Raw genomic sequence first — 55,432 nt, 5'->3', positions numbered from 1 at the left:
AACAACCAGAACACCCCCACACCGAAGAAAGTCACCGCCGCCCCGATGATCGACATATACAACGCTGCCCGGGTATGGGCCCGCCGCAACGCCGGTGCCTGCTCAGAGCGGATGAACAGCCAAACCAGCACCGCAAATCCGATAACCGGCAGGGCCAGCAGGTTCAGCAGATACCAGACCACTGGAACTACCGCACCACTACTGGCCTTCGCCTGGCCTCCCGAATACCGCATACACCACCTCCATGAGTGCGCTGACCGTTGCTTCGTCGTCCGACAATGGCTCTATCATCCCGGCACGGCAAGCCTCGCCGACCGGCACGCCGGCCCGAACCAGGTGGGCGGTGTGAATCAGCAGCCGGGTCGATGCCGCCTCTTCCAGATCGTGATCCTTCAGGTTACGAATTGATCGGGCCAGGTTGACCAGTCGTTCCGCCAGCTCCCTGTCGCAACCGGACTCCTCGATCACGATTGTCTGCTCCTCCGCCGCGCCCGGGTAATCGAAACTCATTGAGACAAAGCGCTGCCGGGTGCTCGGCTTCATTCCTTTCAGCAGGCTCTGGTACCCGGGGTTGTAGGAAACCACCAGCATGAACCCGGGCGCCGCTGTCAGCACCTCGCCGGTACGCTCGATCAGCAGTTCCCGCCGGTCGTCGGCCAGCGGGTGCAGGACTACGGTTGTGTCCTTGCGTGCTTCCACCACCTCGTCAAGGTAGCAGATACCGCCCTCGCGCACTGCCCGGGTCAATGGCCCGTCCTGCCAGTAGGTGCCTTCCGGCCCGATCAGGTGTCGGCCCACCAGGTCGGCGGCGGTCAGGTCATCATGACAGGCAACGGTGTACACCGGCCGCCCCAGTTTCTCGGCCATGTGCCGGACAAATCGGGTCTTGCCGCAGCCGGTGGGGCCCTTGATAAGCACAGGCAGACCGTTATCTGCCGCGGCCTGAAAGAGTTCGATCTCGTTGCCTGCCGGTTGGTAAAATATCATTGCATTGAATCCTTTGAGTACTGACTGTCGGGTAAGGCAAAGCCAAATACCCATTCGGGGAAGATCACAAACATCTGCGGGTCGTCTGACCGCTGTCTTCGGGCCAATGCCTGTTCACAGGCCTCTGCGGCCGGGTTCCAGCCGGCCTGCCGGAACCAGCCTGCCGCCTTAACCGGTTCACCCCGCCAGCTCACCACCAGGTTATTCCCGGTCAGAAACGGCTTCACAAATCCCAGCTCGGAAACCGCCGCATGGGTATTGTTGTGAAGCAGCAACCCCAGGGCAGAACTGTAGTCACCGGCTTCGTAGAGCCGCCCCGGCTCAGGGATGATACCTTGTTGCCTGAGCGCGGCCAGCGGCAGGCTGGCCCCCAGCGGCTCCTTGCCGGCAACCGTGGCCAGATCACGCCCCTGCAGTTCCCGGATATGCCTTACACCGGCCGTTCCTCGGGTTACCCAGACAGGAACCGGAAGCTGGCCATCCCGGTTGACCGCTTCCAGAATCGGCACCGCCCCCCCCGGAACGCCTGGCAGGAACGCCAGGGCAAGGCCTGGGGCCTCGGTATTGAACCGGACATCGGCCTCGCAGCCCTGAGTTCGCAGATAGTCTGTCAGCCGATAGCGGGCTACCCCGGTAACACTGGTCGCGGACTCGACTCCGATCAGAATCCGCGCGCCCCCGGCACTGACAGGCGTTGTAAACAACAAGCCGGCCAGCAGGATGCCAGGCAACGCCCGCCGTGATTCAAAGGCCGAGTTCATGGGCCCGGCTGGTGAAGAAGATGCCGCTGGGCTTTTCGGCACTGAGCGTTGCGACCGGCTCCAGGGTACGGGTGTTGTAAACGGTCACCCGGTTGCTGTCCCTGGCCGACACCCACACTTCCTCGCCCCGGGGCGTGAATTCCATGTGCAGAACCGCATCGCCGGGTTTGAGGGTGCGGATGATTTCCCGGGTCTGTGAATCGATCACCTGAACCACATTGTTGTCCGGGTGGGCGAAGCTCACCCAGATCCGGCGGTTGTCCGGGCTGGCCATCACGAACACCGGCTGGCCCTGTACCGGGATGCGATCCGTCAGGGACCAGTCGCTGAGGTTGGCCACCAATACCTGATGGTGACCAACGGCCGGCACAAAAGCCTGGCCGTCAGCGATGGCCCAGCCCTCCAGGTGGGGCATCTTGTACACCGGCAGCTTCTGCTCTCCCTTGCCATAATCCGGCAGAATTTCAGTCACTCCCTGGCCCGGATTCCACAGATCCAGCATCGACAGGCCGTCTTCGCCAAACAGGCCGGCAATGTAGTAACGGCCGTCCGGGGTGATCAGTGCGTCGTAAGGTGATTTGCCCGCCTCGAAGCGGGTGATTTCGGCCGAGGTATCACTCATGTCGAGGGTCCAGATTTCCCCCGCGTCGAACAGGCTGAACACAAACAGGTTTCCCGGCGCGTCCACCAGCCCGACGGTTTTTGACTGGCCAGGCTCACCGTGCCCACTGGTATAGGTGGCCGGGACATCCGCCACCAGTTCCAGGGTCTGGCTGTCAAACACCTTCACGCCACCGGGCTGATAGTTGGAGACGGCCACATAGCGGCCATCCTGGGAGATGGCACCACCAATGCTGTTACCCGACTGCATCACACGGTCGACAATGGTTCGGGTCAACAGGTCAACTTTGGTGAGGCCGCCATCCCGCCCGAATACGTAGCCGTATCGGGCGTCCCGGGAGTAGACCACTGACGCGTGGGACAGATCCCCCAAACCCGCAATTCGGCCCAGCACCTCATGGCGGGAGGTGTTGATCACCAGCACAGAGCCGGTGGCCCGCTCAATGATCAGGCCAAGATCGCCGGTGCCCATGAGCTCCGGGCGGGACTCTGGTTCTGGGCCCGCCGATCCGGGAAACGCCTGACAACCGCTCAGGCCGATGGCCAGAAGTAGTGCCAGTAACAGCTGTGCGGGCCGCTTGAATGCAGGATCCATGATTGATCATTCCTCCAGGTTGGCCCTCAGGGCGAAACCAGTGCACCGGATTTCAGCTGCTGGCTGATCCAGTGAATCTCTTCAGGGGACAACAGTGGCTTCCAGGGTGGCATGGCGGTATCCGGAACACCTTCGCGGATAATGGCGGCGATGGCCTCCACCGGAAGCTCGCCGAGATCCTCAGGCCGCAGCGGCGGGCCCAGGCCACCGCGCAGGGTGAGGCCATGACAGGAGCCACAATCCTGAACCACCAGATTGGCAAGCCGGGCCTCGTCCGCATTCCGGCCCCGGGCGTCGTCACCCATGCTCACGGCTGGCGCCGTGAGCAGACCGGACAACAGGACAGCCGAAACCAGGATCCGCCTTTGGTCTTCCCGCCAGAAACCCTTCACACGCTGCGTCCTCCCGAGTGTTGTCGGCATCGTGACGACACCCATATAACCCATCGTTGATATTGGTTAAAAGGGGTTACTAACACCAGTACTATTATGGCATACCCCTGTTAGGGTAGATGGCGGCCAAACACCATATATATGACATAAATCAAGGTTCGTCAGACTAAAGAAGCGAAACCTAGAGGGACTCTTAAATCCAAGGAGAGAACCTGATGAGAGTCACTAACCTGTTTTTCCAACCACTGGCACTGGCCGTCGCCGTTGCGTCCTTCGGCGCACTGACGGCTCATGCCGCTCCCAAGAACCCCGACCCCTCGGTTACTGCCTATGAGGGCACCGCCAGCGCGATTGATCCCGGATCCGCGAAAGTCGTTCGCACACCAGGCGCGCCCGACCTGACAGAGGCCGAATTTGAAAAAGCCAAACAGATTTTCTTTGAGCGCTGCGCCGGATGTCACGGCGTTCTGCGCAAAGGCGCAACCGGCAAACCCCTGACTCCAGATATCACTCAGGAACGGGGCATAGACTACCTGAAAGCCTTCATTACCTATGGTTCTCCGGCGGGCATGCCCAATTGGGGCACTTCCGGTGAGCTTACCGATGCTGAAATCGATCTCATGGCCAAATACCTGATGCATCAGCCACCCGAACCCCCAGAGTTCGGCCTTGCTGACATGAAGGCTACCTGGCAAGTGGTTGTGCCGCCAGAAGACCGGCCCAAGAAGCAGCTGAACGATCTGAATCTGAAAAACCTGTTCAGCGTGACTCTTCGGGATGCTGGCCAGATTGCACTCATCGATGGCGACTCCAAGGAGATCGTCGAGGTGATCGATACCGGCTACGCCGTTCACATCTCGCGGATGTCTGCTTCCGGGCGCTACGTATTCGTTATCGGCCGGGACGCCAGGATCAACATGATTGATCTTTGGATGGAGCATCCGGCGACCGTCGCCACAATCAAGGTCGGCCTTGAAGCCCGTTCCGTGGAAACCTCCAAGTACAAGGGCTACGAGGACAAGTACGCTATCGCGGGCACCTATTGGCCGCCACAGTTCGTGATCATGGATGGCCAGACCCTGGAGCCAAAGAAAATTGTCGGCACCCGGGGCATGACCGTGGACACTCAGGAATATCATCCGGAGCCACGCGTGGCTGCCATTGTTTCCTCACTTCAGCAACCGGAGTTTATTGTCAACGTTAAAGAGACTGGCAAGGTCAAGCTGGTCAATTACGAGAACCTTGACGCCGTTACAATTACCACCATCGATGCCGCCAGATTTCTGCACGACGGGGGCTGGGACAGCAGCTTGCGCTATTTCCTGACAGCCGCCAACCAGTCCGACAAAATCGCAGTGATCGATTCCAAAGAACGCGAACTCGAGGCTCTGATCGACGTTGGCAAAATCCCCCACCCCGGCCGTGGCGCCAATTTCGTGGATCCGGAGCATGGCCCGGTCTGGGCAACCAGCCACCTGGGCGATCCTACCATCCAACTGATTGGCACCGACCCCGAAGGCCATCCGGACAAGGCCTGGAAAGTGGTCAGAACCCTCAATGGCCAGGGTGGCGGCTCGCTGTTCGTCAAGACTCACCCGAAATCGAACAACCTGTGGGTCGATACCGCGCTGAATCCCGCCGAGGCGGTCAGCCAAAGCGTCGCCGTGTATAACATCGACAACCTGGACGCCGGCTATGAAGTGCTGCCGATCGCCGAATGGGCAGATCTGGGTGAAGGGCCCAAGCGCGTGGTCCAACCGGAGTACAACATTGCCGGCGACGAAGTCTGGTTCTCCGTCTGGAATGGCAAGGAACAAACCTCGGCCCTGGTGGTTGTTGATGACAAGACCCGCAAGCTGAAAAAGGTGATCAAGGACGAACGGCTGGTAACGCCTACCGGGAAGTTCAACGTCTACAACACCCAGCACGACGTCTACTGACGGGTTACGGCCCGGAGGAGAGCACTGATGAGACTGGATACCACTGACCAACAACTGATCAACCTCTTCCAGCGGGACCTGCCCGTCTGCGACAGGCCCTACAAAGCAATGTCCCGACAGCTGGGCATCGCCGAAGAGGAGGTCATTGCACGACTTCAGTCACTTCAGGACAGCCAGGTTCTCAGCCGGGTCGGACCGGTTTTTGAGCACAGCCGGGCGGGCGCGAGCCTGCTGGCTGCGGTGGCGGTACCCGACGAACAGATCGATCTGGTTGCCGCCCGGGTTAATCGTGCTCCGGGGGTGAATCACAACTACGCCCGGGAGCACACCTACAATCTCTGGTTTGTCATGACCGCGCCCGATGAAGACACCCTGGAAGAGCGGCTTGATGAACTGGAACACCAGCTCAGGCTCCCTATGCTTCGGCTACCGATGGTGGAGGCCCACCACATTGACCTGGGCTTCGATATTGACTGGGAGGCCCTGCCGTGAACCTTCACCACGCCCCGGAATATCTGGCTGTGGTGCCGGAAATCGCCGGGGCCGGGCCGGTCAGTGCCTGGGGATTGCTTCGGCTTCGGCGCCAGCTGGAACTTGGACTCCCGCTAACACCACGGCCCTATGAGACACTGGCTGAGATCACCGGGCTGTCCGAACAGGAAGTGATGACCGCCATCCGACAGTGGCAGGCCCAGGGGCTCATCAAGCGGCTCGGGCTGGTGGTCCGGCACCGGACGCTGGGTTATACCGCCAACGCCATGGTGGTCTGGGATGTCCCGGACGGTGAGGTTCAGGATCTGGGCCGCACACTGGCCCGCACATCCTTCATCACCCTGTGCTATCAGCGTCCTCGCCGACTCCCGGATTGGCCCTACAACCTGTTCTGCATGATTCACGGCATTGACCGGCAACGGGTTCTGAGTCAATTGGAAACGCTGACCGCCGATCTTGGCCTGGAACAAATCCCCCGTGCCGTGCTGTTCAGCACCAAAGCCTACCGGCAACGGGGAGGCCGTTATGTCAGCCGTGACTGAGCGCCTTCAGGCAGCTCCCGAATTCACCGAGATGGAACGGGCTGTCATTAACCGTTTGCAGACGGGGCTACCACTGGTGCACTCGCCCTATGCAGCGGTCGCCGGCGAACTTGGCATAACCGAGCAGGCGCTCCTGCATACCCTTGAAGACCTTCTGGATCGTCGCATTCTTACCCGTTTCGGCCCCATGTTCCACGCCGGAGAAATGGGTGGCGGCCTCACACTGGCCGCCATGCGAATCCCGGAGCAGGACTTTGAGGACGCCACCCGAAAGGTCAACGCCTTCGACGAGGTGGCCCACAACTACCGCCGGGAACATGAACTGAACATGTGGTTTGTTCTGGCCACGGAAGCCCCGGACGACATCGCCCGGGCAATTGCCGCCATCGAATCCGCAACCGGCTATCCCGTCTACAACATGCCGAAAGAGGAAGAGTTCCATGTCCATCTCCACTTCCCGGTCTGATCAGGATTACGTGCTCTGCGAGCTGGACCGGAAACTGATCCTGGCCACCCAGGGCGGTTTGCCCCTGGTGCCGGACCCCTGGGGCACCCTGGGCAAGGAACTGGGACTACCGGCCGACGAGGTTCTGGCCCGTTTTCAGCGCATGCAGGACGCCGGCGTTATCCGCCGGGTCGCCGCCGTGCCGGATCACTACCAACTGGGCTATCGCTTCAACGGCATGACGGTCTGGGATGTGCGCGACGACGCCATCACCGACATGGGCCGGCAGGTGGGCAAACTGCCCTTCGTCAGCCACTGCTACCGGCGCCCGCGGCACCTGCCCTACTGGCACTACAACCTGTTCGCCATGGTTCACGGCACCAGCCGTGACGAAGTCGAGGCCAAGGCTTCGCAGATTCAGTCAGTGCTTGGAGACACCTGCGAAGGCCACACCATTCTTTACAGCTCGGCCATCCTGAAAAAAACCGGTCTGCGACTGCGAAAATCATGACAGAGGAAGCACCATGTTCAGAATGACCCGCTACATCAAGAGCCTGATGAACCCGGCTCCGGTGCGCCCGGCTCCGAAACCGACCGGCCCGGTGGTGATCTGGAACCTGATCCGCCGCTGCAACCTGACCTGCAAACACTGCTATTCCATCTCCGCCGATGTGGATTTCAAGGGCGAACTGAGCACTGATGAGGTCTACACCGTGATGGACGACCTCAAGGCCTTCGGCGTACCGGTGCTGATCCTGTCCGGCGGCGAGCCGCTGATGCGCCCGGATATCTTCGACATCTCCCACCGGGCCAAAGCCATGGGTTTCTATGTCGGCCTGTCCACCAATGGCACCCTGATCACCGAAGAGAATATCCGGCAAATCGCCGAGGCCGGCTACGACTACGTGGGTATCAGCATCGACGGACTGGAACAGACCCACGACGAGTTCCGCCAGAAAAAAGGCGCCTTCGCGGCCTCCATGAAAGCGGTTGAACTGTGCAAGCAGGCGGGTATCAAGGTCGGCCTTCGCTTCACCCTCACCCAGGACAATTTTCTCCAGTTGCCAGACATGCTCAGACTGCTGGACGAACACGACATCGACAAGTTCTACCTGTCGCACCTGAACTACTCCGGCCGGGGCGGCCGCAACCGTAAGCGGGATGCCTGGTACGAGATGACCCGGGACGCCATGACCCTGCTGTTCGATCACTGCCACGACGAGCTCCGGCGCGGCATCGAACGGGAATACGTCACCGGCAACAACGATGCCGACGGCCCCTTCCTGCTGCAGTGGGCCGCGGAACACTACCCCGGCCAGGTTCCGGCCCTGGAACAACGATTGACGTACTGGGGTGGCAATGCCTCTGGCGTGAATATTTCCAATATCGACAACCTCGGCGAGGTTCATCCGGATACCTTCTGGTGGGACTACAACCTGGGCAATGTTCGCAACCAACCTTTTTCCCGGATCTGGTCCGAAGCCAGCGACCCGCTGATGACGGGTTTCCGCCAGACACCAAGGCCGGTGAAAGGCCGCTGCGCCGACTGCCGTTACCTGGCCATCTGCAACGGCAACACCCGGGTACGGGCCTACAACATTTCCGGTGATTTCTGGGAAGAGGATCCCGGCTGTTACCTCACCAATGACGAAATCGGTGTCCTTGACATGCCCCGGCGCGTCGCCGCCCCGGTTACCGAGATTCCGGTTCACAACCTCTAAGGACAAGCATCATGACAACCAGCCAAAGGAAGAAGTGCCTGGTGGAGTTCCAGCTGGCGGAACAACCCTTACGGGCCGGAGAGGTAGCCATCGTGGGAGCAGGCCCGGGAGATCCCGGCCTGCTGACCCTGCGGGCGCTGATGCTGATACAGCAGGCCGATGCCATTGTGTATGACCGCCTGGTGTCGCCCCAGATCATGGAACTGGTGAACCCGGCGGCCGAACGCATTCATGTCGGCAAGGCCAGCGGCTGCCATTACGTGCCCCAGGAAGACACCAATGAACTGCTGGTGCAGCTGGCGGTGAAGCAGCGCCGGGTGGTCCGCCTCAAGGGCGGCGATCCGTATATTTTTGGCCGCGGTGGCGAGGAGGCGGAGTTCCTGGTGGACAACCACATCGACTTTCAGGTGGTACCGGGCATCACCTCCGCCGCCGGCTGCGCCTCATACTGTGGCATACCACTGACCCACCGGGATTACTCCCAGAGCGTGACCTTCGTAACCGGCCACCGCAAGGCCGACCAGTCCCTGGAACTGAACTGGCGTGTGCTGGCTGCGCCGGGCCAGACCCGGGTATTCTACATGGGGCTCCACAATGCCCCGACCATTGTCCGCGAACTCACCGCCCATGGCCTGCCGGGGGACTGCCCTGTGGCCCTGGTGGAGCGGGGAACCACGCCGCGACAGCACATGGCGGTCACCACCCTGGCAGACCTGGAAGCGACCATTCTCCGTGAAGATTTCCAGCCCCCGACACTGATCATTGTCGGTGAGGTTGTCCGTCTTGCAGACAAACTGGCGCACCCCTCCACAGCAGGCTGGCATTGCAGCCAGAATGGGGCCGTTGCAGCCAGTGCAGGGGCCGGCTGATATGATGAACCGAAAAAACGCCCTGCTGATTCTCGCCGCCAGCCTGCTGACCCCCGCATCGCTGCAAGCCAGCCCCGCCCCGGAAACCGGGGCGCTTTACCAGCAACACTGCGCCAGTTGCCACGGCCCTGATCGCCTCGGCGGCATGGGCCCTGCCCTGCTGCCGGAAAACCTTTCCCGGCTGAAAAAACCCGAAGCCGAGAACACCATCCGCAACGGCAGGCCCGCAACCCAGATGCCGGCCTTTAACGATATCCTTGGCCGCGAATCCATTACCGCGCTGGCGGATTACATCTACCGCCCGCCCGCCAGCACACCCTCCTGGGGCCGTGCCGACATCCTTGACAGCCATTTGCTGCCCCACCCGCAAGGCACGTTACCCGATCAGCCGGTTTACCAAGCCGATATGATGAACCTGTTCCTGGTGGTGGAAATCGGTGACCACCAGGTTACCCTGCTCGACGGCGACAGGATGGAACCCATCCATCGTTTCCCGAGCCGCTACGCCCTGCATGGCGGTCCGAAGTACACCCCGGACGGCCGTTACGTCTACTTTGGGTCCCGGGACGGCTGGATCACCAAATACGACCTGTACAACCTGAAAGTGGTGGCGGAAGTGCGTGCAGGCATCAACATGCGCAATATTGCCGTCTCCGCTGACGGCAACTACGTAATGGCCGCCAACTACCTGCCCCATACCCTGGTGCTGTTCGATGCCGCCAACCTTGAACTCATGGACATCGTCCCGGTGGAAAACGATGCCGGTGAAAGCTCCCGGGTCAGCGCCGTGTACGCCGCCCCACCCCGGGACAGTTTCATCGCCGCCCTCAAGGACATTCCCGAAGCCTGGGAAATCACCCTGGAGGATGGCAAGGCCCGCATCCGCCGGATGCAAACCGACACCTGGCTGGATGACTTCTTCTTCGACCCCGGCTACGAACACCTCATCGGAGCCGCCCGAGACGGAAAACGTGGCTACGTGATCAACCTCGACACCGGCAAAAGCGTCGCCGAACTCCCTCTCCCCGGCATGCCGCACCTGGGTTCCGGCATTACCTGGGAGTACCAGGGCCGCCGCGTGATGGCCACCCCGCATTTCCGGACCGGTGCCGTTTCGATCATTGATATGGACACCTGGAAAGTCATCAAGACCCTCGAAACCGAGGGGCCGGGATTCTTCATGCGCAGCCACGAAAACTCCCGTTACGCCTGGGTGGATGTCTTCTTTGGCCCCAACAGGGACAAGGTCCACGTTATCGACAAACAAACCCTGGAAATCGTCAAAACCCTTCAGCCCGCCCCGGGCAAAGTCGCCGCCCATGTGGAATTCGACCGTTACGGTGAAAAACTCCTGCTGAGCATCTGGGACAAGGACGGCGCCGTCATCGTCTACGACGCAGACACGCTGGAGGAAGAAAAGCGCATTCCGATGAACAAACCCTCCGGCAAATACAATGTCTGGAACAAGATCAATTATGAGGAAGGGACCAGCCACTGAGGGCTTACCCTGATAGCCAGCAGGAATGAACCCGGGGTCAGATGTGAACCTGGGGTCAGATGAAAGCGTTCATCTGACCCCAGGTTCACCGAGCCATCCCTGGCCCTCCCGCTACTTCACCGCTCTAATCGATTCAGTGAAAAAGCCTTAATGATTTAAGTCATTTCAAAACATGTTTTTTTGATACGATAATTGATCCACAGTCCAAACAGGGTCAAAGCCATGAATTCAATTTTCAGGCCAGACGTATCCTCGCCCCCCTGCATGCTCGGAGAAGACAATACGGATATCATCCAGCAAGATACCGCGCCAGAGTCGACGGCGCTGCTGAATGGCCTGAGCCGGGTATTCGGCATCCGCCTGGCAGGCCATGAAAACGATCCGGACGCACGGTTTCTGGCAGACCTGGCCCGCCTGTTTCATCCGTGCCGGGTTGACGCCGAAACCGCCATGGAGAAGCACGACACCCCCTGGGCGAATGTTTACCTGGTTCAGTACGGCATCATGCGGCTTTTCCGGGAAGCACCCAGCGGCAAGGTCTCCGTACACCATTTCTTTTCCGAGGGCGATATGGTCTGGCCGGTCTTTGGCCGCAGCCGCACCGTACGAAACACACTCTGCCTGACCACGGTAACGCCGGTAACTGCCTGGATGGCTGATTTTTCCGCTTTCCGGTCCGCAATCCAGTCTCAGGGTGAGGGGCTCTGGCCCAGGTTCGCCCTGGCCCTGACCGAGGAGATAGCAGAGCTGACCAGCATGAGGGAGTTCCGGAAACACACCATGCCCGCCCGGGAACGGTATAAGTTGCTGCTTGAAGAATATCCGGAACTGGTCAGGCGTGTACCAGACAATCAGCTGGCGTCCTGGCTGGGAGTGGTTCCTGCCACCTTCTCCCGACTGAAAACCGGTGCTGCGAGCCACTGGTCGTAAGTTCCGGAACAGGGCCGGCTACAACCTAAAAAAGGGCAGCAAGCTCTCGCTTGCTGCCCGGAAAAACACTCAACGCCTGACCATACTTTGCCGTTAGCCGTGCAGCTTTACCGCCAGCTCAGCCACATGCCTGCCCTGGTAACGGGCAATCGTCAGTTCTTTCTCACTGGGTTGCCGGGAACCGTCACCACCGGCAATGGTGGAGGCACCGTAGGGCGTTCCGCCGCGAACTTCGGAAATGTCGAATAACTCCGGAATCCCATAGCCCAAGGGCACAATCACCATGCCGTGATGCGCCAGGGTGGTCCAGAACGAGCTGATCGTATGCTCCTGGCCGCCACCGGTTCCGGTCGAGGTGAATACACTGGCCAACTTGCCATGGAGTTTGCCTCCAGCCCACAGGCCACCGGTCTGGTCCAGGAAGGTGCGCATCTGGCCGGCCATGTTGCCAAACCGGGTCGGTGTACCGAAGATGATGGCGTCGTAATCCGCCAGCTCTTTCGGATCTGCCACCGGGGCTTCCTGGTCCGCCTTGCCGCCGGCACTCAGGAACGCCTGATCGGCCATGGTTTCCGGAACCCGTTTGATAGTGATCTCAGCACCGTCTACATCTTTGGCGCCTTCAGCGATTGTGTTTGCCATGGTTTCGATATGGCCGTACATCGAGTAGTAAAGGACAAGTACTTTTGCCATCGGGAAAAACCTCCTCTGTCTGTCATTTGGTAAACTCAGAATAACCAGCGACGGATGACAGAGAAACCGGAAGTTTTCCAGCAGGTCGTTCAGTTTTTCTGAACAGGGTCCAGGGTGCTCACCCCTGGCTATTGCGTACACCTGTACGCTAAAGTAGTTTATGAGCATGACTGATACGGAAGACCTTTCGATGACAACAGCCCCACCCCCTGCGCAAAACATCCACCATCGCATCGAGGAATGGCTAAACAGTGCCACCCATGGTGTGGGCGCCCTGCTCAGCGTTGTCGGTACCGTCGCCCTGATCGTGGGTGCCAGCCAGCTCGGTGACGCCTGGAAGATTGTCAGCTTCGGTATTTTTGGCGCTTCCCTCATTCTGCTGTATATGGCTTCTGCCCTTTATCACGGGGCCCGGCGCCCGGAATTGAAAAGAGCCTTCAAGACCCTTGATCACTGCGCCATCTTCCTTCTGATCGCCGGCACCTACACGCCCTTTCTCCTGGTGAACATGCGGGGAACCGTGGGCTGGACCCTGTTCGCGGTAATCTGGTCACTGGCCTTCACGGGCGTGGTGCTTAAGATTATTTTCAGGAACCGCTTCAGGCTGGCGCGTGTCGGTATCTACCTGGCCATGGGCTGGCTGATCACCTTTGCTTCCCCGGATCTGGTTGCCAGCCTGAGTGAGACGGCCCTGAACCTAACCATCGCCGGCGGTATTTTGTACACCGCCGGTGTCGCCTTTTACCTGGCAGACCGCATTCCCTACATGCACGCCGTCTGGCACCTGTTCGTAATCGGTGGCAGCGCTTGCCATTTCAGCGCCATTTATTTCGGCGTCCTGCCCTATACAGCCTGATCAGAACCCCCACACCATCGCCATCAGTACGCCCCACGTGAGCGGGTCAAGGACACGAGATGACGTCGGACAACCCGGGGATGCCCCGTAAAAACATGCATGCGTTCTGGCTGTTCTTTCCTGCGGCCGCGCTTCTGGCCGCATTGGCAGTACCTCTGTCCGTTTACAGCGCTCTGTCTGGCACAGGCTGGCCTCCGGGACTTTTGGGCTCAGGGCATGGCCATGAACTGGTTTTCGGCTTTGCCCTGGCCCTGATTGCCGGCTATACCCTGGGTCCCCAACCGCGGCGAATTCTTGCCCCCCTGTTCCTGTTGTGGCTTCTTGCCCGGATCAGCTGGTTTCTGGCGCCACAGAGCCTTGCCGCCCAACTGCTCAGCCCGGCTTTTGCCCTGTTGCTCGCCCGCCATGCCGTGCCAAGATTCCAGGCTGCCAAGAAATGGCGTAACCGGATCGCAGGCCCGCTGATCCTGGTTATTTGCCTGTTAGCGGTCGTTTTCTGGCTTGCCAATAGCGCCCTGGCCGTAAGTATTCGGCCAATGCCCGGAACCCGGCCGGTAATGACGGCCGCCATTGTCGGCCTGTTGCTGCTGATGACGTTTATCGGGGGCAGAATCATCGCCCCGGCAGTGGCGGGAACCCTGGAGAAGCGGGGCATTTCCCTGGAGGCAAGGGTGCAACCACGGATTGAAGGGATGCTGCTGATCATTCTGCCGCTGGCACTGGTTCTGGCCTTTATGCCATTCGCGACCGCGGTCGCAGGACTACTACTGGTGATCTCGGCCTTTCTGGTTGTGGTTCGCGCCATCCGCTGGAAGCTTTGGCATTGCGGAAACCGGCCGGATTTGCTGGTTCTGACCTTTGGTTATCTCTGGCTGGCGGCAGGCGCCGGCGCCACCGGATTCAGTCTTTTGCAGCGAACTGACCCAATTCCCGCCATCCATCTGATCACCATTGGCGCCCTTGGCACGCTGTCCACCAGCGTCATGCTCCGGCTGGCCTGGCAGCGCGCCCGGCGGACCACGCCACCCTCCTGGCAGGTTATCGGTATTGCCATCGGCATGGCCATTGCGGCGCTCGCCCGGTTTGATGCGGGCGTTACGCCTTTTGCTAAACCCCATATGCTCTGGTTGTCAGCTGTGAGCTGGTCCGGCACCTACACTCTCGTCGCCCTGCAGCTTGTTGTACTGTTCCGGCACAGCCAGAACCGCCGGAAATGATTGGCTACCTCTACTGCGCCAGCAGTCCGGATGCCTACCCAATTCGGAATACAACCATCGCATCCAGTTGAATTCATTGAATTTTAAGACACAAAAACATCTTTGGATTTTCGCTGGAAAACTGAACAGCTTGCCCATCATTTTGTCCTTGAGAATTATCAAGCATGACTCCCCGCCCTGCTTTGCACAATGGTGTCGAGAAGCCCGGATGCCGCCAGGCATGCGGTCGGGGGCATGTTAAACGAGGAGTCAAAATCATGGCCAAAACCAACGCAGACATCGATAACTGGGATGTCGAAAGCGAGGAATTCTGGGAGCAGGAAGGCAAACGTATTGCTTCCCGCAACCTGTGGATTTCCATCCCCAGCCTGCTGATAGGCTTTGCCGTCTGGCTGATGTGGGGGATGATCACCACCCAGATGAAGAACCTGGGTTTTCCCTTCAGTATTGAACAGTTGTTTACCCTCTCTGCGATTGCCGGCCTGTCCGGCGCCACCCTGCGGATCCCGGCCTCGTTCATGATCAAGATTGCCGGCGGGCGAAACACGGTTTTCCTGACCACCGCCCTGCTGATGATTCCCGCTGCCGGGACCGGCATTGCCCTGATGAACCCGGATACACCCTTTATCGTGTTCCAGGCCCTGGCGCTGCTCTCCGGTATCGGTGGTGGCAACTTTGCCTGCTCCATGAGCAACATCAGCACCTTCTACCCGAAAAGCAAACAGGGCTACGGCCTGGGCATGAATGCGGGGCTGGGTAATTTCGGCGTAACCACCATGCAGGTCGTCATTCCGCTGGTGATGACCGCTGGCATCTTCGGCGCCCTGGCCGGTGACCCGATGCAACTGCAGAGCCCGAGCGGCACGCTCATTGGTCGTATTGAGGCGGGTACCGACACCTGGATCCAGAACGCCGGCTTTATCTGGCTGGTATTTTTGATTCCGTTGGCGTTAGCCGGCTGGTTCGGCATGAACAACCTGAAAGTGGTTACCCCCAACCCCGGCAATCCAGTGTCCGCATTTGGCAAGATTCTCGGGCTTTACGGCGTCGGACTTCTGACCTCCATTGCCGGTGTCTGGGCCCTGGGTGTGCTGAACATGTGGCTGGCCCTGCCCCTGACCATCGTGCTTACGCTGATTCTTCTGCGACTGATCCCGGGCGACATCAAGCCCAACATCCAGAACCAGTTTGCCATTTTCAGCAACAAGCACACCTGGTCCATGACCGTGCTCTACATCCTGACCTTCGGCTCGTTTATCGGCTTCTCAGCCGCCCTGCCGCTGTCCATCAGCGTTATCTTCGGCAACATGATGGACGTTGCGGCCGACGGCACGGTAACCCGGGTGGTGAACCCTGATGCCCCAAGCGCCCTGACCTGGGCCTGGATGGGGCCGTTTGTGGGCGCCCTCATTCGCCCGGTCGGCGGCTGGATTTCCGATAAGGTTGGCGGCTCCATCGTTACCCAGATCATTTCCGTAGTAATGGTCGCCGCCTCCGTGGCCACCGGCTACGTGATGATGCTGGCGTACAACTCCACCGATCCGAACACCTACTTTGCGCCCTTCCTGATTCTGTTCATCATCATGTTCGCCGCCAGCGGTATCGGCAACGGCTCCACCTTCCGCAGCATCGGCTTCATCTTCAACCAGCAGCAGAAGGGCCCGGTTCTGGGCTGGACATCAGCGGTTGCCGCCTACGGCGCATTCATTGCGCCACGGGTGATGGGCCAGGAAATCCAGGCTGGCACTCCGGAAGTGGCCATGTACGGGTTTGCGGTGTTCTACGCACTCTGTCTGGTGGTTAACTGGTGGTTCTACCTGCGCAAGAATGCTTACATAAAGAATCCTTGACACTCTTGGCACTGAGGTAGTGCGTAAACCGGCGCCAATGGATGGCGCCGGTTTTTTGTGCCGGGAACTTCCCATCATAAGCTTACCCTTCCCCAGTCAAGTGACGGACTCGCCCGCAAATGCTAGATTCAGAGTAGTGGGGCCCAGTCCCACGGAATCAGGGAGCCTGCCATGTCCTTCGAAGAAATCTTTGACGCAAGCTACAAACGCGTGCTTCAAACCCGGCCCGGCACCCCTGAGTTTTTTGAAGCCTTCTACCGCCGCTTCCTGATGTCTTCGCCAGAAGTCCGGGTGCTGTTTCGAAACACGGATATGGCCGTTCAGCGGAGGATGCTTAAAAAGTCTTTTTTCAGCCTCGTAGCGTTCTACGCCAGCGACAGTGTTGACGATGTCCTCCATCGGATTGCTTGCCTTCATAGTGCTCGCCATCTCAACGTCGAGCCTCACCTTTACGACCTCTGGCTTGAGTGCCTGATAGATACCGTAAGAGTCTATGACCGGGAATGCAGTGACGATGTCGAACTGGCCTGGAGGCTGGTCCTGTCCTGAGTCCCGGAATTACGTATATGAAGTTCGGGTATGATCACTTCTGAGCGCTGGCAGACCAGCGTTTTCGCAGCGGTACGCTAAAGTGGAGCTTTCGGAAAAGCTTTCCCACCAACGAAAAAGCCGCCGGGCAATGCCTCGGCGGCCTGACTGTTCATCGTTGGAGCCTCACCCGGTAGCAACAGCCTGCCGGCGACGCTCTTCCTCTTCAATCTGCAGATCCACGGAAGACACATGGTATTCCTCGGAAAATCCGCTCTCCGGCTCTTTCAGCCACATCATGCACAGCAGCCAACTGACGAATGCGCCACCGGCAATGATGTAGAAGAACTGAGAGGGCGTTACGAAGGTGAAAATAGTGAGGTACACCACCGCGCCCACATTGCCATAGGCACCGGCCATCCCGGAAATCTGGCCGGTGAGGCGGCGCTTGATGGAGGGAATGATTCCAAAAGTGGCGCCTTCCGCACCCTGCACAAAGAAGGACGTGAACACGGTGATTCCCACGGCGATGATCAGGGGCCAGCTGGAGTTCATCAGGCCCATCAGCGCGAAGCCCACCGAGATCCCGAACATGTAGCTGAGCATCACGAACCGGCGATTGCCCATACGGTCTGAAACCAGGCCACCCATCGGTCGCGCCACCAGATTCACGAAGGCGAAGGAAGCCGCGATCAGGCCGGCAGCGGTGGCACTCAGGCTCCAGGTTTCCTCGAAGAACATCGGCAGCATGGAAACCACCGCCAGCTCGGCACCAAAGTTGGCGAAGTAGGTGCTGTTCAGGGCGGCCACACTGTTGAACGGGTATTTGTCATCCTCGGGCACGCCTTTTTTAAGGATCGGCACGTTCACCCTCAGGATCTGGACAATCTGGTAGCTCACGATGGCGACAATCACAGCGTAGCAAATGGCCGCTCCGGTGGCACTCAGGTACCCCATGTTCTCGATACGCCAGACCAGGATGCCCAGCACACCCACCAGCGGAATGGTCCACAGGATCAGCTTGATCATGTCGCCCCAGCTGCTGACTTCCAGCGCCACGGCCTTGCGTGGCTTGCGATGAACCGTGCCAACAGGGCCGTCGGTAATCGCGAACCAGTAGTAAACGCCGTAAGCCGCCATTACGATCGCGCTTTGGGCGATGGCCCAGCGCCAGCCGTCTTCACCACCATACATGTGTAACGCAATGGTTGGCAGTGTAATGGCCGCCGCGGCAGAGCCGAAGTTGCCCCAGCCGGCATAAAAGCCCTCGGCAAAGCCAATGTCTTTTGGCTTGAACCACATGGCGGTCATGTGGATACCCACCACAAAGCTGGCACCGATGGAGCTGAGCACCAGACGGCTGACCAGGAGCTGGGTCATGGTGTTGCCGAAGGCAAATACCAGGGCAGGAATGGCCATCAATACCATCAGTACCGAGAACACCCGGCGGGGGCCGAAGCGGTCCAGGGCCATGCCCACGATAATCCGGGCAGGTATGGTCAACGCTACGTTGGCGATGGCGAACAGGCGAAGATCATCCGCGGTGAGCCAGTTGACGCTTTTGAGCATACTGGATGCCAGCGGCGCCATGTTGAACCACACGTAGAAGGTTATAAAGAATGCAATCCAGGTCAGGTGCAGCGCCCTGACTTCCGGATTTTTGACGCGGAAAACGTCTGCGACTTTCATGTCAGCCTCCCTGGGCTATCAGATACGGAAACGGTTAATCACCAGGCTCAACGGCTGGGCAAAATAAGGAGCGGACACTGGATTCGGCGGGCGAGGAAGGAACTCACGCTGCCGAAGGTCATGTAATCCAGTTCGTCCACGAAATAGGTCAGCGAGCGGGCGATAAATCCACCGTCCGGTTCATGGCTGTGGCGCGCAATAACGAGCATGTCGGGATGGATCTTTTTCTCCGCGGCGTACAGCAGCATCTTTCTGGCATCTCCCTCCAGAAGCAGGGTTTCAGCGGAGATCTGCTCCTGCCCGCACACGCCCAGGGCCTCGGCGAGGTGCTCTTTCAGTTCGGCCACTTCCTGTTGGAAAAACTCTTCGTTTCCGGAGGTGATATCCCGCGGGTTTTCAGCCACCGCAACCAGGGTGATCACAGGTTTGAGATCGCGGAACATGGTGATGGTCTGAGCCAGCGCCAGCCTGGCGTTCCTCGAACCGTCGTAGGCAATCATGATGTTCATTTGTGGGTTCTCCCGAAGGCGTTTCGGCGCCCTTGCAAGGGGCAGGCATTGATATCTTCCAGCATTAGCCCACACTCAGGCGCAGGCGATAATTGATGAAAATCAACGATGACAGCGCGTACCCCACGAGAGAAATCAAGGGCCTACCCCCTGATCACAAAAATCTCCAATCGCCTACCACCAGCGCACCCAGCAGGAGGTACCACCAATGCCCCGCGTCGAAAAACCCTGCTTTTGGTAAGGTTTAGGGGATGTTTTCAGACGTCGTCCAATGAATGCCCGGAAGGAGCGGAGCATGGCCAACAGCCCGTCAAAACCAGAGCAATACCGTGCGCTCGGTTTATCCACATTCGCCTTCACCCTGTGCTTTGCGGTGTGGACCATTTTCTCCATCATCGGAATCCGCATCAGCGAAGATCTCGGGCTGTCAGATACCCAGCTCGGCCTGCTGATGGCGACGCCCATTCTCACCGGCTCCATCAGCCGGCTGTTCCTCGGCATATGGACAGACCGCTATGGTGGCCGCTGGGTATTCGGTATCCTGATGCTTACCGCCGCCGCCTGGGTGTACCTGCTGACCTTCGCAACCACTTACCTGATGCTGCTGGTGGGCGCCCTGGGCGTTGGCCTGGCCGGCGGCGCCTTCATCGTCGGCGTGGCCTATACGGCAGCATGGTTTGAACCGGAACGGCAGGGAACAGCACTGGGGATTTTTGGCGCGGGCAATGTGGGTGCTGCGGTAACCAACTTCGGGGCCCCGTTCCTGCTGGTCGCTTTCGGCTGGCAGAGCACCGCACAAATCTACGCCACTGTGCTGGCAATCATGGGCGTGGCCTTTATCCTTCTTGCCAAAGAAGACCCAATGGCCGCAGAGCGCGCCGGCACCGGGGCCAAATCCTTCATGGAACAGATGGAGCCGCTGCGCGAGCTGAGGGTCTGGCGGTTTGCTTTGTACTATTTCTTCGTATTCGGCGCTTTTGTCGCCCTGGCGCTCTGGCTGCCTCACTTCCTGATCGGCGTTTACGGCCTGGACATCAAAACGGCAGGTATCATCGCGGCGCTCTACACCATTCCCGCGTCGCTGTTCCGCATCCTCGGGGGCTGGATGTCGGACCGTTTCGGCGCCCGCCGGGTGATGTACTGGACCTTCGGTGCCTCCGTTGCCTGTACCTTCCTGTTGAGTTATCCGCCCACCGAGTATGTGGTCCAGGGCATCGATGGCGATATCCGCTTTACCCTCGAGATGAGCCTGCCGGTGTTCGTGGCGCTGATCTTTATCCTGGGTTTCTTCATGTCCCTGGGTAAGGCGGCGGTCTACAAGCACATTCCTGTCTACTATCCCATGCACGTGGGCGCTGTGGGTGGCGTAGTCGGGATGATTGGCGGGCTCGGGGGATTCATTCTGCCTCTGGCCTTCGGCGTGCTGAACGACCTCACCGGAATCTGGCAGAGCAATTTCATGTTGATGTTTGTGATCGTCGCAGCCGCCCTGGTGTGGATGCACTACGCCATACGGTCCGCAGAGCGGGTTGAGTGGGCTGCCAACGAGGAACGAACCGATTTGCCAGAGCTGGCCTCTCCCCAACTTTTCTACCCGCTCAACCGGAAAAAGCCATAACCGGCCATAACCGGATAATTCCCTGGGCTGTCAGACGAAACTCTGAACTGAGGCAAATGAAAGGCAGGTTTGCAATCGTCCCGCATGATTGCTAACTTATCGCTTCGTTGGGGAGTAGCCTGCTTCCGGATCCAGGAAGCGTTCGTATCAACATAATTGGCCACATGCCATGGTGCGAACACCTCTCGGTTGGCGAGACCATCGATATATCCATGCCCAAGGTCGGGCGTGTGGATATGTCGTGGACTCGATAGCCCGGCCGGAGTCAGTTTATGAACCCAATTGCCCTCCTTCTGCTTGCCTTTGCCATGTCTACAGATGCTTTCGCTGCCGCGATTGGCAAGGGGGCAAGCCTTAAAACCCCCCGCCTCACCGAAGCCTTTAAAGTGGGGCTTATCTTTGGTTTGATCGAAGCCACTACCCCGCTTATTGGCTGGCTGATTGGAAAGTCCGCCTCTGGTTATATAGAAGCCTGGGATCACTGGATCGCATTTGCACTCCTGGTCATCCTTGGTCTGCATATGATTTACGAGAGCGTGAAACCTGATGAAGATGGAATAGCAAAACCTGCGAAACAGTCATTACTCCGGACCTGTCTCACAGCTCTGGGCACCAGCATCGATGCCATGGCCGTTGGCGTAGGCCTGGCATTCATCAATGTTAACATTTGGGTGGCTGCTGCTTTGATCGGATTGGCAACAACGCTCATGGTTACCCTTGGCATAATGCTGGGACGCGCTGTAGGGTCTGTTTTAGGTCATCGCGCCGAAATTTTTGGCGGTCTTACCCTAATCGCAGTCGGCTTCTGGATATTGTCCGGACACCTGTAACGACTTGATTCTGGCACCGAGGTTTTCACCTCAAAGGTTCCGGGCGCTTTTATCAGCCGCCGAACTGTAAGATTTCCGACAATATCCGAAGGCAATCACAGATACCGGGCGCAGTCGTTTCAGAACACCGGCTTGGTCACGGCCAGATGGAAAATGGCGGCAATCTGCACCAGCGCAAGCACGGCTGCCACAATCCGGGTTGGTGCTCCCAGGGTTGTTCTGAGCGCAAACAGACCGGCAATGATGTAACCGATCAACAGGAAGATCTTAGCCGTCAGCCAGCCATGCACAAAAGGCATCCACGGCGTCACAAACAACAGGCTGATGGCTGCCGCCAGCAGGACCGTGTCGTTCACATGCGGAATCCAGCGCAGCGGTGTTTTCCGCCAACCGGGCTTACCGACGGCATCCAGCAGCAAACGCAGTGCAAACAGCACAACGGTCAGGAAGGCCGTGGCCATATGCAGGTGCTTGAGAATCAGGTAGGCACTCATAGATCATCCGGTTTTGAATCAAAGCGATAGCAGTATTGTACGCAAAGATACCCCCAACCGGGTATGTTCTTTTCATCGGCCTGAATATAACATGTACTGTAATTATATGTATAAGCGGAGACAACCATGCAGGTGATCCCCACAACCGGTCAAACCGACGCCGCCAGCGTCAGCCAGCTTTTCAGCTATCCGTTCCGGATTTTTTTCCTGTCCATGACGGCACTGGCGTTGCTCGCTATTCCCCTCTGGGTCATGCAGGTTAATGGTGTGATCAACCTGCCCCTGGCCCTGCCGGGCCTGTTCTGGCACCAGCATGAAATGCTGTTTGGGTTCCTGTCGGCGGCCATCGCCGGCTTCCTGCTGACCGCGGTCTGCGTGTGGACCCAGACGGAGCGCACCCACGGAATCAGGCTGGCATTGCTCTGGGGCGTCTGGCTGGCCGGCCGCCTTCTGCTTGCTTTCGGTGCAGGCCTGCCGGACTGGCTTGTGCATGCAGTGAACCTGGCATTTCTGCCCCTGATCATGCTGGATGCCGGCTGGCGAATCTGGCACGCCCGCCAGAACCGCCAACTGCTGATCCTGCTGGTTCTGGGACTGCTCTGGCTGATGCAGATCGGATTCGTGACCCAACTGGATATGACCTTCAGCTACGGCGCCCTGATCATAGCCATGGCGCTGATCAGCATCATTGGTGGGCGCATCACTCCGGCCTTTACCACCGGCTGGCTTCGTCAACGAGGGCTGGACAGCGCTGCCGTGAAAACTGTTCCAGCCCTGGATATGGCCACATTGTTCAGCCTGATTCTGCTGATGGCCTCACTGGTCACTGGCTGGCAAACCGTCACCGGCGTATTGGCCATTGTTGCAGGCACCCTGATGCTGGTGCGACTGGCAGGCTGGAAAGGCTGGCTGGTTCGTAAGGAACCACTGCTCTGGGTTCTTCACCTGTCCATTCTCTGGGTGCCGGTGGCCCTGTTCCTGCTGGCCGGCACATTGCTTGCCGGCTGGCCATCCAACGCCTGGAGCCACGCCGCCGGCACCGGTGCGGTGGCCTGCCTGATTCTCGGTGTCATTGCCCGCGTTTCCCTGGGGCACACCGGCCGCCCGCTGGTGCTACCCAAAGGCATGGTCGCCGCCTTTATTGCCATCCACCTGGCGGCACTCATCAGGGTTCTCACCGCTTTTGAAGTCGTCCCCTGGCACCCGGGTATCGGCAGCAGCACCCTGCTGTGGCTGTTCGCCTTCGGCGTGTTCCTGTACCGCTATACCGCCATCCTTGCCAGCCCAAGACCAGACGGCAAGGCAGGCTAGAAGCCCCCACCGGAACTTTGGGCCGGGCGCCGGACCCCGCCTCCAAAACTGTGTGTTGCCAGGGATGGCAACACCACGCCCCCAAGAACGGGTTCACGGCGTGTTTTGGAGGCGCGGTTCGGCGCCCGGCTTTCATCGAATAGGGAAAATGCCAATCATCCACTAATGGTCAATACCTCCACGCCAAATTCGCGCTAAAGTATGAGGAAATCATTTTGTAACAGAGACACTGGCACTATGAACCCGGATCATTTTGATAAAGAAGACCTGAACAGATGTGGCCACGGCACACTCTTCCCCGGCTCCATGCGTCTGCCCATTGATGAGATGCTGATGTTCGACCGCGTTACCCATATAGCAGATAACGATGGCCTGTATGGCAAGGGCAGTATCGTGGCGGAACTCGATGTCAACCCGGACCTCTGGTTCTTCAAGGTGCACTTTGTTGACGACCCCGTTATGCCCGGCTGCCTGGGGCTGGACGCCATGTGGCAGCTGGTCGGCTTCTTTCTGGCCTGGGGTGGCGGAGAAGGCAAGGGCCGTGCCCTGGGTTCCGGTGAAGTAAAGTTTACCGGCCAGGTGCTGCCTACGGCCAAAAAAGTGACCTACCGCCTGGATCTCAAGCGCGTGATCAGACGCAAGCTGACCATGGCAATTGCCGATGGCCGGATGGAAGTGGACGGCCGGGAAATTTACACCGCCAAGGACCTCCGGGTTGGCATGTTCACCTCGACCGATGATTTTTAGGAGTTAACAAGATGCGTCGTGTTGTAATTACTGGCATGGGCATTGTTTCCAGCCTTGGCACCAACCAGAAGGAAGTCACCCAGTCCCTCAGGGACTCCCGCCCCGGCATCGGCTTCAGCGAAGAGGCGCGGGACAAGGGCCTTCGCAGCCACGTCTGTGGCCAGATAAACCTGAACCTTCCGGAACTGATCGACCGCAAACTCTGGCGCTTCATGTGCCCGGCCTCAGGCTATACCTACCTGGCCATGCTTGAAGCCATCGAACAGGCCGGCCTGACCGACAAGCACATCAAGGCCGACACCACAGGCATTATTTTCGGCCAGGGTGGCGCCTCCACGGTTGAGCTGCTCGATTCCATCGATACCCACCGCGACCGTGGCATCCGCCGGGTTGGTCCCTACCGCGTGCCCCGCACCATGGGCAGCGCCATTAACGCCTCTCTCGCAACCGGCTTTGGCATCCGCGGTATCAACTACGGCATTACCTCCGCCTGTGCCACCAGTGCGCACTCCATTGGCCACGCTGCGGACCTGATTGCACTGGGGCGTCAGGATGTGATGTTTGCCGGCGGCGGCGAGGACATCCACTGGACCCTGAGCTTGCTGTTTGACGCCATGGGCGCCCTGTCCACCAAGTACAACGACACGCCGGAACTGGCTTCACGCACCTATGATGCCAACCGGGACGGCTTCGTTATTTCCGGTGGTGGCGGTGTTCTGGCCCTCGAAGCGCTGGAACACGCGGAAGCGCGCGGCGCAAACATTCTGGCGGAGATCGTCGGCTTCGGCGCGACTTCAGACGGTGCCGACATGGTTGCCCCGAGCGGCGAGGGCGCAGTGCGCTGCATGAAGCAGGCCATGAAAAATCTGGACGGCGAGATCAGCTACGTCAACACTCACGGCACCAGCACCCCGGCAGGCGATATCACCGAGCTGAAAGCACTGAAAGAAACTTTCGGCAACAACATCCCGCCGCTGAGCTCCACCAAACCCCTGTGCGGCCATGCATTGGGTGCGGCAGGCGTGCATGAGGCCATTTACAGCCTGATCATGCTGCGCGAGGGTTTCATTGCCCCATCGGCCAACATCCAGACCCTTGATGAAGGGGCCGAAGGCTACCCCATCGTTCGGGAGCGCATGGACAACCAGAATCTGGACCTGGTAATGAGCAACAGTTTCGGCTTCGGCGGCACCAACGCAACGCTGGTGTTCAAAAAGATCTGAGCCGGATCAGGACAGCCTGACAGAACGATATTCAGCCGGGGACGTTCCCATCCAGCGCTTGAAAGCCCGGCTGAATGCGCTCAACTCCGAGAACCCGAGCTGCTCTGCAATTTCCACCAGTGGCTTGGTTTTGTCCTGCATGTAGGCCAGCGCCTGTTCGCGGCGAACCTCCTCAAGCAAGCGGGCAAACGTCAGCCCTTCACGCTTCAGTTTCTTATGCAACGTATAACGGCTCATATGCAACTGCGACGCCACTACTTCCACACCAACCTTGCCACGGGCAAGCTGCACACTGATCAGGGAACTTACCCTAAGACTCAGCGAAGCCCGCGCCACCTCTGGCGCCAGAGGCTTTGATCCCATCTGAAACTCCTCTTTTCCGATTCTGTGGCCATATCGACCGAGGCTGTGAGCGTACACTTGTTAGCCGAAAACAATCAATGCTACCTTTGAGCAGGGTCAAGGGAACTTCCTCCAACGCACGGCAAAATACCCCGCTTTTCAGAATAGCGGCATCCCTGCCAGGACCCGCCAACCAGACTGACCTGAACGAAGCGCCCGGAGCCAACATGAACACCCCGGAACTGCTTGCCCCCGCAGGCACCCCTGAACACCTTGAAACCGCCTTTGCTTACGGTGCGGATGCCGTATACGCCGGCCAGCCCCGCTACTCCCTGAGAGTAAGGAACAACAGTTTCAAGGACGTTGCAGCCCTCGGCTCCGGAATCGCAAGGGCCCATGAGCTTGGCAAACAGTTCTACCTTGTCTCCAACATAGCACCTCACAACAACAAGGTACGCAGCTACCTGAAAGATCTGGAGCCGGTACTGAAACATAAACCCGACGCCCTGATCCTGTCGGACCCCGGACTGATCATGCTGGTGCGGGAAAAATGGCCGGACCAGCCCATACACCTCTCGGTGCAGGCCAATGCCGTGAACTGGGCGACGGTGGAGTTCTGGCGCAGGCAGGGCATCAGCCGGGCAATCCTTTCCAGGGAACTGGCTCTTGACGAAATTCGTGAGATCCGCGACCGGGTCCCGGACATGGAGCTGGAAGTCTTCGTGCACGGCGCCCTATGCATGGCCTATTCCGGCCGCTGCCTGCTCTCTGGCTACATGAACCACCGGGACGCCAACCAGGGTGCCTGCACCAACGCCTGCCGCTGGAACTACAAGGAAGTCCGGCACAGCCATGACCAGACCGGCGACCTGATCACCACCTGCAGCGACAGCGGCGGTGTGCAGGACGTGGAGCCAAAGGAAATCCTTCTGGAGGAGCCCAATCGCCCTGGAGGCTTCATCCCCGCGTACGAGGACGAACACGGCACCTACATCATGAACTCGAAAGACCTGAGGGCCGTCCAGCATGTAGCGGAACTGGCCAAAATGGGCGTCCACTCCCTGAAAATCGAAGGCCGTACCAAAAGCACCTACTACGTAGCCCGCACCACCCAGGTGTACCGCCGGGCCATCGACGAGGCCGTACACGGCAAGCCCTTTGACATGAACCTGATGGACGAACTCGAAGCCCTCTCCAACCGAGGCTACACCGAAGGCTTCCTCCGCCGGCACGTACCCCGGGAATACCAGAGCTACGAACAGGGCTCCTCATTCCTCGGTACCCAGCAGGTGGTCGGCACCATCACCGACACCGACGACCAATGGCTGACCATCGACGTAAAAAACAAATTTGCCCCCGGCGACCAACTAGAGCTGATAAACCCAGCCGGCAACATCCGCTTCTCGGCCAGTATCATGGAAAACCGAAACGGCCAGACCATGGACTATGCGCCTGGCAGCGGGCATATCGTTCGTATTCCGAAACCGGCCGATCTTCCACAAACTCTGGAGCACAGCTATCTAACCAAAATCTTGCCCTCGGCGCATAGCAATTAGTCTGAGGAGGGGTGAGCGGGAAGCCTGCCCAGACTGTGTGTTGCCAGGGATGGCAACACCAAGCCCCCATGGATGGGTTCACGGCGTGTCTGGGGAGGCTTCCCGCTCACCCCGCCCTGCACTCACCTCAAAAGCTCCAGTCTTACAAGAACCTGACTATCAGCCTCATTACCACCCCCTTAGTGCCCCAAAGGCCGATTAAGGTATAATCACCCCGCGCACAAATTAATACCTGACTAATTTACTCTGGTATTGTATAATCGCCAGCCAGAAGCAACGGATTCAGCCTGATTTCTGCTTACTTTTCAGCATCAGGCTACCGGAGATCCGTCATCCGAAAAATGATTGCAGGGCGTACTCACCGGATGAGCGACCACTGCAACACCCAGACTGATGACATCCGACCGGCAGCCCATGAGGCTGCCGGCGACACCAAGGGCGAAAGCCCGCGATGAGAGAATACGGAGCGACGATCATGGCGACCACCGACACCGAGGTGAACGAGCTGATCAAACGGGAATACGAGCACGGATTTGTAACAGACATCGAATCCGACACCTTCGAACCCGGCCTTAATGAAGACGTTATCGCCCGCCTTTCCGGCATCAAGAAAGAGCCGGAGTGGATGCTGGAATGGCGCCTGAAAGCCTACCGTCGCTGGCTTGAAATGGACGAGCCGGACTGGGCACACGTGGGCTACCCGAAAATCGACTACAACTCGATTTCCTACTATTCCGCGCCCAAGCGCAAGGAGGACATGCCCCAGAGCCTGGACGAAGTGGACCCGGAACTTCTGAGAACCTACGAGAAACTGGGTATTCCCCTGCATGAGCGCGAAAAGCTGGCAGGCGTAGCCGTCGATGCAGTATTCGATTCCGTTTCCGTCGCAACCACCTTCAAGGAGCCCCTCGCCAAAGCCGGTGTGATTTTCTGCTCCATCTCCGAGGCCGTCCGCGATTATCCGGAACTGGTGCAGAAGTACCTGGGCACCGTGGTGCCCCACGGCGACAACTTCTTTGCCGCACTGAATTCGGCGGTCTTCTCCGACGGCACCTTCGTGTATGTGCCCAAGGGCGTGCGCTGCCCCATGGAGCTGTCCACCTACTTCCGCATCAACGCGGCCAACACCGGCCAGTTCGAGCGCACCCTGATCATCGCCGACGAAGGCAGCTATGTAAGCTATCTGGAGGGTTGCACGGCGCCCATGCGGGACGAAAACCAGCTGCATGCGGCTGTGGTTGAGCTGGTGGCCCTGGACGACGCCCAGATCAAATACTCCACCGTGCAGAACTGGTACCCGGGTGATGAGGAAGGCAAGGGCGGCATCTTCAACTTCGTCACCAAGCGTGGTGCCGCCATCGGCAAGAACTCCAAAATCTCCTGGACCCAGGTCGAGACCGGTTCAGCAATAACCTGGAAGTACCCGAGCTGCATCCTGCGCGGCGACAACAGTGTGGGCGAATTCTATTCCGTGGCGCTGACCAATAATTACCAGCAGGCCGACACCGGCACCAAGATGATCCATCTGGGCAAGAATACCTCCAGCACCATCATCTCCAAGGGTATTTCCGCCGGCAAGAGCTCCAATGCCTATCGCGGGCTGGTGAAATTCGGCCCCGGCGCGGAAGGCGCGCGCAACTTCACCCAGTGTGATTCGCTGCTCATTGGCGACCGCTGCGGTGCGCACACCTTTCCGTACATAGAGAGCAAGAACAAGTCCGCCATTGTCGAGCACGAGGCCACCACGTCCAAGGTCAGCGATGAGCAGATGTTCCTCTGCCGCCAGCGTGGTATCGATCCGGAGCAGGCCGTGTCCATGATCGTGAACGGCTTCTGCAAGGAGGTGTTCAGGGAACTGCCGATGGAGTTCGCTGTCGAGGCCGGCAAGCTGCTCGAAGTGAGCCTCGAAGGGTCCGTTGGTTAACTATTTTGCCTCGCTGCGCCGAATGTTTTGCGGGCACCGAAACGGTTTAATTTACATACAGAATTTCAGAATACAGAGAGAAGCCGACAAATGCTGAGCATCAAGAACCTGCACGCCTCCGTTGAGGACAAAGAAATCCTCAAGGGTATCAACCTGGAGATCAAGGCCGGGGAAGTTCACGCCATCATGGGCCCCAACGGCTCTGGTAAGAGCACCCTGTCGCAGGTGCTGGCAGGCAACGAGGCATTTGAAATCACCGAAGGGGAAGTAACCCTGAACGGCGAAAACCTGCTGGAGCTTGAAACCGAGGAACGCGCCCGTGAAGGCATTTTCCTGGCATTCCAGTACCCGGTGGAGATTCCCGGCGTGAGTAATCTTCAGTTCCTGCGTACCGCGGTAAACGCCATGCGCCACCACAAGGGTGAGGGCGAGATGAACGCGGCGGAATTCATGAAGCTGGCCAGGGAGGTCTCCAGACAGGTGGATCTGGATCCGGCCTTCCTGAAACGCGGCGTCAATGAAGGCTTCTCCGGCGGCGAGAAAAAGCGGAACGAAATCATGCAGGCGCTTCTGCTGCAGCCGAAGCTGGCTATTCTGGATGAAACCGATTCCGGGCTGGACATCGACGCCCTGCAGGTGGTCTCCAACGGCGTTAACGCTCTGCGCGCAAAAGACCGTGCTATCTTGATGGTGACCCACTACCAGCGCCTGCTGAACCACATTGTGCCGGATTACGTGCACGTGCTGGCCGGCGGCAGGATCGTTAAATCCGGTGGCCGTGAGCTGGCCCTGGAGCTGGAAGAACGTGGCTACGGCTGGCTCGGCATCAAGGATGACGAAACCGCCGACAGCCCAGCCAATGCTTCTGGCAGCTATTAAAGGAGGTCGCGGAATGAGACCAGCACCAACCCTTTCCACCGCGTTCCTGCATCCGGCCGGGGGTTCATTGCCGGAGCCTCTGGCTGCGCTGCGCAAGCAGCAGGGCTCCGGCCTTGTGGATTTGCCGCTGCCCACCCGGAAAACCGAGAACTGGAAATACTCGAGCAAGTACCTGAAGCTGACCGACGATATGGCCATCTCGCTGCCTGCGGAAGGCAAGTCCGGCAGCAGTCTGGCGGTGCCCGGCTACAAGGTAGTATTGCTGAACGGCATCATGATGCCGGAAGCCAGCGACTACCCGGACCTGGATGGCATAACCATTGAGCGCTTCGAGGATCTGGACAGCGACACCGCCACCTGGCTGGCCGGGCGTCTCGATCACGCCCTGGATAGCCGGTCAGTGCAGATCTCCCGCCTCAATAGCGCGCGGTTCGAAGATGGCCTGCTGATTCGTCTGAAGCCCGGCGCGGTTCTGGACCAGCCACTGTTCATTGTTCATGAAACCCAAGCCGATGGCAGTGGCTCTGCCTACCCGCGCATTTACGTGGACGCCGGCGCTAACAGCCAGATCACCCTGGTGGAAGAGTATATCTCCGGCGGCAGCGAATCGGTCATGGTGAACACGGTAACCGAGCTGAACCTTGGTGAAGGTGCCAACGTCACCAGCATCCGCCTGAATATGGAGGGTGAGAATGTTCAGCACATTGGCGCTACCGGCGTCCTGCAGCAGCGCAGCTCCCGCTTTGAAAGCCACTGCGTTGGCTTCGGCGGCCTCCTGCGCCGGCACGACCTGCAGGTTCGCCTGGAAGGTGAAGGGGCGGAGTGCAAGCTCAACGGCGTGGTGGTAACCCAGGACAAACAGCACTACGACAACCACACCACCATTGAGCACGTGGCGGCCCGCTGCAACAGCGAAGAAACCTATCGCAACATCGCCGCGGATCAGTCCCACGCGATTTTCAACGGCCGGATTCATATCCACCAGGACGCCCAGAAGTCCAACGCAAATATGAACAACAAGAACCTGCTGCTGTCCAACGGCGCAGAAATCGACACCAAGCCGGAGCTGGAAATTTACGCCGATGACGTAAAATGTGCCCATGGCGCCACCATCGGCCAGCTTGATGAAATCTCACTGTTCTACCTGGTTTCACGGGGTATCGGCCGGCGTGAAGCCAATGTCCTGCTCACCATGGCCTTCATTAACGAGCTGGTGGAGCAGATCCCGGTAGAAGCCGTTCGAGAAACGACTCAGGGTCGCCTGAACCAGTTCTTCGAACAGACTTTCCAGGAGGCGTGACCGGTTATGACCGATCTGTCCGTGGTAAGCACAACCAGGCGCCCGACCTTCGATGTGGAGGCCATTCGCCGGGACTTCCCGATCCTGTCACAGCAGGTGAACGGAAAGCCGTTGGTGTATCTCGATAATGGCGCCTCGGCCCAGAAGCCAGAGGCCGTGCTGGACGCCATGGACCGCTATTACCGGGAAATGCACGCCAACGTTCACCGGGGTGCCCACACTCTCGGGGATCGGGCTACGGTCGCCTTCGAAGGCTCCAGAGAGACGGTTCGCAACTTCCTGAACGCCGAAAGTACCCGGGAAATCATCTGGACCCGCGGCACCACAGAAGCCATTAACCTGGTCGCCAACGGCCTGGCACCGCGATTGAAAGCCGGCGATGAGATCCTGGTCAGCCACATGGAGCATCACGCCAACATTGTGCCCTGGCAGATGATTGCCGAGCGTACCGGCGCAAAAGTGGTGCCCATCCAGATAACGCCGGACGGTGAGCTGGACCTGGAATCCTTTACCAGCCTGCTGAACGAGAAGACCCGGATACTGGCAATAACCCATGTCTCCAACGTGCTGGGCACGGTCAATCCGGTGGCGGCGCTGATCGAGCAGGCCAAGGCCCTCGGCATCATCACCCTGGTGGATGGCGCACAGGCGGTACCCCATTACCAGCCGGACGTCCGGGCGCTGGGTTGCGACTTTTACGCGTTCTCATCCCACAAACTGTTTGGCCCCACCGGCATTGGCGTTCTCTACGGCAAGGCTCAGTTGCTGGAGGAGATGCCTCCCTACCAGGGCGGTGGCGAAATGATTGAGCGGGTATCGTTCGAGCGCACCACCTGGAACACCCTGCCCTACAAGTTTGAAGCCGGCACACCAGCCATTGCTGAAGCCGTGGGCCTGGGGGCCGCTATCGACTATCTCCAGGGTCTGGATCGCCAGGCTATGGAAACCGCGGAATCGGCGCTGCTCGAGCGGGCCAACCAACTGGTGGAAACCGTTCCGGGCATGGAAATCATTGGCACCGCAAAACGGAAAGTGCCGGTGATGTCCTTTAAAATTGCCGGCCTGCACCCCAGTGATATAGGTACCCTGCTGGATCAGCAGGGTATCGCCATCCGCACCGGCCACCACTGCGCCATGCCGCTGATGGATTTCTACGGAGTTCCCGGTACAGCCCGGGCCTCCTTTGCGTTCTACAATACCCTGGACGAGGTGGAAGCATTGTTTACCGCCCTGCGGAAAGTCCAGCGCCTGTTTGCCTGATGGAGGTGGAATCATGACAGCCGAAGTCTTCACCCCGACCGTGGCCGTCACCATGACGCCCGGCGCGGTTACACACGTGCGCAAACAACTGGAGAAGAAACCGGGTGCCAAGGGCATCCGGCTGGCCATCAGGAAAAGTGGTTGCTCCGGCTTCAAGTACGAAACCCAGTGGGTGGAAGAAGCCGCAGCCGACGACAGGGTGTTTCATATTGATGGCGTTGACGTCTTCGTTAAAGAGGAACACCTGCCACTGGTGAACGGCATCGAGATCGATTTTGTCACCGAAGGCGTGAACTCCATGTTCCAGTTCCGCAATCCGAATGCGACCGCCGAGTGCGGGTGCGGCGAGAGTTTTACCGTAGCGTGAAATTGGGGTCAGATGAAAAGTTCATCTGACCCCACACTAATAAACACAGGATACAGCGAGGCCAGTCTGGGCATGCAAGAACGGGAAGTGGTCCTGACCAAACGCGAGGTGGAAGCCAGACTCGTTCCTTCCGGGACAGAGATCATGATTCCTTCGGACACCTTCGTGACCATCACACAGTCACTGGGTGGTACCTTCACCGTTGCCGTCAACGGCAACCTTGCCCGCATCGAGGGCCATGACGCCGACGCCCTTGGCAAGCAGCCACTGGAAAGCAGCTTCGACACACCGGAAGACGGCACCGTCAACGAAAATCAGGTGTGGGAAGCGATGCGCAACTGCTACGACCCGGAAATTCCGGTTAACGTAGTGGACCTCGGCCTGATCTACGAATGCAAGATCGAGAACGGCACCGAAGACGGCAACCACGTGTACGTCAGAATGACGCTAACCGCTGCCGGTTGTGGCATGGGGCCGGTGATCACCGAAGACGTCAAGCGCAAGCTCGAACATGTGCCGAACGTCGACAAGGTGACCGTGGAACTGACCTTCGATCCGCCCTGGAGCAACGACATGCTCACCGATGAAGCCAAGCTTGAACTGGGGATGCTGTGAAGGTTGAAGGTGGGGTCAGAAGAAAGCCTTCTTCTGACCCCGTTTTCCCCGCAGGCTTCAAACCGCTAACATGGGGTCAGATGAACGCATTCATCTGACCCTGTTTTCATAACAGTAGCAATCACATGACCGCCACCAAAGACGATTTCCTGAACAACCCGCTCGGCAAAAACACCACCCTCGAAGACGTTCTGGATGGCTTTGAGTTGCTGGACGACTGGGAAGAGCGCTACGCCTATATTATCGACCTGGGCAAACAGCTGCCGGCCTTTCCGGACGAAGCCCGGATTGAAGAGAACTATGTGCACGGCTGCCAGAGCCAGGTCTGGCTGATTCACCATTACGACGACGCCAGCGGCCGCCTCTACCTGCTGATTGATTCAGATGCCATGATTGTTCGTGGCCTGGCTGCCATCATTCTGGTAGCCCTGAACGGGAAACCCCCACGGGACCTGCTGGCAACCGACATTGATGAGCTGTTCGAGCGCTTGGATCTGTTCCGCCACATTTCCCCCACCCGAGGCAATGGTCTGCGGGCCATGGTTGGCAAGATCCGGGATATTGCCGCCGCCGAGTTGGCTGACGCCGCAGACTGAACGAGCTCAACGCCTACCACAGAATGGCAATATCATCCCTCTGGATATTCACGATGCCACCCAACTGCGGCATGGTTCCGCGGCTGGTCTGAGGCTGAACCCTGTCCAGGGTTACAGAAAGCTGGCTATCGTTCAGTTCCTGCGTGGCACCGGGTGAATCCAGGTAAGCGGTGCTGCGGTACAGCTTCAATTCGTCGCCAGGCCTGAGCCCCGCGGTCGCGCCGGATTCCAGCGTCACGGAATGCCCATCCACCCGGGCAATCCGGGTCATAAACGGCTGACAAGCCAGGGCCTCGGTAACCGCTGTCGCCATTTCTTCAATAACGCCATTTACAGACCGGCCATAGGCGGTTTTCCGGAATCCTTCCGAACCAAAGCCGACTGATCTGCCGGGGCCTGCATCCCAATCGGCTGATATCGCAAACCCCTGCTGATAGACAGGGGAGCCGCTGAATCCGTCATACACGACAAGATCCGCAGCAAACCGGCGTTGCTGATCCACCGCACCAATGCCACGCTGCATTCTGTCCAGAACCGATGTACCCCAGGCAGAGGGGTCAGCCACACCCAGATCCCGGATAACGCCGGTTACCACGAACTGAACCTCCATTTCACGGGCCACTTGCAACACATTGGTCAACTGGTTGTTGCCCTGCCAGACAGTGGGTGCGTTCAGAAGGTCGGTAAACATCCGTGATGTGGTAGCGCCAAAGACCTGAAATCCACCCTGCTCCATCAACCGCTGCTGCAACTGTTGCGGCAAGATTTCGCCGGCATCATCGATGCGCCCCACGCTGGCCTGGTCCGGGTAGAGCACCGGAAAACCCGTGACAGCTACCTGTTTTTTCAGCCGGCTCGACTCGCCGGCATGGCACTGTCCACGGCTCTCACTGATATCACCCCGTACAACCACCCGCAGCAAATTGCCGCTCTGGTACTCGTCAATTATCCGTACATTTCGTGTCCGCGCACTGGAAGCCAGGCGCATCCGCGATTCGGTAATCACACCGTTTTCCATGGTGTCGTGGGTGCTCACCCGAGCTTCATACTGCAAAGAGAGATCCCGGATGGCAGCCTTTCGGGCCTCGGCGCGGGCGGTCTCAAGATCCCCGTTATAGATACTGGCGTGGCCCACACCCTCCAGAACCACGGCCTGCACCCCGGTGGCAAACACCAGCGGCAGGGCCAGGGCGCACAGCAATACCAATGACGACAAACGCTTCATAACTTTCGATCACTCAAGGTAATACAGGGAATCGACGCCCTTGCTCTGCACATCGCCAATGCTGTCATTCCCCTGCGGCATGGGGGTCGGGCACAGGTCCCGAACCTGATCATCGGCAACCTTGGCAACACAGGCCCGGAACCGAGGTTCCAGCTTCAGCTCCATAACCGTTTCAAAAACCCCGTCGCTGTGCTCGTTGACTGCAACCAACTTCGCGCCGCGGAGATAGCTGTCAACATAGGTTCGGAACGTGTCATTGCGCAAAACGAAGTCATTGACGGTGGAACTGCCGTAAACCACGGTGCCGTATACCCGCTCAACCAGGTTCCGGTAGGCATCCAGTTGCGAAGCCCGCCGGGCCATCAGACGCTTGCGGGTGTCCGAGCGGTCCGACCCGACATCCTCATAGGTCCCCAGACCACTCACCCGAACAGTAATGGGCTCCAGCCTGGTATCCTCCCGGGACTGTTTATCGCCATCACCCTGATAACGGCCAACCGGCGCGCAGGCAGCAAGACTCGTTGCCAGCAGAGGAATCAGTATCCAGCGAAGGGTCATTGCTTGTCTCCAAGAAACGTCATTTCCGGTTTGCCATGAAAGAATTACGCCAGTTTTTCTAAACCACTGATATTTCGCATAACCGACACAAAACGCTCATCTCCGCACGTGCCATGCGGCAAAAACCTGCCTCCGTTTACACATCGAAAACAAACCGTTACCCCTTGCGTCATGTGCCGGACAAGGTTCTGCATTAACCTTTCAGCCACACAATATCTATTTTGCCTTTTTACCCGACAGGACTTTTCATGACCGGACACCATCTGACCAGGCTTTCTGTAGCCATTGGCCTTTCCATTGCCGCCACCTCGGCACTGGCCAGCCCCCAGTCTTTTATGTCTGCCCGCTCCTTCGCCATGGCCGGCACCGGGGTCGCTGTTGCAACGCCTTCAGCGGCGCCAACTGACAACCCGGCGATGATGGCTGCGGATCACCACCGCTGGAATGATGACTTCGGATTGATGCTTCCGTCAGTTAACGTCCGGGCCGCCGACGAGGAAGAAACGGTTGACCAGGTTGATGATATTCAGGGTGTGATTGATGGCCTTGAATCCCTGGTCTCTGGATTCGATCCGACTAGGGACAATCCGCAAACCATTCAGGACGGTGCAGCCGACCTCCGAGACAGACTGACCGCCTTCGACAGCGACACCATGCGAGTAAATGCAGGACTGGGGCTGGGTTTCGTGGTCCCCGGCAAATCACTCGCTGTTGGTGTGTTTACCAATGCCAACCTGACGGCGACTGTTCGCGGCGAGGTTTCTGGCCGGGACACGAGCTTGCTCGATGATATTGCCAATGCCGCGAATGCACAGGATGTCGACACTGCGATTGACCAGCTCACCAATCCGGACGGCACCCTGGACCTGACCTCACGAGGCAGAATCCTGGCATCTGCAGTCGGGGAAGTCGGAATCTCCTTCGCACGCCAGTTTGAACTCCACAGTGGTAATAAGTTTCAGTTGGGACTGTCCCCGAAATACGTGGAACTGAGAACATTCCAGTACACCGAGAGCGTCTCTGCTTTCGAGGATAACGACTTCGACGGCGATCAATACCAGACCGACAAAAGCGGCTTCAATATGGATATCGGCGCGGCCTATGCTTTCGGCGAAGAACAACAGTGGAACACCGGCATTGTGGTGAAAAACCTCATCCCCATGAAGCTGGATTCCGCAGCCAGCCGTCCGGCACTGGGCGAAGAAGTCCGGACCCTCGAACTTAACCCGATGGTCACCGCCGGCATTGCCCATAAGAGCGAGTACCATGTCGTTACCGCAGAAATTGATCTGACCCGGAAGGAAGCCTTTGGTTTTGAAGACGACACCCAGTGGGTGGCACTGGGCGCTGAATTCGATGCCTTCCGCTATGCCCAGTTGCGTGCCGGGGTACGCCACAACCTGGCCAGCAACGAGGACAACGACGGCATCGAGGAAAAAACCCAGTTCACCGCCGGTCTCGGCCTGAACATCCTGGGCGCCCGCCTGGACCTCGGCGCCCTGTACAGCGCAGCCGATGTCGGTGCAGCGCTAGAGCTTGGTACCGCATTCTGATCAGAAACTGAAAATGGGGTCAGATGAAAATTTCATCTGACCCCATTTTCATCTGACCCCATTCTTGCTTCTCCCCGCCCGCGCATTTGCGAACCTACCACCCAAACCGGATAATCCCCGCACACACTTCTCGAAAGGAATCAGACATTTCATGCAGGCCTATCTGGTTGGTGGTGCTGTTCGCGACGAATTGCTCGGCCTTGAGGTCAAGGACCGGGACTGGGTCGTGGTGGGCGCTACGCCAAAAGAAATGCTTGCCAAAGGCTTCAAACAGGTGGGGGCAGACTTTCCGGTATTCCTGCACCCGGGAACCCGGGAGGAATACGCGCTGGCCCGTACCGAGCGCAAGCAGGGACATGGCTACCATGGCTTTACCGTATACAGCGCACCGGATGTCACCCTGGAAGAGGACCTGAAGCGACGTGATCTGACCATCAACGCCATAGCGAAAACCGAAGGTGGCGATCTGGTAGACCCCTTCCATGGCCGGGGTGACATTGAGGATCGCAAGCTCCGCCATGTGTCGGAGGCGTTCGCCGAAGACCCCTTACGAATCCTGCGCACCGCCCGCTTCGCAGCCCGCTTCCGGCCACTGGGATTTACTGTGTGCGACCAGACCATGACCCTGATGCAGAACATGGTGGATGCCGGTGAAGTAAACCACCTGGTGCCAGAGCGGGTCTGGCAGGAATTCCAGCGGGCCCTGCACGAACAGGCGCCAGAGGCGTTCTTTGAAGTGCTCCGTGACTGCGGAGCTCTTGGCGTGCTGATTCCGGAACTCGCTCCATCAGCGGAATTTCCCATGGCAATGCGAGCAATTCGTTGCATCCAGGAAAAACCCGATGCCAGCATGGAAGAGCGCTTCGCGGCCCTGCTCTCGCCGCTGGACGAGTCCGTAGCCGTGGCACGAGCCAAAACCCTGAAAGCCCCGAATGACTGCCAGAACCTGGCACGACTGGTCACAGCCTTTATACCGCCGATCCGGAATATCGACCCGCAACGGCCGGACGCCGAAACCTTGCTGGACCTGCTCAATAAGGCCGATTTCTGGCGCCGCCCGGAGCGTTTTTGGCAACTTCTGAGCGTTCTTGAGTGTGCCCTATCCGGCGAGTCAGGCACACTGAGCCTGCTTCGGGCAGCATCAAGAGCAGCAACCGGCGTAGATCCCAAAACCCTCCTCGCACAGGGCTACAAAGGTAAGGCGCTGGGCAGTGCCATCCGAAATGAACGCCTGAAGCGCATTCGCGAAACCGTAGTCACCGCTAACTCCTGAGGAACCACCATGCCCGCCACCGCTCCCGTTGCACTGATTACCGGCGCTGCCCATCGTCTTGGTGCGCAAACGGCGAAGACACTGCATCAAAGGGGCTGGAATCTGGTGGTTCACTACCGGAGCCGGGAACAGCAGGCCCGGGAGCTGGTTGAAGGCCTTAACCGGGAGCGCCCGGGTTCCGCTTATGCGGTTCAGGCTGATCTCAGCCTGACTGGCGATGTGAACCGGTTGGCGAGCGAGGCCATTACCCCGTGGGACCGACTCGACGCACTGGTAAACAATGCCTCGGTGTTCTACGCCAACCCGACAGAAGCAGCTACCGGGGAGGACTGGAACACCGTCCTGCACACCAACCTCCGGGCTCCGTTCTTTCTGCTTCAGGCCTGCCTTCCTGCGCTGCGGGAAAACGGAGGCAGTGTGGTCAACATGATCGACATATACAGCGAAAGGCCCCTTGCCAACCACCCGCTTTACTGCGCCAGCAAGGCCGGCCTGGCCGCCCTGACACGTTCCTGGGCGAAGGATCTGGCACCGGATGTGCGAGTGAACGGCGTTTCGCCGGGGGCCATTCTCTGGCCGGAGGGCAACGGCGAAATGGATAAATCCCAGCAACAGTCGATTCTCGATAAAACCCCGCTGGCCCGCACCGGCAACCCGGATGATATTGCCGGAACCATCGCCTTTCTGATCTGCGACGCGCCGTTCATTACCGGGCAGATTGTCGCTGTCGATGGCGGCCGCAGCCTGAATATGTAGCTTGGCCCCGGCGTTCGCCGCCCGCTAACTTTGGCCAACCGCCGATTTCGGGATACAATGCTGGCAGCTTTCAATTCTGCACGCGCAGGGCCCAGGCCCGCGCGCGCCATTGACCCGGAGAATTCCCATGCGTGATGTCGTTATTGTTGCCGCCCGCCGTACAGCTATCGGAACCTTTGGCGGAGGCCTTTCCAGCCTGCGCGCAGACCAGCTCGGTTCCGCCGTCATCAAGGCACTCCTGGAGGAAACGGGGGTCGCCGGTGACCAGATCAACGAAGTGGTTCTTGGCCAGGTCCTTACCGCTGGCTGCGGCCAGAACCCGGCCCGCCAGTCCGCCATCAACGCCGGCATTCCCGCATCGGTGCCCGCCATGACCATCAACAAGGTGTGCGGCTCCGGCCTCAAAGCGGTCCATATGGCGGCACAGGCCATTCGCTGCGGCGATGCCGAGATGATAATTGCAGGTGGCCAGGAAAGCATGAGCCAGGCGCCCCACGTTTTGCCCAACAGCCGGAACGGCCAGCGCATGGGTGACTGGTCCATGGTGGATACCATGATCAAGGATGGCCTCTGGGACGCGTTCAACGACTATCACATGGGCATTACCGCCGAGAATGTCGCAGAAAAATACGGTATCAGCCGTGAAGAGCAGGACGAATTTGCCGCCGCCTCCCAGCAGAAAGCCGTCGCCGCTCGCGAAGCCGGCTACTTCGATGGCCAGGTTATTCCGGTCTCCATCCCCCAGCGCAAAGGCGATCCGGTCATGGTTGACCGGGACGAAGGCCCCCGCGACGGCGTGACTGCCGGGGGACTTGGCAAGCTTCGTGCGGCTTTCAAAAAAGACGGCACCGTCACCGCCGGCAACGCCTCGTCACTGAACGACGGAGCGGCTGGGGTGATGGTGTGCAGCGCGGAAAAAGCCAAAGAACTGGGACTCACGCCACTGGCCACCATCAAGGCACACGCCAACGCAGGGGTAGATCCCACCATCATGGGTACCGGCCCGATTCCCGCCAGCCAGCGCTGCCTGAAGCTCGCCGGCTGGAGCGTTGATGATCTGGACCTGGTGGAAGCCAACGAAGCCTTCGCCGCCCAGGCCATTTCGGTAAATCGCGACATGGGCTGGGACACCAGCAAGGTAAACGTTAACGGCGGCGCCATTGCCCTGGGCCACCCCATCGGCGCCTCCGGTTGCCGTATCCTGGTCTCCCTGCTGCATGAAATGGTTCGCCGTGATGTTCACAAGGGCCTGGCGACCCTGTGCATCGGCGGCGGTATGGGCGTTGCCCTGGCTGTCGAACGCTAGACTTCATGCTCCACGTGGTGCTGTACGAGCCGGAGATACCGCCGAATACCGGCAACATCATCCGGCTGTGCGCCAACACCGGCTGCCAGTTGCATCTGATCGAACCTCTGGGCTTTAACCTGGAAGACAAGCAGGTGCGGCGGGCCGGACTGGACTACAGTGAGTACGCCAGGGTGAAGATTCACAAGGACTACCAGGGTTTTCTGGCCAGCGAGCAGCCGGAACGCCTGTTCGGGCTGACCACCAAAGGCAGTCACCCCTACCATGAAGTGAGCTACCAGGACGGCGACTTCCTGATGTTCGGCCCGGAAACCCGGGGCCTGCCTACCGGTATCCGTGAAGGCCTGCCGCCGGAACATCGCCTCAGGGTTCCCATGCGCCCGGAGAGCCGCAGCCTGAACCTCTCCAACACCACGGCCCTGGTGGTTTACGAAGCCTGGCGACAGTTGGGGTTCAACGGAGCAGTGTGAAGTTGGGGTCAGATGAAAAGGGGTCAGATGAAAAGTTCATCTGACCCCTTTTCATCTGACCCCGTATTCGGAAAGTGCCAGCCTCAGTGAGTCTGCTGCTCTTCCTTCGCCTCACCCGCCGCCTCTTCCTGCTTGCGCTTCAGCGCCTGGGCATAGATAGCGTCAAAGTTCACCGGCGCCAGCATCAGAGCCGGGAAGCTGCCCTTGTTCACGATGCCGTCGATGGCTTCGCGGGCATAGGGGAAAAGGATAGTCGGGCAGTAGGCACCGAGCATCTGACCCAACTGTTGGCCTTCAATGCCCTGAACCAGGAACACGCCACCCTGCTGGATCTCGACGATGTAGGCAACTTTCTCACCCACTTTGGCTGTCACGGTCAGGGAAAGCACAACCTCGTACTGGTTGTCGCTCACCTTGTTGTGGGACGTATTGAGGTCCAGGTTAACCTGCGGTTTCCACTGCTCCTGAAACACCACCGGAGAATTGGGTGATTCAAAAGACAGGTCCTTCACGTAAATACGCTGAAGGGCAAACTGGGGTTGGTTCTGGTTGTCACTGCCTGCTGCGGCTTGCTGATTCTCAGCCATGTTCAGTCCTTTTGTTCTCGGTCATGGGCCCGGGGCCCGTTGTTATGGAATGTTATGGAGTGTTATGAAGTTTGCTGCCGGAACAGTTTACGTCGAGGCTACGCCGGCTTAATGTGAAACAGTGCGGCAGATTGATCTGCAGATCAAGAGCGGCCTTATTTCTTTACCAGCGGAAGATTGCTGGCCTTCCAGTCAGAAACGCCACCGTTGAGACGCACAACATTGCTGAAGCCTTCGGCGTTCAGCTGCTTGACCGCCATTGCTGAATGCTGGCCCATCTTGTCAGCAACAATAATCTGTTTGTCCTTGAATTTGTTCAGCTCGGCAACCCGGCTCTTGAGGCTGTTCAACGGAATATTGATGGAACCGGTAATGCGCCCTTCGCCGAATTCCTTCCGGTCCCGGATGTCCACCACGATAGCCTCATCCCTGTTGATGAGGTTAACTGCCCCCTGGGCCGAGATCTTGGCCCCGCCACGGCGGGACTCCAGAATAAGAATCGCGACCAGAAATGCCACAAACAGCGACACAAGAATGTAGTGATTAACGACAAATTCAAACAACCGGCCCATGAATTTACCCTGGTAATGAGTTTGGCGGGATTATACACAGCCTGCTCCCCGGACAGAAGGTGACGAAACTGGCCTGTAAATGCGAGAATAGACAAACTGAATTTTTGTTTTAGTAAATTTACTAACATTTTACTTCCGGACTGAATAATGACTGCAATGCGCAAGCCGACTGCCCTGATTATCCTGGACGGCTGGGGCCACCGCGACCCGGCTGAAGACAACGCCATCAGCAACGCCAACACCCCGTTCTGGGACAAGCTCTGGCAGGATCAGCCAAAGACCCTGCTCAACACGTCGGGCATGTTTGTTGGTTTGCCCCAGGGGCAAATGGGTAACTCGGAAGTCGGTCACATGAACCTCGGCGCAGGGCGCGTGGTCTATCAGAGCCTGACCCGGATCGACAAGGATCTGGAAGAAGGCACCTTCCAGAGCAACGAAGTGCTTTGCTCGGCCATCGATAAAGCCGTTCAGAGTGGTCGCGCGGTTCACCTGATGGGGCTGATGTCTCCGGGTGGCGTGCATAGCCATGAAGATCATATTCTGGCCGCTGCCGAACTGGCTGCCGCTCGTGGTGCGAAGGAAGTTTACATACATGCCTTCCTGGACGGTCGGGACATGCCGCCCCGCAGTGCCAAGCCCTCTCTGGAGAAGGCAGCCGCCAAACTGAAGAGCCTCGGCGTTGGCCGTGTCGCCTCCATCGTCGGGCGTTACTACGCCATGGATCGCGACAACCGCTGGGATCGTGTTGAAGCCGCGTACAACCTGATGACCCAGGGCACATCCGAATTCACCGCAACCGATCCGGTATCAGGCCTTGAGCAGGCCTACGAGCGCGGCGAGAATGACGAATTCGTGATGCCCACTCGTATTCACGCACCGGGGGAGCCGGAAGGCACCATTAACGACGGCGACGCGGTTCTGTTCATGAATTTCCGGGCCGACCGCGCCCGGGAAATGACCCGCACCTTCGTGGAGAAGGATTTCGACGGTTTCAAGCGCAAGAAACACCCCGAACTGGCGGATTTCGTGACGCTGACCGAGTACGCGGCGGATATCAAAGCATCCTGCGCCTACCCCCCGGAGCAGTTGACCAACGGTCTCGGCGAATATGTGGCAAATCAGGGCAAGACCCAGCTCCGCATTGCTGAAACGGAGAAATACGCCCATGTTACGTTCTTTTTTAACGGCGGCCTGGAAACACCGTTCGAAGGCGAAGACCGGATTCTGGTTCCCTCCCCGAAAGTCGCCACCTACGACCTGCAACCGGAAATGAGCGCGCCGGAAGTAACGGACAAACTCGTGGAAGCCATCAAGAGCGGCAAATACGACCTGGTTGTCTGCAACTACGCCAACGGCGACATGGTTGGCCACACCGGCAAGCTGGCTGCCGCCATCAAGGCCGCCGAGTGTCTCGATGAGTGTGTAAAGCGAGTGGTTGAAGCACTGGATGAAGTGGGCGGCGAAGCCCTGATCACGGCGGACCATGGGAACTGCGAGCAAATGACCGACCCCAATTCAGGGCAGGCCCATACCGCGCACACCACTGGCCCGGTTCCGCTGGTCTACACCGGCCACCGCAAGGTGGCGCTGAAAAACGACGGCAACCTGAGCGACGTGGCGCCCTCGCTGCTGACCCTGATGGGACTGGATCAGCCGAAAGAAATGACCGGGCACAGCCTGGTTCAGATCGGTTGACCCCGGCGCGGACCCAACCCTTGCGACTGCCTGCAATGCTGGCGCTGGCCCTTGTTCTGGGTGCAGCGCCGGCGCTCCCACAGCAAGAGGTCACACCGGCCCAGATCGAAGAACTCAAGGAACGTATTGAGGACATCGATGACTGGCTGGCGGATGCCGAAGAAGACCGATCCTCCCTGGAGCAACAGCTCGCTTCGACTGAACGCACCATCAGCCGCCTGACCCGGGAACGCCGCTCCCTGCGCCAGCAGGTGGAACAGCAGCAACAGCGACTCAAGGAACTGCAGAAAGAGGAACTGGAGCTCACGCGCACGCTGGACCGGCAACGGGAGAGCCTGAAGAAACAGATCCGGGCTGCCTGGATGGAGGGCGACGCGCCGGCGGTAAAGGTCCTGCTGAATGAGATCGATCCTGACAGGATCGCCCGGACCATGACTTACTACGAGTATCTGAGCAAGGATACGGTCACCCGCCTTGACGCGTTCAGGAAAAGCCTGCGGGAACTCAAGAGCACCCGCGCCGCAGCGCAGGCGACACGAGTGGAGCTGGCCCGAACAGAAGATAATGTAGCCAGGCGCCAGCAGGAATTGGCGGTATCCAGAAAGCAACGACAGCAGACCCTCGCATCGCTTAATGCCGACATCAAGAGCCGGCTCGGCGAACGGGAAGAACTGGTATCCGACCGCAAACGGCTGGAAAAACTGCTTGAGGAAGTTCAGCAGGCGATCAATAACATTCCTTCACCCAACGAATCCCGGCCCTTCGCTTCACTGCGGGGCAAGCTGCCCTGGCCTGCACAGGGTAAGGTTCTCAGCGGCTACGGAGACAGGTACGCCGATGGCAAATTGCGACGCAATGGCCTTCTCATCCGCACCGAAGAAGAGGCGGAGATACGGGCAATTCATTATGGCCGGGTGGTCTTTGCCAATTGGCTTCGGGGCTTTGGCCTGCTCACCATTATTGATCACGGCGGCGGCCACATGACACTCTATGGCCACAGCAGCAGCCTGTTTACCAGCCCCGGAGACTGGGTGGCAGCCGGCGAACCCATCGCCCTGGCCGGGCGTACCGGCGGCACGGATTCTCCGGCCCTGTATTTTGAGGTCAGGCACAACGGCAAACCTGACAATCCGGGCCTGTGGCTGGCAAACTGACAGGCTGCGGGAGGGCTGACAAACGCCCCGGGTAACGCCATACTGTCGGGTGTCAGGGAAACCAGTCCAACTATCGGAATAAAAACGGGATATGTGAATGAAACGGGTCAGAAGTACACTCCATGCCTTTCCATTACGCAGCATTGCACTCGCTACCTGTTTCGCCACCGCATCCGGTCTGGCCTGGGCCCAGGAGAAAAACTCCTCCACCGAACTACTGCTCGAAGGCATCCAGAACGGCGAACGGGTTGAAATCCGCCTCCCTGACCCGGAAAAGCAGCTGCCTCTGGAAGATCTCCGGAAGTTTACCGAGGTATTCAGTCGGATAAAGGACGCCTATGTAGAGGAGGTGGATGATCGACAGCTGCTTGAAAGCGCCATCAAGGGCATGCTGTCGGATCTGGACCCTCACTCCACTTATCTTGCCCCCAGGGATTATGAGGATCTGGAAGAAAGTACCTCGGGAGAATTTGGCGGGCTCGGCATTGAAGTGGGCATGGAGAATGGCTTCGTAAAGGTAATCGCACCGATTGATGACACCCCCGCACAAAAGGCCGGGGTTCAGGCCGGAGACCTGATTATCAAGCTCGATGAGAAGCCGGTGAAAGGCATGGGCCTCGAAGAAGCAGTCCAAATGATGCGAGGCAAACCCGGCACCATCCTCACGTTGACCATCATGCGTGAGGGCGAGACGGGGCCCATTGAGATCAAAGTCGAGCGTGACATCATCAAGGTCACCAGCGTGAAGTCCCGGATGCTGGAAAACGGCTACGGGTATGTGCGGATTACCCAGTTCCAGGCGGATACCGGCTCGCAGTTCAGAAATGCCCTCGGCAAACTCGAGGACGAACTGGGCCGCGATCTCGATGGTCTGATCATCGATCTGCGCAACAATCCGGGGGGTGTTCTTCAGGCGGCCGTGGAATCCGCGGACGTGCTCCTTGACGAGGGGCTGATTGTTTATACCGAGGGCCGCATCCAGAGTTCACGCCTTCGCTTCAGCGCCAGAGCCGGCGACGTCATGGAAGGCACTCCGATTGTGGTACTGATTAACGGAGGCTCGGCTTCTGCCTCCGAAATCCTGGCCGGCGCCTTGCAGGACCATGAACGCGCTGTGATCATGGGCACCCAGTCCTTTGGCAAGGGCAGCGTTCAGACGGTCATTCCCCTGGATGAGACCCACGCCATCAAGATGACCACTGCACGCTACTACACGCCGAATGGCCGCTCCATCCAGGCAACCGGCATCAAGCCGGATATTGAAGTGCGCCCGGCAGAGCTGAAGGAACTGGACAGCAAACCCTTCTTCACCGAGGCAGACCTGAGCGGACACCTGGAAGGCCAGGACGAGAACAAGAAGCAACAGGACAAACAAACCCGGGCGGAGGACGAAACCGCCTCCCTGGCAGACAGGGACTACCAGCTACGCTCGGCTCTTAATCTGCTCAAGGGCATCCGGATTCTGAATCCGCAAGGCAAAGCCAGGGCGGAAGGAAGCAGTCAGTGAAACTAGCAGGCTCCCTGCTGGCGTTTTTTCTCTCGGTTGCGGCCACCCTGGTGGCAGCCGAGCCAGCAAAACAGGCGCTGCCTCCGACCATTGCCATTATTATTGATGACATGGGGCACAGCCTTCACGAAGGCAAGCGCCTGGCCAACCTGGATCAGCCGCTGACCCTCGCCTTCCTGCCCTACCGCAGGCATACCGATACCCTTGCCCGGCTTGCCTATCGGAAAAACAAGGAAATCATGCTGCACGCCCCGATGGCCAACATGCGAAACTTCGGCCTTGGCCCCGGCGGGCTGACGCCCGATATGGACGAGCTGGGCATGGCAACGACGCTTCGGCGCGCTCTCCGGTCCATTCCTCACGTTCAGGGCGTGAATAATCACATGGGCAGTCTACTAACCCAGCAGCTCCAGCCCATGGACTGGGTAATGAAGGAACTCGTCCGCTACCCGGTCTATTTTGTAGACAGCCGCACCATTGCTTCATCAGTCGCCGGTGACGTGGCTGCCGCTTACAGGATTCCCACCCTGAGCCGGGATGTCTTTCTCGACCACGAACAAACCGAAGAGTTTGTGGACCGCCAGTTTAAACTGCTGATCCAGCGTGCGCGGGAGAACGGCAGCGCCATTGGCATTGGCCATCCACACAAGGTCACCGTGGACTATCTGGAAAAGTACCTTCCGGAACTGGACGCACAGGGCATTGCCATCGCAACCGTGAGCGGTCTCTGGGCCATGCGCAACAGCAACCAGAAGATGTTTGCAGAGGGTGAGAAACAGGCCATTCGACCTGCTTTTGCACGTAAAAAAGGGGTCAGATGAACGCTTTCATCTGACCCCGCTATTCACCGACCTTCATGTTCAATCGCGGACTTCTATTCCCAGAGTCTTCATAAAAGCTTTGGCCTCGGGAATGGTGTGCTGGCCAAAGTGAAAAATGGAAGCCGCCAGAACCGCATCGGCACCACCCCGGGTCACGCCATCGGCGAGGTGCTGCAGCTCCCCGACACCCCCGGAGGCGATCACCGGCACAATGACGGCATCTGAAATTGCCTTGGTCAGGCCCAGATCGAAACCGATCCTGGTGCCGTCCCGATCCATACTGGTCAGCAGTAATTCCCCGGCGCCCATTTCGACCATTTTGCGGGCCCATTCTACAGCGTCCAGGCCGGTTGGCTTGCGGCCACCGTGGGTGAAAATCTCCCAGCGCGGTTCCTCGCCTTCCTCACTGACCCGCTTGGCATCAATGGCCACTACGATGCACTGGCTGCCAAAACGCTCTGCCGCCTCCCGGACAAATTCCGGATTGAAAACCGCCGCAGTGTTGATCGAGACCTTGTCGGCACCGGCATTCAAAAGCTTCCGGATATCATCCACAGTACGCACACCGCCACCCACGGTGAGCGGAATAAACACTTCCGCCGCCATCCGCTCGACAGTTTCGTAGGTGGTATCACGGCTTTCATAGCTGGCCGTTATATCGAGGAAGGTAATTTCGTCGGCACCCTGCTCGTTGTAGCGGCGGGCCACTTCCACCGGATCGCCGGCGTCACGGATATCCACGAAGTTAACACCTTTTACAACGCGGCCTTTGTCGACGTCCAGACAGGGAATAATACGTTTCGCCAGAGCCATATGTCGTCTTACCCCTTCAGGCTGTCACAGAAGGCCTGGGCTTCAGCCACATCCAACGTGCCTTCGTAGATGGCACGGCCGGTGATGGCACCGAGGATGCCCTTATCGGCCACGGTGGCCAGGCGCTTCAGATCATCCATATTGGTCACGCCGCCGGAGGCGATAACGGGGATCCCGCCCTCTTCGGCCAGTGCAGCAGTAGCTTCCACGTTCACACCCTGCATCATGCCGTCGCGACTGATATCGGTGTAGACAATGGCGTCCACGCCGTCGTTGGCGAAGCGCTTCGCCAGGTCGGTAGCCATCACTTCGGAGACTTCCGCCCAGCCATCGGTCGCAACGCGGCCGTCTTTCGCGTCCAGGCCAACAATGATGTGGCCCGGAAAACGCTTGCACATCTCGGAAACGAATTCCGGCTCTTTCACCGCTTTGGTGCCGATGATGACCCACTGCACGCCGGCCTTCAGGTAGGCTTCGATGGTTTCAGCGGAGCGGATGCCGCCGCCGATCTGGATCGGCAGATCCGGGTATTTTCGGGCGATGGCCTGAACAATTTCACCGTTCACCGGCTCACCGGCAAAGGCACCGTTCAAGTCCACCAGGTGCAGGCGGCGGGCGCCGGCTTCCACCCAGCGGGTGGCCATATCTACCGGGTCGTCACCGAATACGGTGGAGTCGTCCATCCGGCCCTGGCGCAGGCGCACGCATTTACCGTCTTTCAGATCGATAGCGGGGATTATCAGCATTTTCCGGTCCAGTCAGTAAAGTTCTCCAGTAGTTGCAGGCCGGCCCGGGCACTTTTCTCCGGGTGGAACTGCACTGCAAAAATATTGTCCCTTGCCACGGCGGCGGCAAGGTCTACCCCGTAGCGGGTGCGGCCTGCCATGTCGGCGTTGCCCTCAGCTTCCGCGTAGAAGCTGTGCACGAAGTAGAAACGATCAGCCTCCGGAATGTTGTGCCACAGGGGGTGGTCTATGATCTGGTGTACCTGGTTCCAGCCCATGTGGGGCACCTTCAGGCGGTTACCGTCTTCCGTGAGGTGGTCACCGAAATAACGCACCTCCGAAGGGAACAGGCCGATGCAGTCAACGCCGCCGTTTTCTTCGCTGCGGGACATCAGGGCCTGCATGCCAACGCAGATGCCCAGGAATGGTCGGTCCTGGGACACTTCACGTACCAGGGTATCGACGCCCAGGCGGCGGATTTCGGCCATACAGTCGCGGATGGCGCCGACGCCGGGAAGAATCACCCGGTCGGCTTCGCGGATTTTGTCGGCGTTGTCGGTGACCAGCACGGTGGTGTCCGGGGCGACGTGCTCCACCGCTTTTTTGGCAGAGTGAAGGTTGCCCATGCCGTAGTCGATTATGGCAACGGTTTTCATGGTTGTTGCGGTGTCCTTGATTGACCGGTGAAAAGTGACCGGTTACAGCGAGTCTTCTTGCGACGAGCCTTTTACAGCGAGCCTTTGGTGGACGGAGTAATACCCGCCATGCGCTCGTCCATTTCAATAGCCATGCGCAGGGCGCGACCAAAGGCCTTGAACACGGTTTCAATCTGGTGATGGGTGTTCTTGCCCTTCAGGTTGTCGATGTGCAGGGTCACCATGGAGTGATTCACGAAACCATGGAAGAACTCCTCGAACAGATCCACATCGAAGCCACCCACGGCACCCCGGGTGTAGGGCACGTCCATCATCAGGCCGGGACGGCCGGACAGGTCAATCACAACACGGGAAAGGGCTTCGTCCAGCGGCACATAGGCGTGACCATAACGGCGAATGCCTTTTTTGTCACCCACGGCCTGTTTAAAGGCCTGGCCAAGAGTGATACCGATATCCTCCACTGTGTGATGGTCATCAATGTGCAGGTCACCCTTCGAAACGATATTCAGATCCACCAGGCCGTGACGAGCAATCTGATCCATCATGTGCTCCAGGAAGGGCACGCCAGTGTCGAAGCTGGATTTGCCGGTACCGTCGAGATCGATCTCAACGGTGATCTGGGTTTCAAGGGTATTTCGTTCTACCCGAGCCTTGCGTTCGGCCATGGGGACTCCGTAACAATTGAGCGGCATAGCGCCGGAAAAATCTTCCCGGCGATTATACCTTTTATGTCCGCCCGAGTCCCACAACCGGTTTAATCGCTCCGATAGCGAAGCGCGGTTAATCCGAAAGAAAAGTGCGGTTAAAACGCCTTCTTGAGGTTATTCATGTAGGTATCCACGAGACTGTTGAACTCGTGCTTGATCACCGGGCTGATCGCCAGTTTCAACAGGCCGGGCAGTGGCAAAGTGAGTTCAGCGCTGGTCTGGAATTTCACTGCCGTGGCCTTGTCGCTCCTGGACGTAATGGTCCAGGAGCCGCTCACAACCCCGTTGCCCTCACCTTTAACGGGCTCCCAGGTAATCTTGCCGGTGTCTTTATCTGAGTAATATTTGCAGGCATACACGGATTGGATCGCGTGCTTGTCCACGCCCACCTTTTCCATTTCCCACCGGTAGGCGTTGTCACCGAGATCGGTCAGCTTGTGGACCTTGGGAAAGTGGCTGGCAGATCGTGGGACATCCGCCAGCAGATCGAACACTTCATCGTAGCTTCCCGGAATTTCAAGTTCCCGGTTCAGCTCAATCGAAACGGTAATAGCCACAGCCAACTCCTTCTTGTGTTTATTTATAGGTATCAATGTAGTCGGAAAACCAAGGAGGTGTATTTTGGCCCAACACTACGGCATTGTCATACTCCTGCACTGTTAATTTGTTAACCCTGCGTTATCCTTTGGGTCATTGACGTCAATGTTCGCCGGGAATCATTGCAAACCCCCAACAATAGGAAGGAAGCCTGAATCATGAAAGCCGTCCGTTATGTACTGATCGCCCTCGTTGCGCTGGTCGTTCTCGCTGTGGCCGCCGTTGCCATCGCCATGGCCGTGATTGACCCCAACAATTACAAGCCGCAGATTGAACAGGCTGTTGAGAAGCAGACCAGCCTCGACCTGATTCTCAAAGGCGACATCGGCTGGTCTTTCATCCCGCTGGGGCTTGAACTGAATTCCGTAGAGGCCACCCTGGAAGGTGATCGTTTCGTTGCCCTGGAAAAGCTGGTTGCCCAGATCGACTTCTGGTCACTCATCGCCATGTCCCCAAGGGTAAATACCTTTGTGCTGGACGGCCTGGACGCCCGCCTCGAAGTAAACGAACAGGGCAATGGCAACTGGACCCGCATCATGCCCGGGAAGCCCGCCGGTGAGGCAGCGGCAGAGACGGCCGGCACCCAGGATGAGCAGGCACAGGAAAATCAGGGTGCCGGCGGCGAGCCCCTGAACTTCAATGTTGAAAATGTGCAGATCAGCAACGCCCAGGTGCACTACGCCGACAAGAGTACCGGCCAGTCGATCACCCTGGAAAACTTCACCGTTGACGCCAGCAACATCACGCTGGGTTCCGAGTTCCCGCTGGAGATCGGATTCCGGGTTGCCACCACCCAGCCGACCCTTGAGGTGGACGGCAACATCAGCGCCCGGCTTGCCGCCAACGAGGCGTTCAATGAGTTCGCCGTATCCGGCCTGAACGCCGTATTCGACATAACCGGCGAACCGTTCGGCAGCAAAAAGGTCACCGCTGAACTTGGCGGCTCCGCCAAGGCAAATCTGGAAAACGAAACCGCAACCCTGAGCGACTTTACCGCCAGCCTTGCCAACCTGTCCCTCAGCACGGAACTCACCGTGAACGGGTTCGGTGAAAAACCAACCCTGAGCGGCAAGCTATCCATCGCAGATTTCTCCCTCAGGGAGCTGCTAAACAACCTTGGCCAGCCAGCCGTTGAAACCCGTGACAAAGACGTTCTTGAAGCCATCGCCTTCTCCACCAGCATCGGCGGCCCGGCCGGCAGGGTGGAGCTGTCCGACCTGACCATCAAACTGGATGACACCACCTTCAATGGCTCCGGCAGCTACAACCTCGCTGACACAGGCATCGCCTTCAACCTTCAGGGCGACCAGCTGAATGCAGACCGCTACCTCCCCCCTCAAGCAGAAGGCGATACTAAGCAGGCCGCCGCCCCCGAAAAGGCGACAACCGGCCCGGAGGGCGACCTGTTGCCACTGGAAACCGTCCGCAGCCTGATGCTGGACATTGATCTGGGGCTTGGCCAACTGATTGTCAGCAATCTGACCATCAAAGAAATCAAAGCCAGTACCACAGCGAAAAACGGCCTGTTAAAAGTGGATGGGTTCAGTGGCAAGCTCTATGAGGGCCGCTTTGGCGCCAACGTGACCATCGACGCCCGGAGCGACAACCCGAAATGGACCATTGGCTCAGACGTTACCAATGTGCAGACCCTGCCCCTGCTCACCGACCTTGCCGACGTGGACATGCTCGGCGGTGGCGCCAACCTCAAAGTGAACGCCACCACCACCGGTAACCGCATCTCGGCACTGCGCAGCAACGCCGATGGCCAGGTCAGCTTCAACCTGGCGGAGGGCCAGTTCCGCCGAATGAACCTGACCCGCATGGCCTGCCAGGGAATCGCTCTGGTCAACCAGGATCAGCTGACTACCACCGACTGGGGCAGCAGCACCCCGTTCAACGACATGCGCGGGACCCTGAACATCAATGGCAATACCCTGAACAACACCGATCTGGTGGCCTCACTGGCTGGTATGCGCCTTGAGGGCAAAGGAACCATAGATATGAAACAGAGCCAACTGGATTACGAGGCGGGGCTTCGAATCGTGGGTGAGATTCATCGGGATAACGCCTGCCGGGTTACCGAGTATGTGGAGAACGTGGTTATTCCGGTGGAATGCCGGGGCAACTTCTCCGAGGATCCGGCCGGCCTGTGTTCTTTTGACGGTTCCCGTTTCCGGGACACTCTGAAAACCATCGCTGAAAATGCTGCCAAGGCCAAAGTTAGGGAGAAAGTTGACGAGGCCAAGACAAAAGCCGAGGAAAAGGTGAAAGAGAAGCTGCAGGACAAGGTGGGCGACAAACTCAAGGGCCTGTTCAACTGATGCCTGACAGCTTCGCCGACAGACTGCTGCAATGGTTTAACAGCCACGGCCGGCATGACCTTCCCTGGCACCATAACCGGAGCGCCTACCGGGTGTGGGTCTCGGAAATCATGTTGCAGCAAACCCAGGTCGCTACCGTTATCCCCTACTTCGAGGCGTTTATGAAGCGCTTCCCGGACGTCCAGGCCCTGGCCGAAGCCCCTGTGGATGATGTACTCAGCCACTGGTCTGGTCTCGGTTATTACGCCCGTGCCCGCAACTTGCAGAAAGCCGCACAAACGGTCGTTCGCGACTTTGGTGGTGAGTTCCCACAGACCCAGGAAGAGCTTGAATCCCTCACCGGAATCGGCCGCTCCACCGCTGCGGCCATACTGGCCCAGGCCTTCGGCATTCGCGCCGCCATACTCGACGGCAACGTGAAACGGGTACTGACCCGCTACCACGCCATCCCAGGCTGGCCCGGCCAGACCGCCGTACTCAACCAGCTCTGGCAGCGGGCCGAAGAGCACACCCCGGAGAATCGGGTGCGGGACTACACCCAGGGCATTATGGATCTGGGCGCCATGGTGTGTACCCGCAGCCGCCCGGCCTGTGACAGCTGCCCGTTGCAACACGACTGCCAGGCCTATGCCCGGGGCGAAACAGCACTCTACCCGGGTTCAAAGCCCAGGAAAGCCAAATCTGAAAAGACCACCTGGATGGTGATCCTTGAAGATGGTCAGGGCCGCATCCTGCTGGAACGTCGCCCACCCAGCGGCATCTGGGGTGGCCTCTGGAGCCTGCCGGAACTGGACCCGGCCTATGGGGCAGACGAACTCCAGGAAGCCTGTGAACAGAACCTCGGGCTGGATTGCGAAGAACCGGAACTGATCAATGGCTTCCGCCACACCTTCTCACATTACCACCTGCACATTCGGCCCGCCCGCCTGAACGTGACCAGCAGTGCCAAAGCCATTGCAGATCGCGACCACCTGAAATGGCTGCACCGACATGAAGCCCTGAATCTCGGACTGCCCGCACCGATTCGTTCGCTGCTCACTGAACCGGAGCAAGCCGCCCTGCTTTGAGCCGGTCCGCTTGCGATTTCACCCACAACGATCTGTTATCATCACCGCCAGTAACATTTGCCAACAGGAGCCACCATGAGCCGTACCGTGTTCTGCCGCAAATACCAGAAAGAACTGAAGGGCCTGGATTTCCCGCCCATGCCCGGCGCCAAGGGCCAGGACCTTTACGAGAACGTATCGAAACAGGCCTGGGAAGAATGGCAGGCCCAGCAGACCATGCTGATCAACGAAAAACACCTGAGCCTGATGGACCAGAACACCCGCAAATACCTGCAGGCGCAAATGCAGCACTTTTTCAACAACGAACCTTTTGACAAGGCCGAAGGTTACGTGCCGCCGGAGCAGTAAAACCGGATTGATCAAAGCCTGAGCGACCCTGAAAAGATTCAGAAATTTTTCCGGCTCAGCCTTGACTCAAAACATCGAAACCGGTTTAATAGCGCCCCGTTGCACAACAGTCGCGCAACACGCCCGGATAGCTCAGTTGGTAGAGCAGGGGATTGAAAATCCCCGTGTCGGTGGTTCGATTCCGCCTCCGGGCACCACTAGATTCAATGACTTAGCCCGCCTCGTGCGGGCTTTGTTGTTTCTGGGATTCCGATTTGTAAGCAATGTGTAAGCAAATTCAGGCAAGACGAACAGACAGGCGCGCCAAATCGATCTTTAGGACGGGTCTAAATCAACCCCGGTGTCCGAGTCACCAGACCTCAGGGACTCAGAATCCAAGTTCAGCTTCACAAACCTTGTTAGATAGTTTCCGTCCATAAACGGCGTGTTTTCAAGGTGACCCACCCAGCCAGGTGAGTCAATTTGTCTATTTTCGCCGACTTTATGCCGACTGCATCGCAGTTTGCAGGCCTGCGTCACCCTTT

At 58.6% G+C, this 55,432-nt stretch carries 56 protein-coding genes, 1 tRNA gene, 1 pseudogene and 1 riboswitch (1 of these 59 cut by a window edge); of the genes and pseudogenes, 39 read left to right on the top strand and 19 right to left on the bottom strand.

Annotation, left to right across the window (positions count from 1 at the left end):
- The 5 genes in view from QPL96_RS15165 to QPL96_RS15145 are tightly spaced (at most 26 nt apart) and all read right to left on the bottom strand, a layout consistent with a single transcriptional unit that may run on beyond the window.
- A protein-coding gene (locus QPL96_RS15165; RefSeq protein ID WP_303288150.1) for a hypothetical protein crosses the window boundary here: on the bottom strand, positions 1-233 show its 5' portion. 142 nt of this gene lie to the left of the window's left edge; the window shows 233 of its 375 coding nt (coding positions 1-233); it begins with the start codon at positions 231-233; its stop codon lies off the left edge, out of view.
- Complete coding sequence (locus QPL96_RS15160) at positions 199-987, bottom strand: CbbQ/NirQ/NorQ/GpvN family protein (RefSeq protein WP_303288149.1); 789 nt, start codon at positions 985-987, stop codon at positions 199-201. Before QPL96_RS15160 ends, QPL96_RS15165 begins: the two co-directional genes overlap by 35 nt.
- A complete protein-coding gene (locus tag QPL96_RS15155) occupies positions 984-1,748 on the bottom strand; it encodes a hypothetical protein (RefSeq protein ID WP_303288148.1) in 765 nt (254 codons plus the stop codon). Before QPL96_RS15155 ends, QPL96_RS15160 begins: the two co-directional genes overlap by 4 nt.
- Complete coding sequence (locus tag QPL96_RS15150) at positions 1,732-2,964, bottom strand: cytochrome D1 domain-containing protein (protein ID WP_303288147.1); 1,233 nt, start codon at positions 2,962-2,964, stop codon at positions 1,732-1,734. The genes QPL96_RS15155 and QPL96_RS15150 overlap by 17 nt, the downstream gene beginning before the upstream one ends.
- Before the next feature lie 26 nt (positions 2,965-2,990).
- Positions 2,991-3,356 (bottom strand): cytochrome c, encoded by a 366-nt coding sequence (locus QPL96_RS15145; protein ID WP_303288146.1) that lies wholly within the window; start codon positions 3,354-3,356, stop codon positions 2,991-2,993.
- A 215-nt stretch (positions 3,357-3,571) separates the two neighbouring features.
- Here QPL96_RS15145 and QPL96_RS15140 point away from each other — a divergent pair, with 215 nt between their 5' ends.
- From QPL96_RS15140 to QPL96_RS15100, 9 genes and pseudogenes are all read left to right on the top strand, one after another.
- Positions 3,572-5,296 (top strand): nitrite reductase, encoded by a 1,725-nt coding sequence (locus tag QPL96_RS15140; RefSeq protein WP_303288145.1) that lies wholly within the window; start codon positions 3,572-3,574, stop codon positions 5,294-5,296.
- 27 nt (positions 5,297-5,323) lie between these two features.
- Positions 5,324-5,788 carry an AsnC family transcriptional regulator gene (locus QPL96_RS15135; RefSeq protein ID WP_303288144.1) on the top strand — a complete coding sequence of 155 codons (465 nt, stop codon included), beginning with the start codon at positions 5,324-5,326 and terminating at the stop codon, positions 5,786-5,788.
- A 41-nt stretch (positions 5,789-5,829) separates the two neighbouring features.
- A complete protein-coding gene (locus tag QPL96_RS15130) occupies positions 5,830-6,330 on the top strand; it encodes an AsnC family protein (RefSeq protein ID WP_303288191.1) in 501 nt (166 codons plus the stop codon).
- Positions 6,314-6,796 carry an Lrp/AsnC family transcriptional regulator gene (locus tag QPL96_RS15125; protein ID WP_303288143.1) on the top strand — a complete coding sequence of 161 codons (483 nt, stop codon included), beginning with the start codon at positions 6,314-6,316 and terminating at the stop codon, positions 6,794-6,796. The genes QPL96_RS15130 and QPL96_RS15125 overlap by 17 nt, the downstream gene beginning before the upstream one ends.
- Positions 6,771-7,286, top strand: a complete 516-nt coding sequence (locus tag QPL96_RS15120) for an Lrp/AsnC family transcriptional regulator (RefSeq protein WP_303288142.1) — start codon at positions 6,771-6,773, stop codon at positions 7,284-7,286. Before QPL96_RS15125 ends, QPL96_RS15120 begins: the two co-directional genes overlap by 26 nt.
- 13 nt (positions 7,287-7,299) lie before the next feature.
- Positions 7,300-8,496, top strand: coding sequence for a heme d1 biosynthesis radical SAM protein NirJ (gene nirJ / locus QPL96_RS15115; RefSeq protein ID WP_303288141.1), 1,197 nt, complete (start codon positions 7,300-7,302; stop codon positions 8,494-8,496).
- A gap of 77 nt (positions 8,497-8,573) precedes the next feature.
- Positions 8,574-9,365 (top strand): annotated as a pseudogene (gene cobA, locus QPL96_RS15110) (uroporphyrinogen-III C-methyltransferase); the annotation flags it as partial.
- Between the two features lies 1 nt (position 9,366).
- Positions 9,367-10,863, top strand: a complete 1,497-nt coding sequence (locus tag QPL96_RS15105) for a nitrite reductase (protein WP_303288139.1) — start codon at positions 9,367-9,369, stop codon at positions 10,861-10,863.
- Positions 10,864-11,085: 222 nt separating this feature from the next.
- Complete coding sequence (locus tag QPL96_RS15100; RefSeq protein ID WP_303288138.1) at positions 11,086-11,793, top strand: Crp/Fnr family transcriptional regulator; 708 nt, start codon at positions 11,086-11,088, stop codon at positions 11,791-11,793.
- A 93-nt stretch (positions 11,794-11,886) separates the two neighbouring features.
- Here QPL96_RS15100 and wrbA read toward each other — a convergent pair whose 3' ends face one another.
- A complete protein-coding gene (wrbA, locus tag QPL96_RS15095; RefSeq protein ID WP_303288137.1) occupies positions 11,887-12,486 on the bottom strand; it encodes an NAD(P)H:quinone oxidoreductase in 600 nt (199 codons plus the stop codon).
- A gap of 190 nt (positions 12,487-12,676) precedes the next feature.
- Here wrbA and QPL96_RS15090 point away from each other — a divergent pair, with 190 nt between their 5' ends.
- From QPL96_RS15090 to QPL96_RS15075, 4 genes are all read left to right on the top strand, one after another.
- The gene (locus QPL96_RS15090) at positions 12,677-13,342 is read left to right on the top strand and encodes a hemolysin III family protein (protein WP_303288136.1); all 666 of its coding nucleotides are present in this window, start codon (positions 12,677-12,679) and stop codon (positions 13,340-13,342) included.
- A 59-nt stretch (positions 13,343-13,401) separates the two neighbouring features.
- Positions 13,402-14,559 (top strand): NnrS family protein, encoded by a 1,158-nt coding sequence (locus tag QPL96_RS15085; protein WP_303288135.1) that lies wholly within the window; start codon positions 13,402-13,404, stop codon positions 14,557-14,559.
- 257 nt (positions 14,560-14,816) lie between these two features.
- Complete coding sequence (locus tag QPL96_RS15080; protein ID WP_303288134.1) at positions 14,817-16,409, top strand: antiporter; 1,593 nt, start codon at positions 14,817-14,819, stop codon at positions 16,407-16,409.
- Between the two features lie 171 nt (positions 16,410-16,580).
- On the top strand, positions 16,581-16,958 hold the full coding sequence (locus tag QPL96_RS15075; RefSeq protein WP_303288133.1) for a globin: 378 nt from the start codon (positions 16,581-16,583) through the stop codon (positions 16,956-16,958).
- 165 nt (positions 16,959-17,123) lie between these two features.
- On the opposite strand, the gene QPL96_RS15070 is transcribed toward QPL96_RS15075, so the two are convergent.
- Both QPL96_RS15070 and QPL96_RS15065 read right to left on the bottom strand, forming a co-directional pair.
- The gene (locus tag QPL96_RS15070) at positions 17,124-18,626 is read right to left on the bottom strand and encodes an MFS transporter (protein WP_303288132.1); all 1,503 of its coding nucleotides are present in this window, start codon (positions 18,624-18,626) and stop codon (positions 17,124-17,126) included.
- Between the two features lie 47 nt (positions 18,627-18,673).
- Positions 18,674-19,135, bottom strand: coding sequence for a universal stress protein (locus QPL96_RS15065; protein ID WP_303288131.1), 462 nt, complete (start codon positions 19,133-19,135; stop codon positions 18,674-18,676).
- Between the two features lie 295 nt (positions 19,136-19,430).
- Between QPL96_RS15065 and QPL96_RS15060 the strand changes: the two genes are divergently transcribed.
- Together QPL96_RS15060 and QPL96_RS15055 are read left to right on the top strand one after the other, a co-directional pair.
- Entirely contained in the window at positions 19,431-20,753 is a 1,323-nt protein-coding gene (locus QPL96_RS15060; protein ID WP_303288130.1) for a nitrate/nitrite transporter, read from the top strand.
- A gap of 97 nt (positions 20,754-20,850) precedes the next feature.
- Positions 20,851-21,019, top strand: a riboswitch (yybP-ykoY riboswitch).
- Positions 21,020-21,025: 6 nt separating this feature from the next.
- Positions 21,026-21,583 (top strand): manganese efflux pump MntP family protein, encoded by a 558-nt coding sequence (locus QPL96_RS15055; RefSeq protein WP_303288129.1) that lies wholly within the window; start codon positions 21,026-21,028, stop codon positions 21,581-21,583.
- Positions 21,584-21,702: 119 nt separating this feature from the next.
- On the opposite strand, the gene QPL96_RS15050 is transcribed toward QPL96_RS15055, so the two are convergent.
- On the bottom strand, positions 21,703-22,077 hold the full coding sequence (locus tag QPL96_RS15050; protein ID WP_303288128.1) for a SirB2 family protein: 375 nt from the start codon (positions 22,075-22,077) through the stop codon (positions 21,703-21,705).
- Between the two features lie 126 nt (positions 22,078-22,203).
- Between QPL96_RS15050 and QPL96_RS15045 the strand changes: the two genes are divergently transcribed.
- From QPL96_RS15045 to fabB, 3 genes are all read left to right on the top strand, one after another.
- On the top strand, positions 22,204-23,388 hold the full coding sequence (locus QPL96_RS15045; RefSeq protein ID WP_303288127.1) for an NnrS family protein: 1,185 nt from the start codon (positions 22,204-22,206) through the stop codon (positions 23,386-23,388).
- A gap of 237 nt (positions 23,389-23,625) precedes the next feature.
- Positions 23,626-24,135 (top strand): bifunctional 3-hydroxydecanoyl-ACP dehydratase/trans-2-decenoyl-ACP isomerase, encoded by a 510-nt coding sequence (fabA, locus tag QPL96_RS15040; protein WP_303288126.1) that lies wholly within the window; start codon positions 23,626-23,628, stop codon positions 24,133-24,135.
- Positions 24,136-24,146: 11 nt separating this feature from the next.
- Complete coding sequence (gene fabB / locus QPL96_RS15035; RefSeq protein ID WP_303288125.1) at positions 24,147-25,358, top strand: beta-ketoacyl-ACP synthase I; 1,212 nt, start codon at positions 24,147-24,149, stop codon at positions 25,356-25,358.
- 6 nt (positions 25,359-25,364) lie between these two features.
- Here fabB and QPL96_RS15030 read toward each other — a convergent pair whose 3' ends face one another.
- Complete coding sequence (locus QPL96_RS15030) at positions 25,365-25,721, bottom strand: helix-turn-helix transcriptional regulator (RefSeq protein WP_303288124.1); 357 nt, start codon at positions 25,719-25,721, stop codon at positions 25,365-25,367.
- A gap of 206 nt (positions 25,722-25,927) precedes the next feature.
- On the opposite strand from QPL96_RS15030, the gene yegQ reads away from it, so the two are divergent.
- From yegQ to QPL96_RS14990, 8 genes are all read left to right on the top strand, one after another.
- The gene (yegQ, locus tag QPL96_RS15025; RefSeq protein WP_303288123.1) at positions 25,928-27,256 is read left to right on the top strand and encodes a tRNA 5-hydroxyuridine modification protein YegQ; all 1,329 of its coding nucleotides are present in this window, start codon (positions 25,928-25,930) and stop codon (positions 27,254-27,256) included.
- A 475-nt stretch (positions 27,257-27,731) separates the two neighbouring features.
- Entirely contained in the window at positions 27,732-29,180 is a 1,449-nt protein-coding gene (sufB, locus tag QPL96_RS15020) for a Fe-S cluster assembly protein SufB (RefSeq protein WP_303288122.1), read from the top strand.
- Positions 29,181-29,270: 90 nt separating this feature from the next.
- A complete protein-coding gene (sufC, locus tag QPL96_RS15015; RefSeq protein ID WP_303288121.1) occupies positions 29,271-30,059 on the top strand; it encodes a Fe-S cluster assembly ATPase SufC in 789 nt (262 codons plus the stop codon).
- 13 nt (positions 30,060-30,072) lie between these two features.
- Positions 30,073-31,359 carry a Fe-S cluster assembly protein SufD gene (sufD, locus tag QPL96_RS15010; protein ID WP_303288120.1) on the top strand — a complete coding sequence of 429 codons (1,287 nt, stop codon included), beginning with the start codon at positions 30,073-30,075 and terminating at the stop codon, positions 31,357-31,359.
- A gap of 6 nt (positions 31,360-31,365) precedes the next feature.
- A complete protein-coding gene (locus tag QPL96_RS15005; protein WP_303288119.1) occupies positions 31,366-32,619 on the top strand; it encodes an aminotransferase class V-fold PLP-dependent enzyme in 1,254 nt (417 codons plus the stop codon).
- Positions 32,620-32,632: 13 nt separating this feature from the next.
- Entirely contained in the window at positions 32,633-32,986 is a 354-nt protein-coding gene (locus QPL96_RS15000; RefSeq protein WP_303288118.1) for an iron-sulfur cluster assembly accessory protein, read from the top strand.
- A gap of 72 nt (positions 32,987-33,058) precedes the next feature.
- Entirely contained in the window at positions 33,059-33,601 is a 543-nt protein-coding gene (gene sufT, locus QPL96_RS14995; protein ID WP_117618334.1) for a putative Fe-S cluster assembly protein SufT, read from the top strand.
- Positions 33,602-33,726: 125 nt separating this feature from the next.
- Positions 33,727-34,197, top strand: coding sequence for a SufE family protein (locus tag QPL96_RS14990; protein WP_303288117.1), 471 nt, complete (start codon positions 33,727-33,729; stop codon positions 34,195-34,197).
- A gap of 13 nt (positions 34,198-34,210) precedes the next feature.
- On the opposite strand, the gene QPL96_RS14985 is transcribed toward QPL96_RS14990, so the two are convergent.
- A complete protein-coding gene (locus QPL96_RS14985) occupies positions 34,211-35,422 on the bottom strand; it encodes a flagellar assembly protein T N-terminal domain-containing protein (RefSeq protein ID WP_303288116.1) in 1,212 nt (403 codons plus the stop codon).
- Between the two features lie 9 nt (positions 35,423-35,431).
- The gene (locus QPL96_RS14980) at positions 35,432-35,980 is read right to left on the bottom strand and encodes an LPP20 family lipoprotein (protein ID WP_303288115.1); all 549 of its coding nucleotides are present in this window, start codon (positions 35,978-35,980) and stop codon (positions 35,432-35,434) included.
- A gap of 248 nt (positions 35,981-36,228) precedes the next feature.
- Here QPL96_RS14980 and traF point away from each other — a divergent pair, with 248 nt between their 5' ends.
- The 5 genes from traF (at position 36,229) to trmL (ending at position 41,338) form a co-directional block, all read left to right on the top strand.
- Positions 36,229-37,533, top strand: coding sequence for a conjugal transfer protein TraF (traF, locus tag QPL96_RS14975; RefSeq protein WP_303288114.1), 1,305 nt, complete (start codon positions 36,229-36,231; stop codon positions 37,531-37,533).
- 151 nt (positions 37,534-37,684) lie between these two features.
- Entirely contained in the window at positions 37,685-38,806 is a 1,122-nt protein-coding gene (locus QPL96_RS14970; protein ID WP_303288113.1) for a multifunctional CCA tRNA nucleotidyl transferase/2'3'-cyclic phosphodiesterase/2'nucleotidase/phosphatase, read from the top strand.
- A gap of 9 nt (positions 38,807-38,815) precedes the next feature.
- Entirely contained in the window at positions 38,816-39,562 is a 747-nt protein-coding gene (locus tag QPL96_RS14965) for a pteridine reductase (protein WP_303288112.1), read from the top strand.
- Positions 39,563-39,689: 127 nt separating this feature from the next.
- Complete coding sequence (locus QPL96_RS14960) at positions 39,690-40,868, top strand: acetyl-CoA C-acetyltransferase (protein ID WP_303288111.1); 1,179 nt, start codon at positions 39,690-39,692, stop codon at positions 40,866-40,868.
- A 5-nt stretch (positions 40,869-40,873) separates the two neighbouring features.
- Complete coding sequence (gene trmL, locus QPL96_RS14955; protein ID WP_303288110.1) at positions 40,874-41,338, top strand: tRNA (uridine(34)/cytosine(34)/5-carboxymethylaminomethyluridine(34)-2'-O)-methyltransferase TrmL; 465 nt, start codon at positions 40,874-40,876, stop codon at positions 41,336-41,338.
- Positions 41,339-41,421: 83 nt separating this feature from the next.
- Here trmL and secB read toward each other — a convergent pair whose 3' ends face one another.
- A complete protein-coding gene (gene secB, locus QPL96_RS14950; RefSeq protein WP_117618343.1) occupies positions 41,422-41,925 on the bottom strand; it encodes a protein-export chaperone SecB in 504 nt (167 codons plus the stop codon).
- Between the two features lie 155 nt (positions 41,926-42,080).
- Positions 42,081-42,497, bottom strand: coding sequence for a rhodanese-like domain-containing protein (locus tag QPL96_RS14945; RefSeq protein ID WP_303288109.1), 417 nt, complete (start codon positions 42,495-42,497; stop codon positions 42,081-42,083).
- A 147-nt stretch (positions 42,498-42,644) separates the two neighbouring features.
- Between QPL96_RS14945 and gpmM the strand changes: the two genes are divergently transcribed.
- From gpmM to QPL96_RS14925, 4 genes are all read left to right on the top strand, one after another.
- Complete coding sequence (gpmM, locus tag QPL96_RS14940; protein WP_303288108.1) at positions 42,645-44,192, top strand: 2,3-bisphosphoglycerate-independent phosphoglycerate mutase; 1,548 nt, start codon at positions 42,645-42,647, stop codon at positions 44,190-44,192.
- A gap of 20 nt (positions 44,193-44,212) precedes the next feature.
- A complete protein-coding gene (locus QPL96_RS14935) occupies positions 44,213-45,346 on the top strand; it encodes a murein hydrolase activator EnvC (protein ID WP_303288107.1) in 1,134 nt (377 codons plus the stop codon).
- A 97-nt stretch (positions 45,347-45,443) separates the two neighbouring features.
- Positions 45,444-46,853, top strand: coding sequence for a S41 family peptidase (locus QPL96_RS14930; protein ID WP_303288106.1), 1,410 nt, complete (start codon positions 45,444-45,446; stop codon positions 46,851-46,853).
- 47 nt (positions 46,854-46,900) lie between these two features.
- The gene (locus QPL96_RS14925) at positions 46,901-47,674 is read left to right on the top strand and encodes a divergent polysaccharide deacetylase family protein (protein ID WP_303288190.1); all 774 of its coding nucleotides are present in this window, start codon (positions 46,901-46,903) and stop codon (positions 47,672-47,674) included.
- A 39-nt stretch (positions 47,675-47,713) separates the two neighbouring features.
- On the opposite strand, the gene hisF is transcribed toward QPL96_RS14925, so the two are convergent.
- From hisF to QPL96_RS14900, 5 genes are all read right to left on the bottom strand, one after another.
- Complete coding sequence (hisF, locus tag QPL96_RS14920; RefSeq protein ID WP_303288105.1) at positions 47,714-48,487, bottom strand: imidazole glycerol phosphate synthase subunit HisF; 774 nt, start codon at positions 48,485-48,487, stop codon at positions 47,714-47,716.
- An 8-nt stretch (positions 48,488-48,495) separates the two neighbouring features.
- A complete protein-coding gene (gene hisA, locus QPL96_RS14915; protein ID WP_303288104.1) occupies positions 48,496-49,233 on the bottom strand; it encodes a 1-(5-phosphoribosyl)-5-[(5-phosphoribosylamino)methylideneamino]imidazole-4-carboxamide isomerase in 738 nt (245 codons plus the stop codon).
- Complete coding sequence (gene hisH, locus QPL96_RS14910; protein WP_303288103.1) at positions 49,227-49,868, bottom strand: imidazole glycerol phosphate synthase subunit HisH; 642 nt, start codon at positions 49,866-49,868, stop codon at positions 49,227-49,229. Before hisH ends, hisA begins: the two co-directional genes overlap by 7 nt.
- Positions 49,869-49,939: 71 nt before the next feature.
- Positions 49,940-50,533 carry an imidazoleglycerol-phosphate dehydratase HisB gene (hisB, locus tag QPL96_RS14905; RefSeq protein WP_007153401.1) on the bottom strand — a complete coding sequence of 198 codons (594 nt, stop codon included), beginning with the start codon at positions 50,531-50,533 and terminating at the stop codon, positions 49,940-49,942.
- A 137-nt stretch (positions 50,534-50,670) separates the two neighbouring features.
- Positions 50,671-51,132, bottom strand: coding sequence for an SRPBCC family protein (locus QPL96_RS14900; RefSeq protein ID WP_303288102.1), 462 nt, complete (start codon positions 51,130-51,132; stop codon positions 50,671-50,673).
- 198 nt (positions 51,133-51,330) lie between these two features.
- Here QPL96_RS14900 and QPL96_RS14895 point away from each other — a divergent pair, with 198 nt between their 5' ends.
- From QPL96_RS14895 to QPL96_RS14880, 4 genes are all read left to right on the top strand, one after another.
- A complete protein-coding gene (locus QPL96_RS14895) occupies positions 51,331-53,493 on the top strand; it encodes an AsmA family protein (RefSeq protein WP_303288101.1) in 2,163 nt (720 codons plus the stop codon).
- Positions 53,493-54,560 (top strand): A/G-specific adenine glycosylase, encoded by a 1,068-nt coding sequence (mutY, locus tag QPL96_RS14890; protein WP_303288100.1) that lies wholly within the window; start codon positions 53,493-53,495, stop codon positions 54,558-54,560. Before QPL96_RS14895 ends, mutY begins: the two co-directional genes overlap by 1 nt.
- Positions 54,561-54,635: 75 nt before the next feature.
- Positions 54,636-54,908 (top strand): oxidative damage protection protein, encoded by a 273-nt coding sequence (locus QPL96_RS14885; protein WP_303288099.1) that lies wholly within the window; start codon positions 54,636-54,638, stop codon positions 54,906-54,908.
- A gap of 121 nt (positions 54,909-55,029) precedes the next feature.
- Positions 55,030-55,105: transfer RNA gene (locus QPL96_RS14880), tRNA-Phe, on the top strand.
- The last annotated feature ends 327 nt before the right edge of the window (positions 55,106-55,432 follow it).

The organism is Marinobacter sp. SS8-8 (assembly GCF_030540945.1).
Taxonomy (GTDB): domain Bacteria; phylum Pseudomonadota; class Gammaproteobacteria; order Pseudomonadales; family Oleiphilaceae; genus Marinobacter.
Note: the sequence above shows the minus strand (reverse complement) of the source record. Positions and strands in the feature narration are given on the sequence as shown.

Excerpts from the sequence above, each read along its gene's own strand:
- QPL96_RS15160 (WP_303288149.1), bottom strand. The coding sequence starts at position 987 with ATGATATTTTACCAACCGGCAGGCAACGAGATCGAACTCTTTCAGGCC.
- QPL96_RS15155 (WP_303288148.1), bottom strand. The coding sequence starts at position 1,748 with ATGAACTCGGCCTTTGAATCACGGCGGGCGTTGCCTGGCATCCTGCTG.
- QPL96_RS15150 (WP_303288147.1), bottom strand. The coding sequence starts at position 2,964 with ATGGATCCTGCATTCAAGCGGCCCGCACAGCTGTTACTGGCACTACTT.
- QPL96_RS15140 (WP_303288145.1), top strand. The coding sequence starts at position 3,572 with ATGAGAGTCACTAACCTGTTTTTCCAACCACTGGCACTGGCCGTCGCC.
- QPL96_RS15135 (WP_303288144.1), top strand. The coding sequence starts at position 5,324 with ATGAGACTGGATACCACTGACCAACAACTGATCAACCTCTTCCAGCGG.
- QPL96_RS15125 (WP_303288143.1), top strand. The coding sequence starts at position 6,314 with ATGTCAGCCGTGACTGAGCGCCTTCAGGCAGCTCCCGAATTCACCGAG.
- QPL96_RS15120 (WP_303288142.1), top strand. The coding sequence starts at position 6,771 with ATGTCCATCTCCACTTCCCGGTCTGATCAGGATTACGTGCTCTGCGAG.
- nirJ (WP_303288141.1), top strand. The coding sequence starts at position 7,300 with ATGTTCAGAATGACCCGCTACATCAAGAGCCTGATGAACCCGGCTCCG.
- QPL96_RS15105 (WP_303288139.1), top strand. The coding sequence starts at position 9,367 with ATGATGAACCGAAAAAACGCCCTGCTGATTCTCGCCGCCAGCCTGCTG.
- QPL96_RS15100 (WP_303288138.1), top strand. The coding sequence starts at position 11,086 with ATGAATTCAATTTTCAGGCCAGACGTATCCTCGCCCCCCTGCATGCTC.
- wrbA (WP_303288137.1), bottom strand. The coding sequence starts at position 12,486 with ATGGCAAAAGTACTTGTCCTTTACTACTCGATGTACGGCCATATCGAA.
- QPL96_RS15090 (WP_303288136.1), top strand. The coding sequence starts at position 12,677 with ATGACAACAGCCCCACCCCCTGCGCAAAACATCCACCATCGCATCGAG.
- QPL96_RS15085 (WP_303288135.1), top strand. The coding sequence starts at position 13,402 with ATGACGTCGGACAACCCGGGGATGCCCCGTAAAAACATGCATGCGTTC.
- QPL96_RS15080 (WP_303288134.1), top strand. The coding sequence starts at position 14,817 with ATGGCCAAAACCAACGCAGACATCGATAACTGGGATGTCGAAAGCGAG.
- QPL96_RS15075 (WP_303288133.1), top strand. The coding sequence starts at position 16,581 with ATGTCCTTCGAAGAAATCTTTGACGCAAGCTACAAACGCGTGCTTCAA.
- QPL96_RS15070 (WP_303288132.1), bottom strand. The coding sequence starts at position 18,626 with ATGAAAGTCGCAGACGTTTTCCGCGTCAAAAATCCGGAAGTCAGGGCG.
- QPL96_RS15065 (WP_303288131.1), bottom strand. The coding sequence starts at position 19,135 with ATGAACATCATGATTGCCTACGACGGTTCGAGGAACGCCAGGCTGGCG.
- QPL96_RS15060 (WP_303288130.1), top strand. The coding sequence starts at position 19,431 with ATGGCCAACAGCCCGTCAAAACCAGAGCAATACCGTGCGCTCGGTTTA.
- QPL96_RS15055 (WP_303288129.1), top strand. The coding sequence starts at position 21,026 with ATGAACCCAATTGCCCTCCTTCTGCTTGCCTTTGCCATGTCTACAGAT.
- QPL96_RS15050 (WP_303288128.1), bottom strand. The coding sequence starts at position 22,077 with ATGAGTGCCTACCTGATTCTCAAGCACCTGCATATGGCCACGGCCTTC.
- QPL96_RS15045 (WP_303288127.1), top strand. The coding sequence starts at position 22,204 with ATGCAGGTGATCCCCACAACCGGTCAAACCGACGCCGCCAGCGTCAGC.
- fabA (WP_303288126.1), top strand. The coding sequence starts at position 23,626 with ATGAACCCGGATCATTTTGATAAAGAAGACCTGAACAGATGTGGCCAC.
- fabB (WP_303288125.1), top strand. The coding sequence starts at position 24,147 with ATGCGTCGTGTTGTAATTACTGGCATGGGCATTGTTTCCAGCCTTGGC.
- QPL96_RS15030 (WP_303288124.1), bottom strand. The coding sequence starts at position 25,721 with ATGGGATCAAAGCCTCTGGCGCCAGAGGTGGCGCGGGCTTCGCTGAGT.
- yegQ (WP_303288123.1), top strand. The coding sequence starts at position 25,928 with ATGAACACCCCGGAACTGCTTGCCCCCGCAGGCACCCCTGAACACCTT.
- sufB (WP_303288122.1), top strand. The coding sequence starts at position 27,732 with ATGGCGACCACCGACACCGAGGTGAACGAGCTGATCAAACGGGAATAC.
- sufC (WP_303288121.1), top strand. The coding sequence starts at position 29,271 with ATGCTGAGCATCAAGAACCTGCACGCCTCCGTTGAGGACAAAGAAATC.
- sufD (WP_303288120.1), top strand. The coding sequence starts at position 30,073 with ATGAGACCAGCACCAACCCTTTCCACCGCGTTCCTGCATCCGGCCGGG.
- QPL96_RS15005 (WP_303288119.1), top strand. The coding sequence starts at position 31,366 with ATGACCGATCTGTCCGTGGTAAGCACAACCAGGCGCCCGACCTTCGAT.
- QPL96_RS15000 (WP_303288118.1), top strand. The coding sequence starts at position 32,633 with ATGACAGCCGAAGTCTTCACCCCGACCGTGGCCGTCACCATGACGCCC.
- sufT (WP_117618334.1), top strand. The coding sequence starts at position 33,059 with ATGCAAGAACGGGAAGTGGTCCTGACCAAACGCGAGGTGGAAGCCAGA.
- QPL96_RS14990 (WP_303288117.1), top strand. The coding sequence starts at position 33,727 with ATGACCGCCACCAAAGACGATTTCCTGAACAACCCGCTCGGCAAAAAC.
- QPL96_RS14985 (WP_303288116.1), bottom strand. The coding sequence starts at position 35,422 with ATGAAGCGTTTGTCGTCATTGGTATTGCTGTGCGCCCTGGCCCTGCCG.
- QPL96_RS14980 (WP_303288115.1), bottom strand. The coding sequence starts at position 35,980 with ATGACCCTTCGCTGGATACTGATTCCTCTGCTGGCAACGAGTCTTGCT.
- traF (WP_303288114.1), top strand. The coding sequence starts at position 36,229 with ATGACCGGACACCATCTGACCAGGCTTTCTGTAGCCATTGGCCTTTCC.
- QPL96_RS14970 (WP_303288113.1), top strand. The coding sequence starts at position 37,685 with ATGCAGGCCTATCTGGTTGGTGGTGCTGTTCGCGACGAATTGCTCGGC.
- QPL96_RS14965 (WP_303288112.1), top strand. The coding sequence starts at position 38,816 with ATGCCCGCCACCGCTCCCGTTGCACTGATTACCGGCGCTGCCCATCGT.
- QPL96_RS14960 (WP_303288111.1), top strand. The coding sequence starts at position 39,690 with ATGCGTGATGTCGTTATTGTTGCCGCCCGCCGTACAGCTATCGGAACC.
- trmL (WP_303288110.1), top strand. The coding sequence starts at position 40,874 with ATGCTCCACGTGGTGCTGTACGAGCCGGAGATACCGCCGAATACCGGC.
- secB (WP_117618343.1), bottom strand. The coding sequence starts at position 41,925 with ATGGCTGAGAATCAGCAAGCCGCAGCAGGCAGTGACAACCAGAACCAA.
- QPL96_RS14945 (WP_303288109.1), bottom strand. The coding sequence starts at position 42,497 with ATGGGCCGGTTGTTTGAATTTGTCGTTAATCACTACATTCTTGTGTCG.
- gpmM (WP_303288108.1), top strand. The coding sequence starts at position 42,645 with ATGACTGCAATGCGCAAGCCGACTGCCCTGATTATCCTGGACGGCTGG.
- QPL96_RS14930 (WP_303288106.1), top strand. The coding sequence starts at position 45,444 with ATGAAACGGGTCAGAAGTACACTCCATGCCTTTCCATTACGCAGCATT.
- hisF (WP_303288105.1), bottom strand. The coding sequence starts at position 48,487 with ATGGCTCTGGCGAAACGTATTATTCCCTGTCTGGACGTCGACAAAGGC.
- hisA (WP_303288104.1), bottom strand. The coding sequence starts at position 49,233 with ATGCTGATAATCCCCGCTATCGATCTGAAAGACGGTAAATGCGTGCGC.
- hisH (WP_303288103.1), bottom strand. The coding sequence starts at position 49,868 with ATGAAAACCGTTGCCATAATCGACTACGGCATGGGCAACCTTCACTCT.
- hisB (WP_007153401.1), bottom strand. The coding sequence starts at position 50,533 with ATGGCCGAACGCAAGGCTCGGGTAGAACGAAATACCCTTGAAACCCAG.
- QPL96_RS14895 (WP_303288101.1), top strand. The coding sequence starts at position 51,331 with ATGAAAGCCGTCCGTTATGTACTGATCGCCCTCGTTGCGCTGGTCGTT.
- mutY (WP_303288100.1), top strand. The coding sequence starts at position 53,493 with ATGCCTGACAGCTTCGCCGACAGACTGCTGCAATGGTTTAACAGCCAC.
- QPL96_RS14885 (WP_303288099.1), top strand. The coding sequence starts at position 54,636 with ATGAGCCGTACCGTGTTCTGCCGCAAATACCAGAAAGAACTGAAGGGC.